Genomic DNA, 57,671 nt, shown 5'->3' with positions numbered 1-57,671 from the left:
TTTCCAAACCACGATAGGCCTTTGGTGTCAGGAATGCACGGTTTGACACCTTGGCAAGGTTATCGGAATAGGTAAACTTACCATTCTTAACCAAGATGGTATCCATCTTCACATCACGGCCTTTGAACACGATTACAGAATCGGTAGCAAAGTTCTTCAAATCCACTTTCACCTGAAAGTTGCTCTTCTGAGCCATCGCTGCTGCTGATGCCAGCACCAAAGCAGCAGTAAAAATCATTTTCTTCATTCGTACTATATCTTTTCTTTTATATTTCCACAATAACCTTTATCTATACCTTATTATATAGGTATCCTTATTCCTCATACTCTGTGGTATCTTCGATACCCGCCTCAGCCAGGGCTTCCTTGCGCTCTACGCAGGTGCCACACTTGCCGCAATGCTTCTCACCACCCTTGTAGCAGCTCCAGGTCTCGGCATAATCGATACCGAGTTTCTTGCCGATGGCAGCAATCTCGCCCTTGGTGATGTTGGTATAAGGAGCCACCACGCGAACATCTACGAAGGTACCAGCCTCAGCAGCCTCATCGATAGCCTTGATAAACTCCGGACGACAGTCCGGATAGATGGTATGATCACCGCCATGATTAGCAATAAACACCTTCTTCAGATTGTTGCTCTCAGCAATACCAATGGCAATGCTCAACATGATACCGTTGCGGAAAGGCACCACGGTAGACTTCATGTTGTCGGCAGCATAATGTCCCTCAGGAATTGCATCCGCACCTTCCAGGAGCGAACTCTTGAAATACTGGTGCATGAATCCCAGATCGATGGTGATATGCTTGATTCCCAATCTCTCACAATGCATCTTGGCGAAAGGAATCTCCCGCTCGTTATGATTGCTTCCATAGTTGAAACTGATACCCAGGGCTATCTCGTCCTTCTTGTCATAGAGCAGGGTAATACTGTCCATACCGCCGCTCACAATAATTACTGAATCCTTCATTTACTTAGAACTTATTATTTATAAAATCAGATTATATTTATAAATTCAGACTATACACTAACATCTGCGTAATCCGCGAAATCTGCGTGAGATCTTCACCCGAACAGGCAGCGGAACGCCTCTTCCACTTTCCGTACGGGATGAATCTCTATCTGATACTTCTTATGGTCGAAACCATGATAGTTGTATTTCGGAATGATGATGTGCTGGAAGCCGAGTTTCTCAGCCTCTGCTATGCGCTGCTCTATACGGCTTACCGGACGAACCTCACCGCTGAGTCCTACTTCGCCAGCCATACACCACCCCTGCTCTATCGCAGTATCCACATTGCTGCTCAATACCGCAGCCAGCACACTCAGGTCCATCGCAGGGTCAGTAACCCTCAATCCTCCGGCAATATTCAGGAACACATCCTTCTGCATCAGCTTGAAGCCTACCCGCTTTTCCATTACCGCCAGGAGCATGTTCAGTCTACGCTGGTCAAAACCCGTAGCCGAACGCTGTGGAGTTCCGTATGCCGCCGTACTCACCAGAGCCTGCGTTTCTACCAGGAACGGACGCACACCCTCGATGGCTGCACTGATGGCTACACCCGAAAGTCCGTCATGGTCCTCTGTAAGAAGCAGTTCTGATGGGTTGCTCACCTGTCTCAATCCTCCCTGCAGCATCTCATAGATACCCAGTTCCGAAGTACTTCCGAATCGGTTTTTGATGCTGCGCAGGATGCGATACATATAATGCTGGTCGCCCTCAAACTGGATGACAGTATCCACAATATGCTCCAATATCTTAGGTCCCGCCAAGGTTCCTTCCTTATTGATATGACCTATCAGGATAACCGGAATGCCACTGGTCTTGGCAAAACGGAGAAGATGGGCTGCACACTCACGAACCTGAGATACCGAACCCGGAGAACTGTCCACCTCTTCGGTAGCGATGGTCTGGATAGAGTCAATGACGATGAATTCCGGAGCCACCTCCTGGATATGAGAGAAGATTTTCTCCAGCTGCGTTTCACAGAGAATCGTGATATGATCGAAGGGTTGAACCACTTCCTCTCCCCTCAGCAGCGCCTGTCCCTTTGCCAGTCGGTCGGCACGCAACTTAATCTGATGGGCACTCTCCTCACCGCTGACGTAGAGAATACGGCGGTCGGTCATATTCAGAATGGTCTGCAGGGTAAGCGTACTCTTGCCGATACCCGGTTCACCACCCAGCAGGGTGATGCTTCCCGGTACCATACCGCCACCCAATACGCGGTTCAACTCCTCATCGCGCATATCGATGCGAGGCTCATCAATGGCAGAGATGTCGCGCAACTTCATAGGCTTGGCATCATGGTCGCTATGCTGACCGCCGAACATGGTAGCAGCCCCGCCATGTCTCATCGTCATGCCGGCATTCTTAGCCGCCTGCGAGCCACTATCGCCCGCAATGCGAATCTCCTTGAAAGTGTTCCATTGTCCGCAACTAGGGCATTTACCCATCCACTTGGAACTTTCCTGTCCACAGTTGCTACAAACGTATGCTATTTTGTCCTTTGCCATAAATGTAACATTTATTCGTGCAAAAATACAGCATTTTTTTCAAGTGACACAACTTTTTTATTTTATTTAAGGTAAAAAACGGGATGTAGGGATTTTCCCCCACCCATTTAGGGAAAAACCTTACCCCGAGAACGAAAATAGCCCTATCTTTGCACCAGAAATAAGAAACAAGAGTATAAACAATTTTAAAATATACGATTATGAAGAAGTTTATCATAGCACTTGTAGCAATGTTCACCATGACATTCACTACTGCATCAGCAATGAGTTACGAACAGGCACGCCAGCAGGCTCTCTTCCTGACTGACAAGATGGCTTACGAGCTGAACCTGACAGATGATCAGTACGAGGCAGCTTATGAGGTGAACCTCGACTACCTGATGGGCATCAATACTTATGATGACCTGTATGGCGTATACTGGCGCCAGCGTAATCTCGACCTGAGCTATATCCTGCTCGACTGGCAGTATCGCGCTTTCTGCAATGCCACCTACTTCTATCGTCCTCTCTACTGGGACGGAGGTTACTGGCATTTCGGAATCTACGCACGTTACCCTCGCCGCGACTACTTCTTCTTCGGTAGACCACACTTCTACGTTAGCTATAGAGGCGACCACTGCTGGAGAGTGAACGGTGGAAGAAGCTGGTATCACGGACGTGCATACGGCAGACCATTCGCTGGCGGTCAGCCACGCATGGGAATGAGAGACAGTTTCAACCGTGGTGATTACGGCCGCGGACAGTCATTCGGCAATATGCAGCGCCAAAGCAGCACCCGCACCACAGTAACCAGAGACCGCAACTTCGGCAACGGTTCGTTCAATAACGGTCGTATAGAAAGCAACCGCAACAATAATGGCGGTGGCACATTCGGTGGAGGAACCTTCGGAAGCAGAAACAACAGCCGTTCTAACATGAGCCGCGATTTCACCCCACGTTCTACAACTCCAAACAGCAGTTCGTTTGGTGGTAACCGTTCATTCGGTGGCAGCAACCGCTCATTCAACAGCGGAAGCAACAACAGAAGCAATAGCCGTTCATTCAACAGCGGAAGCAGCAACCGTTCATTCGGAGGAGGCGGCACATCCCGTTCATTCGGAGGTGGTGGTTCTCACAGCAATGGCGGAAGCAAAAGCGGTGGCGGCAGCTTCGGTGGCAGAAGATAATATGAAACGTTACAACTCAGCACCCATGGAAGCCCTATGGGTGCTGAGTATACGCTATGAGATGGAAAACTATCTCTTCAAGGCGATATTATAATTGTCATACTGGGTATTGCCCGTAATATCTTCCACCACCTGGATGAATGGAGGGAAGTTTACATTCTCATGCTGAGCTATTCCCTTGGTTTCCAGTATCATCAGGTCGTGAACTGGCTGTTCGAAGGAATCCAGTTCGAAGTACTGTCCCTTCCAGATAAAGCTCTTACGGTGCTTGCGGATGGTGGCACGGTAAGGGTCTGCCTGCTGAAGCATCGATTCATAGAGATTAGCATTGATCTGACGCTCTGTCTCAATCTGCTCCTTATCCGAAATACGCTTCTTGGAAGTATGAACGTAAACATATTTACCACCCTCAAAACTACGGCGACGGAGACGGATTTCACTACCCGGCTCACCCGAAAGATAGGTCTGGACAATATCGCTGTCAATGGCATTAGGCACCTCGCCCACCAGTTTCACGATATATTTGCGCTCCTCCTCTATCGGCTGAGGAATGCCCAGGACATTGCTTATCTCCTTCAATACGCGATTGAGTTTGTTCTCGAAATCCTCATGGTTGTTGATGACACGGAGATGAGGATGACCCTTCCAGGCAGAAACGATCTTCTTATCCAGTTCACGGGCTATCTGAAGACCAGCCTCATCAGCCTTCTCCAATCGCTGCGCATTATTTGCGGTGGTATAGAACTGCTCTGCTCCATCGGCAGCACTCACGAGATGAAGCACTGCATCATAACGCTCACGCAACTGGGTGTTGCTGTATCCATGCTCAGAGATGATGCGGTTCCAGAAATCTTCAGAAAGATAAGTAGAAATATCCATCGTACCACGATCGCAAACGATGATGACCGGCTGGTCCAAAGTCTCTGCCATACGGGAAAAGCTATCCTCTAACCCTATCTGAGTCAGGAAGGTAGCCTTCTCACCCTCAAAAAAGAACTTCTCGTTTTTGGTAAGATAATTCATACCCGACTGGGTGAACATGGTTGGTACTTCTGGAATGGTAAATACCTTATAGCCAAGGCTTGTGAAATGCTCTATCACCTTGACCAATGCAGTGGTCTTTCCCGCACACGGACCACCCGTAAGTACAATCTTCTTAATTGTATTCATATTATTTGTTTTTATTCGTCTGATTAGATGCAACCATCTTGCTTATGTTCTATTCTGGGTGCAAAGATAGCAATAAAATCTTAAAGATAGAAAAAAAACGGTTCTTTATTTTGTAATCTAACCGAAATATAGTAACTTTGCATAATCTATGGAATAAGAATTATTAAACTAAAGGAAATAAATGGAAAAAGTAAAGACATTAATCATAGGTAGTGGACCTGCAGGATATACTGCAGCCATCTATGCAGGTAGAGCCGACCTCAAACCTGTTCTCTATTCGGGTATGCAACCTGGTGGACAGCTTACCATCACCACCGTAGTAGAAAACTTCCCAGGCTACCCTAACGGTGTAGACGGAACCCAGATGATGATGGACATGAAGGAGCAGGCTGCAAGATTCGGTGCTGACCTGAGAGACGGAAGCATCGAGAAGGTAGACTTCAGTTCACGCCCTTATCACCTGACAGATGAGCGAGGAAATGAGATTGAGGCTGATACCGTAATCATCGCAACAGGTGCTTCTGCCAAATATCTGGGTCTGCCGGACGAAGAGAAATACCGTGGACAGGGCGTTTCGGCATGTGCTACCTGCGACGGCTTCTTCTACCGCAAGCGTACTGTTGCCGTAGTAGGTGGTGGTGATACAGCCTGCGAGGAAGCACTCTATCTCTCCAGTCTTGCCAAGAAGGTTTACATGATTGTCCGCAAGCCTTATCTGCGTGCGGCAGAAATCATGCAGCAGCGCGTGAAGGAAAAGGAGAATATCGAAATTCTCTTCGAAACCAATACCTTAGGTCTTTTCGGAGAGAACGGTGTGGAGGGTGCTCATCTCGTTCGTCATAAGGGAGAAGCCAACGAGGAGGAGTTCGACATCGCCATCGACGGTTTCTTCCTGGCTATCGGCCATAAGCCTAATTCCGACCTTTTCAAGGATTATCTTGAATTGGACGAGCAGGGGTTCATCAAGGTTATCCCAGGTACGGCAAGCACTAAGCTGCCAGGCATCTTTGCAGCCGGTGACGTTGCCGACCCAGTTTACCGTCAGGGAATCGTTGCAGCAGGTTCAGGAGCCAAAGCAGCCATCGAAGCAGACAGATACCTGCAGACATTGTAGGGTATTGGGCAGGTGAAAGTATAATTAAATTAAAAAAAATCGTCTATATTTTGTCAGGTGCAAAAATAATCGTACTTTTGCATCTGATAATGACGAAGGAAGATTGGCAGAGTGACCGAATGCGCTGGACTCGAAATCCGGTATACCCTCTTTCGGGTATCGGGGGTTTGAATCCCTCATCTTCCGCAACATTCGTTTTTTTCAGATAATAAGTAAAACCAACATGAAAAAATTTATCATCCCTATAATGATGCTTCTTCCTCTTACTATGCAAGCACAGACTGTGCTTACAGAGCAACAGCAGTTGGAAGAAGCCCAGAAACAATTGGAAGCTGCCAAGAAGGCACTGCAGATAGCTAAGATGAAGGCGGAAGCAGCTCGTCTGAAGGCGCAGACCGACAGTCTGAACCAGGAAGCTGCCAAGGCGGAAGCTGAAGCCAAGCAGATGGAAGCCAAGAAAGCAGAAATCAAGCAGGCTGAAGCCCAGAAAGCTGAAGCAGAACCTGCTCCCAACCTCCCGAAGGAAGAAGCTGTCACCAAGGGTGGATGGGCAATTCCTACCACGGTAGCCAAGAAGAAGGAAGATGCAAAGCCTGTGCTGATGGCAAACGGTGTGGAGCTCAAGGAAGATCCTAAGTATCTGGAAGGAGCTGTCAAGCTGAACCAGGAGGGCAAGGTGGAATTCACCCTTGATACGGATGCCAACGGCAAGACAGCCAAGCAGATCTACGACATCGTATACGAATATATGAGCGACCTGACACAGTCGGATGAAAATATCGGCAGCAGAGTGGCGTTGGTGAACCCTAGCGAATACATCATTGCCAACAGCATGGACGAATGGCTCGTATTCAGCAGTTCCTTCATCTCACTCGACCGTTCAGAGTTCAAGTATCAGCTCGTTGCCAAAATCGCAGACAATCATCTGAATCTCAGTCTTCTCCGCATCTCATACAACTATGAGGAAGACAGACCGACAGGATTCAAGGCTCCTGCTGAGAAGGTGATTACCGACAAGGTGGCACTGACCAAGAAAAAGAACGACCTGGCAAAGATATTCGGTAAGTTCCGCAAAAAGACTATCGACAGAAAAGACCAGATTTTCAGTGAGATAACAGCATTGGTTAAAAAATAACATCAATTCAAATCATGACAGAAGAAAATAACAGCATACAGACAGAACAGGCAGAAAACAGCAAGCAGCAGGAACAGCCAAAGAATAGCTATGCCGTGCGTCCGGATCACAGACATCACCGCCGACTAGCCTACAGCGACCAGAACAATATGTTGCAGTTACGCAACTACCTCAACATCGCATTCATGCTCCTGGCTATCATCGGCGTTGTTATCTGGACCCAACTGGACGACTATCACACATTGGCAGCAATCGTACTGATTCTTGGTGTGGCAATCAAGATTGCAGAAGTTTGCATCCGACTATTCAAAAAATAACAGCTGGTTTCCAAACATCCAGAAAGATTACAGCCAGTTCCGAACATTCAGAAAGATAATGAAGAAATCAATATTAACGATGATACTATTTTGTGCTGCAACTCTCACAGTTGCGGCACAAAACGATTTTAACAATAACGAAGATTCACAGTTCAGACCACAGACCAGCAACCGGGTGAACACAGACTCGCTCGGTTCGGACAAGGAAATACCAAAGGGTATCAAGGTGTGGACCATAGACGAAAGATTCGGAGACAGGACGGAAGCTCCCGTCGACACACTGCAGCACCTATATATGAACTCTACATTCAACGAGGGACTATATGGACAGTATAACACACTGGGCAACATGGGTACTGCAAGAATCAACCGTATCTTCATCGACCGACGTACGCAGGGTAACTTCATGTTCACGGAACCATACGACAACATCGTAACGCCCGTGAGCGACTTCCATTTCACCAACACCTACTCTCCTATCACCAACGTGACGCTGAACAGTTGTGGTGACCGCACCAACGGAGAAGACGACTTCAAGGCTATCTTTGCAGTGAATGCCAACAAACAGTTGGGTGGTGGATTCCGTTTCGACTACAAATACGGCAGAGGATACTACAATGCACAGAGTACTTCCCACTTCAAGTACACCATGTGGACCTCTTATCTGGGCGACAGATATCAGGCACACTTCCTCTTCAGTACCAATCACCAGAAGGTGACCGAGAACGGAGGTATCACCAATGATGACTATATCAAGCATCCGGAACAATATACCGATGATTTCGCCAGCAATGAAATCCCTACCGTACTGGAGGAGAACTGGAACAGAAATGACAACCAGCATATCTTCCTGAGTCACCGATACAGCTTCGGCTTCAACCGCAAGGTAAAAATGACCGAGGAAGAAATCAAGGCCAAGAAATTCGCCATGGAATCGGCCAAGGAAAACGCTGCGGAAGATGCCAAGGAGGAAGCCAGGAAACAGGCCAAGAAAAGCGGAAAGAAATTCGACGAGAAGGCTTTCGACAAGAAACAGAAGGCCCAGTTCTCGGGAAGACCGGACAATGCCAAGATTGCCGGAGACGAACCTGCAAAAAATGAGAATGGTAAGGATGACAGCAACCGTATCGCCGTGAACGGAAAGGCGGCTGCCGACAGTCTGATGGCCATCGAAAAGAAAAAACAGGAGGATTCGCTGTGGTACAAGAATGAGTATGTGCCGGTTACAAGTATCATACATACCGTGAAGTTTGACAATTACAAACGTATCTACATGGCATACAAGACTCCTGCCGACTATTATCTAGAAGAATACTATACCGCAGGCAGACTGCAGGGTGACTCCATCTACGACCAGACCAAGCACTGGCACATGAAGAATACCCTGGCACTGGCTACACTGGAAGGATTCAGCAAGTGGGCAAAGGCTGGTATCAAGGCTTTCGCCAGCTATGACCTACGCCACTATACCCTGCCTGACAAGGAAGGCGGATTCGAGAAATTCAACGAGCATGCACTGAGCGTGGGTGGGCAGTTGAGTAAGCAACAGGGTAAGACGCTGCACTATAATGCCACAGCTGAGATTGGCTTGACAGGTGTAGACGCCGGTACCCTCGCCATCGACGGTAACCTGGATGTCAACATCCCATTCCTCGGAGATACCGTTCAGGTAAGAGGCGATGCGTTCTTCCACCGGGAGACACCATCCTTCTACTACCGTAAATATCATGCACGTCATGCATGGTGGGATGATGACCTTGAGAAGACCATCCATACCCGCATCATGGGTACATTGAGATATAACAAGACCAACACAACCCTTCGTGTGGCTGTAGACGAGATCAAGAACTATACGTATTTCTCACAGTCATACAACGTGACAGAAGATTTCCTTCGCACAGGCGTTGTGGTGACACCGATGCAGGAAAGTTCAGGCATCAATCTGCTGACAGCCCAACTGGAACAGAACTTCAAGTTCGGCATCTTCCATTGGGAGAACCAGATTACCTATCAGAACTCCAGCAACAAGAGTGCACTTCCGGTGCCAGCACTCAATGTATACAGCAACCTCTATATCAAGGTAAACATTGCCAAGGTACTGAAAATAGACATGGGTACCGACGTACGCTACTTTACAAGCTACGAAGCTCCAGACTATTCTCCATACGTGGGCATGTATACCGTGCAGGGTAATGGCGAGAACAACGTGAAGGTAGGCAACTACCCTATCATCAACGTATATGCCAATGCACATCTCAAGCATACCCGCTTTTTCATCATGATGAGCCACATCAATGCCGGCAAGGGTGACAAGAATTATTTCTTCACCCCTCATTATCCTATGAACGCAAGCGTGATGAGAATCGGTGTAAGCTGGAACTTCTTCAACTAGTATATTTAAATAATTGTAAGGAGTGAGTCTTACCGCTCACTCCTTACATAAAATTCCCTAATCTATGGTTAAAACTAATTCTCTCAAAGCATGGTTTCTGGCAGCCCGTCCGGTTACTCTGACGGCAGCTGCTGTTCCCGTAATGCTGGGTGTAGCCCTGGCATACAAGGATTCCAGCACCCATTGTCAATGGATTCCAGCCCTGCTCTGCCTACTCTTTGCCTGGGTGATGCAGATAGATTCCAACCTGGTGAACGACTTCTTCGACTTCAAGCATGGCAACGATGACGAGACGAGACTCGGTCCAAAACGCGCCTGTGCCGAAGGCTGGATTACGATGAAAGCAATGAAATGGGGCATCATCCTCACTACCCTCCTGGGGTGCGCCATCGGACTGCCACTCGCCTTTTACGGAGGAAAGGAGATGATCATCGTAGGCATCTGCTGTGTGCTATTCTGCTTCCTCTATACCACCAAATTGAGTTATCTGGGATTGGGTGACCTGCTGGTGCTGGTCTTCTTCGGCATCGTACCGGTCTGCTGCACCTACTACCTGGTGATACCGGAAGGAATGCAGGGAGTATCTGGCGAAGCCATACTGACTTCCATCGCCTGCGGACTGGTAGTAGATACGCTGCTCATCCTGAACAACTATCGCGACCACGACAACGACCTCAAGGCGGGCAAGAAGACGCTGATTGTTCACATCGGAAAGAAAAACGGTGAACGACTCTACTGCGCACTGGGCAACATCGGCATCCTCATCATGATAGGAATCAACATCTACGGTGCCCTTGCCTACGATGCAGATTCGAAGTTCTTGCCTTTTGCTGCTGTATGCCTTGTGCAGCACAACCGAACATACGCCAAGATGAGGAAGATAGGAGAAGGAAGAATGCTGAACAAGGTGCTGGGTTATACTGCGCTCAACATCTTCACCTTCGGTATCATCTCTACCTTCATCATCATTGGAATGATGTAATTATATAATGTACGCGCGTACATTATTATACATATAAAGAAGAAAAAATATGAAGCAACAAGTAAATCTCGAAATCATGCAGTTTGTGGAAACACAGATTCTGCCCAAATATACGGAGTTTGGTGAGAGCCACGGATTGCGCCACGTGACCCGTGTGATCAAAAACGCCCTGAAACTCGTACCTGTAACACATGCCGACATCGACATGGTTTATATCGTTGCCGCCTACCACGACTTAGGAATGAGCGGTCCGCGAGCCATCCATCACATCACGAGCGGAAAAATTCTCCAGGCTGATGCCAGACTGAAACGCTGGTTTACTCCCGAACAGATCAAGATCATGAAGGAAGCAGTGGAGGATCATCGTGCTTCATCCAGCAGACAGCCACGAAGCATCTATGGGAAAATCGTTGCCGAAGCAGACAGAGACATCGAGGTACACGAGATTTTCCTTCGCGCCATTGAATACGGAAAAGAGAACTATCCAGAGAAAAACAAGGAAGAACAGTGGGAAAGATTCTCTGAACACATGGAAGAGAAGTATTCCAGAAACGGATACATCAAACTATGGATTCCGAACTCCCCCAACGAGAAAGCACTGAAGGAACTGAGAAACATCATCGAACACAAAAGTATGCTCAGAAAGGAATTCGAAAAGATATACGACGCAATAGAGAACAGGAAACCATAATAACTATTTGGGTAGAACAAAAGATTTTTAGAAAAAAACAGCATAAAGATTTGGTAGTTTCAAAAGATTACACTATCTTTGCATCATAGAAAAACGAAAGACTTCTATCGATAGATGATAGCATAAGCTACGTCTAGTCGAAAAAATATAAGGGTCGTGTCGGTTCGATCGGGATACTCATCAAATTACACTTATGAAACCGAGAAGACTTCTCTTGCCAATGGCGGGCCACATAAACTGACATGTCAACTAAGCTGCAAAGCCGGTGGATTACAAAAGCGGAGAGCTCTCAAATGTTACTGACATTCGGAGTTTCATCACATCATCGAGCGGCCCTTTCCTTTTAAAAGGCAGATTTCCCTAGTTGGAAATCTGCTTTTTTCGTATTATCTAAAATTTATTTTGCTCATAAACCTCGAAAATACGTTCTTCACACTCGTTTTAAACTTACATCAGACTTACCACATTTTATACTTTTATCTACATTTTACACCCAAACTCCATTTTAAAAGATAAAAAGTAAAAAAATGGGAGCCTGAGAATGAGAGGGTTACGAAAAAAGTGATTTTTTATTTAAAAATAATCGCTGAAAAATTTGGTGGAACCGAAAAAAAGTAGTACCTTTGCAACCGCATTTGAGAACGATGCTTGTTGATTCGGTAACGATTTCCGACTGGAAGGTTGGGTGAGTGGCTGAAACCAGCAGTTTGCTAAACTGCCGTGCGGGTAACCGTACCGGGGGTTCGAATCCCCCACCTTCCGCAAGCTGACTTCAAAAAAATGTACCGTTGGTCGATTCATCTAATGGTTAGGATACAAGATTCTCAATCTTGGCATAGGGGTTCGATTCCCCTATCGACTACAACACAACAAACAGCATAGCAATATGCAAACAATAACCGGTCGATTCATCTAATGGTTAGGATACAAGATTCTCAATCTTGGCATAGGGGTTCGATTCCCCTATCGACTACAGTGTTTTCATGTATTAGTTAGATTGTTTAAGCTTGCATTCAGTCCTTCAGAGACTATTGCAAGTTATTTTTTTGCCCTTTTGTTTGGTAGTCTCCCCTATTTGCCGTATCTTTGCAAAGACAAAAAGATTCAGCACAAACGCATTTTAAAACATGAAAAAAGATAACTCCATCATTTCATCCAGCATCAAAGCGATGATGATAGGCTGCATACTCATCCTGACAGCTCAACTACCAGGTAAAGCTCAGCATAACATCATACACAACAAACGCATTGCTTCACTCCAGGTGGTAGCCGGAACAGACTGGCTCAGCATGCCTATCACCCAACTGGGCGGCAATGCCATCAACATAGACTTCGACGACATGACCCACGATTATCATCGCTACACCTACAAAATCACCCATTGCGATGCCGACTGGCAGGAATCGGAAGGAATCTTTGATACCGACTATCTGCAGGGATTCAATGGAGAACTGACGATTGACGACTATGAGCAGTCGTTCAACACCAACCATCTATACACCCATTACCACCTGACTATCCCCAACGAGAACTGCCGGATCACGATAAGCGGAAACTATAAACTGACCGTTTACGATGACAACGCAGAAGAGGGAGAAAACACAATGTTTACGTCATGCTTCATGATCGTAGACCCCAAGATAAAGGTAGACCTAGCCTACTCTTCCAATACCGACATCGACAACAACAGACAGCATCAGCAGGTGAGGATGACGGCCGACTACAGGAATATCCACGTTACAGCACCCGGCGAACAGATTAAAACCGTGGTACTGCAAAACGGAAGATGGGACAATGCCGCAGTGAACGCAAAACCCGACTATCTCAGCGCAGAACAGATGAGCTGGATACACAACAGACAACTCATATTCAAGGGCGGAAACGAATACCACAAGTTTGAAATGCTGGACCTAGACCACCCGACCATGGGTATCGAGCGAATCAGCTGGGACGGAAAGGACTATCACGCCTACGCCACTCCCGACGAACCCAGACCCAGCTACGTATACGACGAAAGCGGACAAGGAGCCTTCTACATCCGCAACAGCGACAACATAAGCAACAACAGCCAAAGTGACTACGCCATCGTCCACTTCACCCTGAAGGCTCCCCGCCAGGAAGGAGCAGTATACCTGAACGGTTTCTGGACCCAAGATTCATTTACCCCAGAATACCAGATGGAATATGACGAAAGCAGCCATTGCTATCATGCACAGGTGAAACTGAAACAAGGCTATTACAGCTACCAGTACCTGGTTTTAAGAAATGATGGAAGCACAAGACACGTATCAACAGACGGTGACTTCTATCAGACAGCCAACAGATATGATGCACTGATATACTATAGGGGAACCACAGACCGAAGCGACCAGCTGCTAGGATGGAAAAGCATTCAATAGAGAGGCAGACAATCTTAAAAGGATTAAAAAGAATGCCGGATAATGCCCTAATTAGTTAAATATTCATAAAACCATATTCTTTAGGAAAGCAATATTCGTTTATATCGAAGATAATTTGTAATTTTGCACTCCGAATGCTCATGGATTGGGCAAATGTTACAGAAAAGTTTAGTTCGTTGGGGCTCGGTCAAGATCCGGCACGAAGCAGGACGCCTCGCGGAAAAACCCGTTTATATAAATAATTAAATGTACGCAATTGTAGAAATTAACGGTCAGCAGTTCAAGGCTGAGGAGGGCAAGAAGCTCTTCGTACATCACATCAAGGATGTTGAGGCAGGTCAGACTGTTGAGTTCGACAAGGTTTTGCTCGTTGACAAAGACGGCGCAATCACTGTCGGTGCACCAGCTGTAGAGGGTGCAAAAGTAGTAGTAGAAGTAGTGAACCCACTCGTAAAGGGTGACAAGGTAATCGTCTTCAAGATGAAGCGCCGCAAGGACTATCGCAAGAAGAACGGTCATCGTGCTCAGTTCACTGAAGTATCAATCAAATCTGTAATCGCTTAAAATTAGGAGGAATTAGAAAATGGCACATAAGAAAGGTGTTGGTAGTTCTAAGAACGGCCGTGAATCAGCTTCACAAAGATTAGGCGTTAAGATCTGGGGTGGTCAGAGCATCATCGCAGGTAACATTATTGTTCGCCAGCGTGGTAACAAGCATTTCCCAGGTGAGAATGTAGCTCAGGGTAAGGATGATACATTGTATGCTTTGACAGACGGTATCGTTTACTTCCACAAGGGCCGCAAGGACAAGAGTACAGTTTCTGTTCTCTCTCCAGAGGTTTACGCTGAGAAGACCAAAAAAGCTGACGCTTAATTTTTAAAGTTTTAGAAAAAACTATTCCAAACAAACAACATAGAAGCCTGCTCATACCTAGAGCAGGCTTTCTTCGTTTATATAAGTTTTTATTTTATGAGAGATGATAATCGTTTTACTTATATTAGCGCCATAAGTCCGTGTAATCCGTGTAATCCGTGCCTTATCTATATTCTAAGAAGTTTACACCTCACCCCTTTCTAAGCTCCTTAACCCTGTAAAACCACAAAAAAACTTTAATTCTACCCTTCCCTGTAAAAAAGTCAGCATTTTTTTGCGTTATCACAAATATTTTTTGTACTTTTGCCTACAAATAGTAAATAATTAAATAAAAAGACATTATATGCTTACACTTAAACTCATCAGTGAAGAAACTGAACGTGTAGTTAAAGGTCTTGAAAAGAAGCATTTTCCAAATGCTCGTGAGGCCGTAGAGAAAGTTTTGGAGTACGACAAGATTCGTCGTGAAGCTCAGCAGAAGCTGGATAACAACAAGCAGCAGGCTAACCAGTTTGCCAAGCAGATTGGTGCCCTTATGAAGGAAGGTAAGAAAGAGGAAGCTGAGAGCGCAAAGGCTCAGGTAGCTATGCTCAAGGCTGACGCTAAGGCTCTGGAAGAGATCATGGAGAAAGCACAGAACGATATGACCAATCAGTTGCTCGAAATCCCTAACATCCCTTGCGAACTGGTTCCTGAGGGTAAGGATGCGGCTGACAACGTGGTCGTAAAAGAAGGTGGCGAAAAGCCAAACCTCGGCGAGGATGCTCTCTGCCATTGGGATCTCCTGAAGAAGTACAACCTCGTGGATTTCGACCTCGGTGTGAAGATTACCGGTGCCGGCTTCCCTGTATATATCGGTAAGATGGCTCGCTTCCAGCGTGCGCTTGAGGCATTCTTCCTCGATGAGGCTCGTAAGAGCGGATATCTTGAGATTCAGCCTCCTTATGTAGTAAACGAGGATTCTGGTCGTGGCACAGGTCAGTTGCCAGACAAGGAGGGTCAGATGTATCACGCGAATCTCGACAACCTCTTCCTCATCCCTACTGCTGAGGTTCCTGTAACCAACATCTTCCGTGATGTCATCCTTGACGAGAAGGATCTCCCTATCAAGCGCTGTGCTTACTCTGCCTGCTTCCGTCGTGAGGCTGGTAGCTACGGTAAGGATGTTCGCGGCTTGAACCGCTTGCACCAGTTTGACAAGGTAGAGATTGTACGCATCGATAAGCCAGGTCACTCTTACGAGAGTCTGAACGAGATGCTCGACCACGTAGAGGGGCTGCTGAAGAAACTGGAGTTGCCATACCACATTCTCCGTCTCTGCGGTGGTGATATGAGCTTCACCTCTTCTATCTGCTACGACTTCGAGACCTGGAGTGCAGCTCAGGGTCGCTGGTTGGAGGTTTCATCAGTATCTAACTTCGAGAGCTATCAGGCAAACCGTCTCCACTGCCGCTATCGCCATGCAGAGGACAAGAAGATTGAACTTTGCCACACCTTGAACGGTTCTGCTCTCGCCTTGCCACGTATCGTTGCAACCATCCTGGAGAACAACCAGACACCAGAGGGTATCCGCGTGCCTAAGGTATTGGTTCCTTACTGCGGATTCGAGATGCTTGATGACAAAAATTTCGATTAATTTGAAGTATCGGTAAGACTTTCTGTTTTTCTCGATTATACAAAACATTCGAAAAACAAAAATAACATATATTGTACGAGGATAACTTCGACTGCCACAAAGGTAGCCGATGTTATCCTTTTGCATTTTTATGTACCATGAAGCAAACTCTAAACAGCGAACCAGAAATATTACTATATCAGCATTAAGAAATTTAATAGCCCATGAACAAGATTATCAAGAAAGAACAATACTCAGAGAAAGTATTCCGCTTCGATGTAGAAGCACCGCTTATAGCCAAGAGCCGAAAGGCAGGTAACTTTGTTATCATCCGTGTAGACAACAACAGCGAGCGTATGCCGCTGACCATCGCTGATGCTGACATTGAGAAAGGAACCATCACACTGGTTGTGCAGAAGGTAGGTCTTTCATCTACCAAACTCTGTGCCCTAAATGAAGGTGATGAAATTCACGATGTGGTGGGACCACTTGGAAATCCTACACATATCGAGAACTTCGGAACAGTCATTTGTGCCGGAGGTGGTGTAGGCGTAGCTCCTATGCTCCCTATTATCAAGGCGCTGAAAGCCGCAGGAAACAGAGTCCTTTCCGTAATTGCGGGTAGGAACAAAGACCTCGTGATTATGGAAGATGAAGTGCGTGCATCTAGCGATGAGCTCATCATCATGACCGATGACGGAAGCTACGGCGAGAAGGGTGTTGTAACCGTAGGAATCGAGAAGTTTATCAATCAGGAGCATATCGATAAGGTTTTCGCCATCGGTCCTCCTATCATGATGAAGTTCTGCTGTCTCCTGACCCAGAAATATAATCTTTCCACAGACGTTTCGCTCAATACCATCATGGTGGATGGAACCGGTATGTGCGGTGCCTGCCGCCTGACCATCGGTGGCAAGACCAAGTTTGTCTGCATCGACGGTCCTGAGTTTGACGGCGCCCAGGTAGACTGGGACGAGATGTTCAAGCGCATGGGAACCTTCAAGGACGTAGAGCGCGAGGAGATGGAACACTTCGAGGAACATCTGGCTACCATAGATGCCGAAAAGAACAAGGAGACCACAGACATAACAATGGACGTAGAGCCAACAGATGCATCCATCGAAGAGCTGACAGACCGCAACGCCGAGTGGCGAAAGGAATTGCGTGCTTCCATGAAAGCCAAGGAACGTACGGCTATCGAGCGTGTGAAGATGCCGGAACTCGACCCAGTATATCGTGCAACTACCCGTACAGAAGAGGTGAACATCGGTCTGACCAAGGAGATGGCATTGACCGAGGCAAAGCGCTGCCTCGACTGTCCTAAGCCTACCTGTATGGAAGGCTGTCCGGTAAGCATCAACATTCCTTCATTCATCAAGAATATTGAGCGCGGTCAGTTCCTGGCTGCTGCAAAGGTTCTGAAGAACACCTCTGCCCTACCTGCTGTCTGCGGACGTGTCTGCCCACAGGAGAAACAGTGTGAAAGCAAGTGTGTGCATCTCAAGATGAACGAGCCGGCAGTGGCTATCGGATATCTGGAGCGTTTTGCAGCCGACTATGAACGTCAGAGTGGCAACATTTCAGTTCCTCAATGCGATGAAGCCAACGGAATCAAAGTTGCCGTTATCGGTTCAGGTCCTTCCGGTCTGAGCTTTGCTGGCGATATGGCAAAGAAGGGATTCGAAGTCACCGTATTCGAGGCTCTGCACGAGATAGGTGGTGTATTGAAATATGGTATCCCAGAGTTCCGATTGCCTAATGCCATCGTAGACGTAGAGATTGAGAATCTTCAGAAGATGGGCGTGAAATTCATCACCGACTGCATCGTAGGCAAGACCATCTCTGTAAAAGACCTGGAAAAACAGGGATTTAAGGGCATCTTTGTGGGTTCGGGAGCAGGCTTGCCTAACTTCATGAATATCCCTGGTGAGAATGCCTTGAACATCATGTCTTCTAACGAGTATCTTACCCGTGTAAACCTGATGGATGCCGCCAATCCTCATACCGATACCCCTATCAACCTGGGTAAGAAGGTAGTTGTTGTGGGCGGAGGAAACACTGCGATGGACAGTTGCCGTACAGCCAAGCGTCTGGGAGCTGAGGTAACATTGGTTTATCGCCGTTCTGAAGCAGAGATGCCTGCCCGTCTTGAGGAAGTCAAGCATGCCAAGGAAGAAGGCATCAACTTCATGACTCTCCATAATCCTAAGGAGTATGAAGCTGACGAGAAGGGCGCTGTGAAGTCTGTTGTCCTCGACGTCATGCAGCTGGGAGAACCTGATGCCAGCGGTCGCCGTCGTCCGGAAGCTACAGGCGAGACCGTGACATTGGAATGCGACCAGGTGATTGTTGCAGTGGGTGTAAGTCCTAACCCTCTTGTTCCTCAGAGTATTGAAGGATTGGAGCTCGGCAGAAAGAACACTATCGCCGTAAACGAGCAGATGCAGAGTTCCATCAAAGAAATCTACGCTGGTGGTGATATCGTCCGTGGTGGTGCTACAGTAATTCTTGCCATGGGTGACGGTAGAAAGGCTGCACTGAATATGAGTGAAAGACTCTTGAAATGATAAACAAGCAAAAGATAGCGTGTTATAAGTCTAGATAAAAGTTGGCGCATAACAGTTGACTACCGCATGCACATCAGTTGGTGTGCGAGCGCACAACAGCTGATATGCGAGCGCACAACAGCTGTTGTGCGGCCAGAGATACTAACTTTCTCACAAACATTGACTATCTTTTCCGAAAACATATCTATAAGATATAAAAGAAAAAGAGGGTGCATCATGAACTTATGACACACCCTCTTTTCTATTTATGTTTTAAAGATTGAATCTCAAACCAAACTGAAAATTGAAGTTCAGTTTCTTATCCTTGAAAGTGTTTTCAATCTCGCTGCCATTGTCAATGTAATATTTAGCACCCGGCTCAATATACAAGCCTACATTTGGCGTGATATCATATTGTGCTCCGAGCGAAGCCTTTCCTGAGAACTGCACTCTATCACGTTTGGCATTCTCTTTCTTTACTCCCTCCTCTTCCGTATCATTCTTCACATTCAAGTCAGCCTCAGCACCAGCCATCACATAGGCATGGAATCCTCCACTCTTCCATAACTCATAGTTCAAACCTACCGGAATGCCCACATAGTGAAGCACCTGATGGACATTATAATTGTTATGAGGTGCATACGGATAAAAGTCGGAGGAGGTACGGGTATACACGAAACCCGAACTCAACGACAGACGTGGAGCAATACCAAATGCCACCTGCAATCCTACAGAGACAGGAGCATGATGCTTGGCTTCGCCTTTATGGGTTTTCTGAACCACCTTATAGGATGCCATCAGATAATCGATATCATTCACACCTCCTACTGTTGGATCAGGAACAACACCCGGCATAGGGTCTGCCAAAACACCAGAACTCGCATAGGAATCATCAGAAGTAGACAATCCCAAGTTCGGACTCAGATTTTCTGCATAGAGCTTCATTGACCAGCCAACAGTCTCTTCATGATGAGAGAATTGATAAGCATCAGCCACTACGGCATTCGCAAAGAGGTTATCAATAGACTTTGCCTTTTGAGTCTGCCGGGCCGGAGAATCCTGCTGAAGAGTTGATTCAGTTTTCTCTTCTGCAGATGAGACTGGCTGAGAATCAACAGATGCTACCATCAATTCATTCTCCGAAGCTGGCATCACTTCATTCTCGGAAGCAGAAGCCAAAAGAACCGTTTGATCAGCCAAAAGCTGTCTTCCAGCATTTTTACCTTCTACGGTTTGCTTTGGATTCCTTTTCATCCCCAACCCTACATTGTCATCTCTGGAATCAAGCGGATTTCCAGCTCCATTTTCCAATGTCTTACCCATAGGATGCGAATGCTCTGCAACCGCAGATGCAGATGCTTTATCTGTTGCCATTGCCAATTGCGAACTGGCAAGTTTGTCTTCCTCCTGATGGAAGTAGACATAACTACCTCCTACTCCCAACAAAGCCACAGCCGCAGCAGCAGACCAACGTTTCCAAGTGTTTATATGGATTATTTTACCATGTTTAGATACCTCTTGATGTCCCGTCTTCTGAGCAAGCGATTGTTCAATACCCGCCCACAAGTCACGGCTGACAGGCTCTTGATAGTCTGCCAACTGATCTCGAAGTTTGTTTGTCCAATCATTATTACTCATATTCTTTCTCGTTTAATTTACTCAGATAATCATTAATTTTTCTTGCCAAGAGTTTCTTAGCTCTCAGATACTGCGATGCCGAACTACTTTCCTTAATGCCTAACCGCAGGGCTATCTCCTTATGACTCAACTGTTCGAAGACATACATATTAAGTACTAATCTATAGCCATCAGGCAGTTCTCCTATCATTTTAGTCAGCTCAGCAGGTGGTATCTTTTCTACAGGCGGTTCCTCTTCCAAAGGCTCATCCGGAAATTCTTCCACCAGCGTAAGTTTACTTTTCTGCCGAACACAAGTAATCGCCTCATTTACAACAATACGAAGCAACCACCCCTTCAATGACCCTTCACCTCTATACTGAAAATTCGGAATTGCAGCAAAAACCTTGATGAAGCTGTCCTGGACAACATCCTCGGCATCTTCGCGCAAAGGGGCATACCTCAGCGCAACCGCCATGGCATGCCCTACATACCGTTCGTACAACCGATGCATAGCATCCCGGCTGCCACGAAAAATATCGTCCAAAAGCTCCTTCTCAGATTCCACTTTTATTTTCTCTTTTTTAAATCAAACGAAAGATATGAAAATCCTTGCATCAAATCATGAACTTTTTTTGAAAAACTTATCAAACGACATCAAAAACCATTCCCTCCTGAGAGAGTATAGAGTGTTCAAACACCGCCTTGGCCTCTTGCAGCAAGACCTGTTCGTCATTATATCTCGCACTATAATGTCCCAGAAGCAAGGTACCCACACCCGCTCCTGCTGCTATGGTAGCAGCCTGGCGCGCCGTACTATGATAATATATCTTGGCACGATCTTCCTGATCCGATGTATAGGTACTCTCATGATATAACACAGTAACGCCTTTCACCTTCTCTTTCAAACCAGGCACAAAACGAGTATCACTGCAGTAAGCATAACTACGAGGCGAATCAGCAGGCTGAACGAGTCGGGCATTCGGGATAACATCACCATCCTCATTCGTCCAATCAGCACCATTCTTGATATTGTTGATCTGACTGACAGGAATGCCATAATAGTCTATCATATCACGACGGATATGTGGCAAGGTAGGTTTCTCACGGAAGATGAATCCACAACAAGGCACACGATGCTGCAAAGGTACAGTTTCAACGGTAAGAGAGTGGTCCTCATATATGACCTGCTGCTTCTCTGTATCAACGGGAATCATTTCCATCTCATACTCCATCGTCTGCATGAAGAATTCAACCTGCTGCCTGAAGAGAGGTTCATAATCCTTGGGAGCATAAATTCTCAACTTGGAAGTACGTCCGAGCATTCCAAGCGTAGACAACAATCCCATCAAACCGAAACAGTGGTCGCCATGCATATGACTGATAAAGATGGCATTCAGTTTGGAGAAATGGATGTGAGAGCGACGGAACTGCATCTGCGCTCCTTCACCGCAATCCACCATGAAGCACTTGCCTCTCATCTCTATGAGTTGAGAGGAAGCGTTATGTTTGAGGGTAGGCAGTGCACTGCCACAACCCAGAATATGTATCTTAAAAGGTTCCATTAGCAAAATTATTCATCTTACACCGTTCCTGATTCACCAGGCAACTATTCCTGACGCTTAAAGACGAAGATACCCTGATGATTCTCCAACAGCAAACTGTCAGGACCCAAATTATCGATATCAAAGGTGTCCTTATTCAAAAGCAGCTTACCATTCAGGATTTTCCAGGAAGTCCAAGGGTTGGTTTCAGCCTTGACATTATTCTTCACCACACCACCTTCCAGAAGGTCGAAATTCTTATCCAGAGAAATCCACTTACCCAACAAAGAAGTAAGATTGATAATCTTCCTGGCAACCATCTCCCCATCCTGTGCCTTATAAGCCAAAAGGGCAATACGGTCGCCAGCCATCAATCCTCCCTGAACAATAGAAGGGTCAGCGTCATCAATAAAGACAGAAAGCGTATCACCCTCATCAGAACACAGTTCCAGACTGTGCATGGATGTACCTTCTCCGCACACACCATATATCGTAGAATCATTCATCTCCTCTACTTCAACAGAGTCATTGGTACTGATAACAGAAGTCTCCTTCTTTTCCTTACAGCTATTGGCAGCAAACATGACTACCAAAGCTATCGCTATATACACTAACTTTTTCATAACTTACCTAAGTTAAATATTAATATTGCTCAACATGACTGTTGATTTCCCAGCTTATCTACGTTTACTCACTCTTGCGCTCTTCCTGCTTGGCTTCATTCCAGAGTTGATCCATTTCTTCCAGGCTCATATCCTTCAGATTTCTGCCCTGCTTAAAGGAATGATCTTCCACATAATTGAAGCGACGGATAAACTTCTGGTTCGTCTTTTCGAGGGCATTGTCAGGATTGAGTTTGTAGAGACGGGCAGCATTGATGACAGAGAAGAGGAAATCTCCCAATTCCTGGGTAGACTTTTCCTTGTCTTCCCTAGCCAATTCCACCTTGAGTTCCTCCAGTTCTTCCTGCACCTTATCCCATACATCCTCCTTTTCCTTCCAGTCAAAGCCCACATTGCGAGCCTTGTCCTGAATGCGATAAGCCTTGATAAGCGAAGGAAGAGAATTAGGTACTCCACTCAGGACTCTTTCATTGCCATCCTTCTCCTGCTGCTTGATCTGCTCCCAAGTCTTTTCCACGGAAGCCGCAGTCTTGGGTTTTCCAGCCTTCAATGCCTGAGCATCAGACTCCTTATACACAACCTGTCCGGCTTCATTGATATACATATCAGGATTAGAGACCGTCCATTCCCCCTCTTCATTCCAATTGATGAACGGATGGCGGAACATAAGTTTGTCAGCTTCCTGGTTGCAGACATCACAAATATCAAACTTGCCATCTTCACGACCAATAATGCTATAAAACATCACATGTTCCAAGACGTCACCCAATTCTTTCTTTATATCCTTATAATCACGCTTCATGAGGGCATCACAAAGTTCGAAAGCCTCCTCGATGGTGTTAGGTCGAAGACTTTCAAACGTCTGTTTTCTGTCCCAAGGACATTGAACACGAAGTCGGTCCTGAACATCCAGCAATCTGCTGAATGCAGCTAGTTTTTCTTCTTTTGTATGCACTTTTATAGAGTTAAAATTAAATATTCATTATAAAATCATCGATAATCGAATTATTTTTGTGCAAAGATAGGCAAAAAATTTGGCAGAAACAAATTTTTTAATTATCTTTGCACTCGAAAGATAACTTTTCGAGCGATGTTTCAATTCTTGAAACGTCAAAATCACTCAGAAACAATATTCACATATACAATATATAATAATGTATAGCAAGGAAGAATTATCAGCAAATAGTGTCGTTCAGTTAAAGGACATTGCTAAGCAAATTGGAGTCAAGATTAAATCTGGCGACAATAAGGAAACGATTATCAATACTATTTTCAATGCTCAGACAGAGGATTCTACTCTGGCTGTAACAAAACGCAAGCGTACCCGTATCGTCTCCAGCAAAGAGGATAGAGTATATAGCGTAAATGGTATCGATGGAGAAAACTTTGACGTACAAAAGCATCAAGTAACAGGTCCAACAGAGAACAATGCGAAGGAAGAAGTCCTCCTGGAGGAAGAGACAAAAGACCCATTGGCAGCATTCCCAAAACACCGTGGGCGCAAGAGCAAAGCAGAGCTTGAAGCCATAGCTGCTGCCAAGGCTGCTGCCATCAAAGCACAGCAGGAAAAACAGGATGCGCAACAAGGAACTCCAGTAGAGGCAAACCTTAACTTTTCAGAGCAGAATGTTCCTGAGACATTAACCACAGAGCAGTCTGATTCTACAGGAGCTAGCCAGAACGATTCGACCACATCAGGAGAAAACCACTTCCAGCAAAATGATTCCTTCATACCGGAAGAACAATTTGCACAGAATGAGGCAAACAAGGACAATCAAGGAAACGACAAAGAGGAACTGATTGCAAAATTGCAAGCCAAAATGGAAGCACACAACAACAAGAATACGGATACCGACAATGATGCCGATTCTGCTGAAGAGAATCAGGATGCATACAAGCCAGAAGCAGCAGCCAACAATGCAAACGGTATATGGGAAGGAGATCCTGGTGATGGTACTGACTTCATCACCGTTGTAGACATTCCTATCGAAGACCAGACTGCCATTCCTTTGGTAGACATCTTCGACAGACCAATCAATACAGCAAATCCTGCGGCAGCACAGGAAACACCTAACGTAGAAGTGATTCCTGAGCCAGCCTATGATTTCTCTGGCATCGTCACATCATGCGGAGTGCTTGAAGTGATGCCGGATGGATATGGATTCCTGCGCAGCAGCGACTACAATTACCTTTCTTCACCAGACGATGTCTATGTATCTGCCAATCAGATCAAGCGATATGGTCTTAAGACGGGTGACGTTGTATTCTGCCAGGTTCGTCCACCACACGAGGGTGAAAAATACTTCCCACTCACAAACATTGAAAAGATCAACGGTCGTGAACCATCAGAAGTAAGAGACCGTGTACCATTTGAACATCTTACTCCTCTCTTCCCAGACGAGAAGTTCAATCTTTGCGGAGACCGCAAGACCACCAACCTGAGCACACGAATCGTAGACCTGTTCTCTCCTATCGGTAAGGGACAGCGTGCCCTTATTGTGGCTCAGCCTAAGACCGGTAAGACCATCCTCATGAAGGATATCGCCAATGCAATAGCAGCCAATCATCCAGAAGCCTATCTGATGATGTTGCTCATTGATGAGCGTCCTGAGGAGGTTACCGACATGGCCCGCACTGTCAATGCAGAGGTGATTGCCTCTACATTCGATGAACCTGCTGAGCGCCATGTGAAGATTGCAGGTATCGTTCTGGAAAAGGCAAAGAGAATGGTAGAGTGCGGACATGATGTAGTCATCTTCCTGGATTCCATCACCCGTCTGGCTCGTGCTTACAATACAGTGGCTCCAGCATCCGGTAAGGTTTTGACCGGTGGTGTTGATGCCAATGCTTTGCAGAAGCCTAAGCGCTTCTTTGGTGCTGCACGTAACATCGAAGGCGGTGGCTCTCTCACCATCATCGCAACAGCCTTGATTGATACAGGTAGCAAGATGGACGAAGTAATCTTCGAGGAATTCAAGGGTACAGGTAACATGGAATTGCAGCTTGACCGCTCACTCAGTAACAAGCGTATCTTCCCTGCTGTCAACCTCGTGGCTTCATCTACACGTCGTGATGATCTCCTGCAAGACAGAACCACACTCGACCGTATGTGGATTCTCCGCAAGTACATCTCTGACATGAACCCTATTGAGGCAATGAATACCATCCACCAGTCAATGCAGAACACTCGCAACAATGACGAGTTCCTGCTGTCGATGAATTCATAAAAAAGTCTCAGCATAGTCTCATTGACTCAAATCAAGAAATGCATGTTACATAAACATTTCATGCAGAAATATTCGTTATTCCGATAAAAAAGTGTTAACTTTGCACTCGTATTAAGGAATAACGAATAATAAAATTTAAAAGATTAGAAAAAATTATGATGACTATGTTTACTTTAGCGTTAGCAGCAGTAATGTTCTCAGGAATGGTTGTATGTATGGGTATGTTCTTGAAGCATGTTATACATTCTATACCAGAGGTAGTTGATATCAACCATAGAGTATGTCTCTGTAAGTAAAGTAGACTCAAAATATTTCAGAGAGAGAGATTTTAAAAAAGAAAGGGCGGGTTCCGAATATGGAATCTGCCCTTCTTGCTTTATTGTATTACCAATCAATCTTATTTACCGCTTTCCGGTACCAAGAACTTGTCACCAGACTGCTTAACCAATTCCTTGGCATACTTCTCAGGATAGCCTGGACGAGCTGGACGAGCACCCAAACCATACTGGGTCTTCTCGAAAGTACCGTTCTTGTCGGTTGGCTTGATAATCATATCATTATACTTCACCACCATGAACTCGAAAAGCTGGTTCCAGCGAGCCAACATCTGCTGAGCCTTCTCTACACTGTAGTCGTTGAGATACTTCACAGCTGCCTGTGGGTTCCGGGCATAAAGCTCCTGAGCCTTCTTCTCAACACCTGCCTGAGCAGCGAAATAGCTGCTGTCCAAGCTATCACGAACCTCCTTCAAGGTTGGGAACATCAGGCTGTAACGAGGATAAACCATATTGCTGGTCATGTTGCATACCCAGTAAGCATTCTTCTTGCTGAAATGCAAGGCATCAGCACCAGGAGTATTGTAGCACTCAGGACGCTCGGTCATAGAGCAATATACAGGAGTGAATGCAGCCATGTTGGCATCATCATTGGCAAACCAGAACACGCCACCAATCTCTCTTGGCAACCATGAACGCATCTGACTTACGAATACGAAACCACTCTGCTGGGTGCTGACAGGACGCTCGTTGAAATACTGCTTGCCATCCACCTTGTACATCAATGGTGTAGGACGATATGGCATCTCCCAGATACCGCCACCGATATCAGAACCGTCGGCTACAGAAAGAGGAGTACCCTCGTAATGATCGCGCATCACATTCTCTACATCCTGAACGCTCACCTTCTTGTTAGGAACCACCCAGAGAGGCATATCCTGCGCATCAGGATTCTTGCCGAGTGCCCAATCCAAATATGGAGTCATGTCATAGAAGTGGTTGAGCATAGACCATGCACGGGCATCGCAGAAACGACGGCCAGAGAAATCAGGCTTGGCATAAGCCATCTTCCAAGAGAAATCAGCATCCTTGCCCTGGAACCAGCCCTTGCTCCGAGCAAAAGAAACCACGTCCTTGGCATACATCACGTTCTTCTTGTCCTTCATGTTGAACTTGCCGATGCGGCTCTGGTTGGCATGAGCACAGACTGCATCATCCGGAATACGGAGGGCTACCCATACAGCACCCTTGGAACCGGCACCTTTACCCATCATCTCCATGATCCAAGCCTCGTTAGGATCGCAGATGGTGAAGGTTTCACCTTCTGAATTATAACCGTACGTATTGGCGAGGGTGGTCATCACCTTGATAGCCTCGCGGGCTGTCTTACTGCGCTGCAAGGCTACATAGATAAGTGAACCATAGTCCATGATACCGGTAGAATCCACCATCTCCTCACGACCGCCATAGGTAGTCTCGCCGATGGTAACCTGCCATTCGTTGATATTGCCGATAACGCTATAGGTCTGGGCTGCCTCAGGAATCTCACCATGATACTTGTTGGTATCCCAGTCATAAATCTTGCGCATCTCGCCCTTGGCGTGCTTAGCCGCAGGATAATGGCAGAGGTTCTGGAACATACCGTAGTCATCGGCACTATAAGAACACATCACGGAACCATCCACAGATGCCTTCTTGCCCACAATGAAGTTGCTGCAAGCCTCTGCCTCAGAGACACAGCCCATCATAGCTACAGCCATCATGGCTGAAGCAAAAATCTTATTCATAAAATATACCTTTATTTACTGAACTTTCGCATATCAGGAAGTTAAAGGAGTTAAGGAAGTTAAGGAGTTAAGGAAGTTAAGGAGTTAAGACGTATGTCTTGCTGCTTAAAAAATTACACCAAAAAGACTGTTGTCTTAACTCCTCAGCGACCGTAGGGAGCGATAACTCCTTTAACTCCATTAACTTATGAGCTTGCGAAACTTGAATTCATTTATATTAATCACAAGCCTTGAAGCTCATATCCAAGCCCTTTACACTATGTGTCAAGGCACCAACAGAGATGAAATCAACACCCTGCTCTGCATAGTCACGGATAGTATCGTAGGTGATACCGCCAGATGACTCTGTCTCATACTTGCCAGCAATGATATCTACAGCCTTCTTGGTATCAGGCACAGAGAAGTTGTCGAGCATGATACGGTTGACACCACCGTGCTTCAATACCTGGTCGAGCTCATCGAAGCTGCGAACCTCGATTTCAATCTTCAGGTCGAGACCCTTCTCCTTGAGATAAGCATGGCAACGGTCGATAGCGTTGTCGATACCGCCAGCGAAGTCGATATGGTTGTCCTTGAGAAGAATCATATCGAAGAGACCGATACGATGGTTCATACCACCGCCAATCTTCACAGCCTGCTTCTCCAACATACGGAGACCAGGAGTGGTCTTACGGGTGTCGAGGATGTGAGTCTTGGTACCTTCGAGGCGCTTAACATACTTAGCGGTCATGGTAGCAATACCACTCATACGCTGCATGATGTTGAGCATGAGACGCTCAGTCTGAAGCAGAGAACGGGTCTTTCCTTCAACAATCATGGCGATATCGCCCTTCTTGACATGGGTACCGTCCTGCAGCAACACCTCCACCTTCATGGTAGGGTCAAAGCGGGCAAATACTTTCTTTGCCAATTCAACACCAGCCAAAACGCCATCTTCCTTGATGAGCAAATGACTCTTACCCATGGCGTCCTCTGGGATACAACACAAGGTTGTGTGGTCGCCGTCACCGATATCCTCAGCAAATGCCAAGTCTATCAACTTGTCTTCTAATTGATCTACGCTTAACATATTATTAATGTTTATTGTTTAATGTTTCATGTTTACTTTTTTGGGGGAGATTTCTTAATTATCAATTCTCTTCCCCTTCCAATAGGCACGTCGGATACCTTCCTCGTCTATGATGATTCGAATTTCACCGCCTAGCCATTCCGTCATCGGCAGTTCATCCCGAAATTCATAATAGTTGACTACCCTGCTATCTTCCAGTTCAACAACGGCCTGAAGAAGCTGGGTACCATCAGGAAGGCTAACGACATGCGCTCCACATCTTCTTGTTTCCATCAGCCTACTCTACCTTCATTTCTACCGGTCGCAGCTGTTTCCCATTTGGAGAAGGAAGCGGCTGGTTGAGTATCGGTCTTGCTGCATGATCGATAGGAATAGGCTTCAGAGAATCTACCTTGGTACTGTCTTTAGAAGCAGAGTCCTTCGCCTTATCTTCCTTCTTGGCATGCATTCTGATGAGTCGGATATGCTCAAGGAACATCAGCTTGAGAGTAGATTCGGAAGTTTCATTCGTTGCGAAACCACCAGCACTCAGCATAAAGTATCCCTTTACCTGCTTGATTCCAAGATTCTCATTATCCTTAATCTGCATAGAATAATGCTGGGAGCCGGAGATATGGATGATAGACTGAGCAACACTATCATTGGTGAATTCAACAGCCAACAAGGCGATACCATCACGAATACCATCCTGATAGATGAACTGGGAATCGAAATCCAGCATCAAGCAGTCGCCCTTGTGGTAGGCGGTATCAGCTTCCATCTTAAAGCTGAAGACATTATATGGCTGAATAGTACTGAAGACCATAGAACGGGCATAACTCCAGATATTAGCCGTATCACCAGTAGCTGACAAGGTGTTGAAATCTGCACCAGCATGGCTACTTCCACCAAGCGCTTCAGTCTCATTACCCAGACGGTCAGCCAAGTCTTTATAGACATCCTTCAACAATTCCGTATGTCGCATGTAATAAACCATAGAGCTGTCAAACTCAGCTGACGTAACATCATGCTTCTTCAGAACCGCCTCACGATAGGTCAGACTCTCTCCCTTGTCGCCACCATCCTTGGTATGCGCCATGGACAGCGCCAAATGATAATCGTAAAGAATATCTGTCATCTGACCCTTAGAAAGCACGTCACCAGGAAGCGACGGCTTACATGAAGCCATCATCTCCATCAGACATACGATACCAACCAGGAAACACAGATAGATGAATGATTTTTTCATACGACTAATCCTCCTTGTTTTGAGCACTATACTCTTTAGCAACCTCTACATGATTCTTTTCTTCAGCAGTCATGTCCTGTTCTTTATCAGCAGACTTAGCTTTCTTCTTTCCATCTCCCAGACTTTCCAGTTCCTTACGGCAGAAAAGAAGCATAGAGATAATACCGACAGAGACACAGGCATCAGCCAGATTGAAAACAGGATCAAAAAAGACACCATGCTGACCTCCGAGGAAAGGCACCCATTCAGGCCAGGTATAGCTAAAGAATGGGAAGCGGAACATATCTACAACCTTACCCATCAGGAAAGGAGCATAACCCTCGCCAAAAGGTACCTGATAAGATACATAATAAGGCGAAGCTGCTGTAAAGATGAGACCGTAGAACATGGAGTCGATGATATTACCGATGGCTCCGGTTGTGACCAGAGCTACCAGGATGATATACAGCTTCCGATGCTTTCCCGACTTGATGATGTGGCACAAATACCACAACAGAACACAGATGGCGGTGAGGCGCAGCATACTCAGCCAGAACTTGCCGATAAACGTCATGCCCCAGGCCATACCATTGTTCTCTATGAACTCTATAAAAAACCAATCTGTAACACGAACAGACTCGCCAAGGCAAAAATGGGTCTTGATGTACAACTTGATAATCTGATCGATAACCAAAAGTACAACCATCATTGCGGTGACGAGCCAGCCGATATGTAATTTACTATTTTTCTCCATTTATTAATGTTTTCTTGCTTCCTTGGAAGCTACACTCAATGTGGCATGAGGTACAGCACGCAATCGCTCCTTAGGAATCAGCTCACCTGTCTCGCGGTCGATACCGTAGGTCTTGTTCTCGATGCGAATCAACGCAGCCTCCAATCCCTTGATAAACTTCTGCTGGCGCTGAGCCATCTGGATGATTTCCTCCTTGCTCTGTGCCTCGCTTCCCTCCTCCAGGGCCTTGTAGGTTGGTGATGTATCTACCACATCATTACTATCAGAGTGATTAAGCTGAGCCATACAGTCTCTGTAGGTCTGCTTTGCCACCTTTAATTTCTCTTCAATGATAGCGCGGAACTCAGCGAGATCCTCATCGCTATAACGTGCTTTTTCGTTAGCCATAGATGTTCTTTTGTTAAAAGTTATTATTAATGTTGTCTAGCTATTAAGGTATTAGAAGTTAGAAGTAAGCAGTTTTGGTAAAACTCCGAACTCCCAACTTCTAACTCCTAGCTTATTTAATTCTTCTCTACAAGAATGTTCAACTTAAAGTCATCAAACTCGGTCTCAACACCTGCGTTGTCACCGATTTCGATGCTGTCTGCCAATACCTGCCCCTTGATGTAGTCGCCGAATGCCTCGATAGCTGCATTGGTCTCCTCGTTAGGAGCCACAGTTACGTTGATGCGGTCGGTAATCTCCAGTCCAGTCTCCTTACGGAGGTTCTGGATACGGTTGATCAGCTCACGAGCCATACCCTCTTTCTTCAATTCTGGGGTCAACTCTACCTCAAGTGCAACGGTCAGATTGCCCTCGTTAGATACGAGCCATCCTGGGATATCCTCAGAGATAATCTCCACGTCGGCTACCTCTACCACGGCTTCCTGTCCGTCGATATTCAATGTGATGTTGCCTGCCTTCTCGAAGGTTGCAATCTGGTCCTGATCGAGTGCTGACATCTGGGCTGCAACACCCTTCATCAGCTTGCCGAATTTCTTACCCATCACTCTGAAGTTACACTTCACCTTCTTAACGAGAATGCCCTGACCCTCAATGAAGTTAACCTCCTTCACGTTCACCTCGTTCTTCAACAGTCCGGCTACTGCCTCGATGTGTGCCTTCTGCACATCATCTACGGCAGGAATCATAATCTGCTGCAGTGGCTGACGCACCTTGATGTTCACCTTGCGGCGCAATGCCAATACCATAGAAGTAATCTTCTGGGCGATGGCCATACGCTCCTCCAGGTCGGCATCGATAGTAGCTTCATCAGCTACTGGGAACTTATCCAGGTGTACGCTCTCCAACTCGCCGCCCAAGTCGTGATACAACTCGTCTGCATAGAATGGAGCGAATGGAGCCAAGAGCTTAGCCACTGTCATCAAGCAGCTATAGAGAGTCTGGTAAGCGCTCAACTTGTCCTCGCTCATCTCCTTACCCCAGAAACGTTTACGGTTCAGACGAACGTACCAGTTAGAGAGGTCATCGTTTACGAATGCATCGATGAGACGACCAGCACGGGTTGGATCATAGCCAGCCAACTCTCTGTCAACGTCCTTGATGAGGGTATTGAGTGAAGAGAGAATCCAGCGGTCAATCTCTGGGCGCTTCTCGAATGGCACCTGAGCAGCCTCTGCATCGAAACCATCTACATTAGCGTAGAGGGCGAAGAAGCTGTAGGTATTATATAAGGTACCGAAGAACTTGCGACGGGTCTCATCCACGCCGTTAGGGTCGAACTTGAGGTTATCCCAAGGCTCGCTGTTGGTCATCATATAGAAACGAACAGGATCGGCACCATACTTGTCAATCATCTCGAATGGGTTGGTCACGTTACCCACGTGCTTACTCATCTTGTTGCCCTTGGCATCGAGAACGAGACCAGAAGAGATTACGTTCTTGAAGGCTACGCTGTCGAATACCATGGTAGCGATGGCGTGCAGGGTGAAGAACCATCCACGGGTCTGATCCACGCCCTCGTTGATGAAGTCGGCTGGATAGAACTTAGGAGGAATAGCATATCCCTCGTAGGTGCTGTGGATGAGTGCATCGCGGTCTGCCTCTGTGCCACGGGCCATCTCTCCCTCGAATGGGTAGTGGAGCTGGGCATAAGGCATTGAACCTGAATCGAACCAAACGTCGATGAGGTCGCTCTCACGATACATTGGCTTGCCCTCCTCGTTTACCAATACGATCTTGTCAACGTATGGACGGTGGAGGTCAATCTTATCATAGTTCTCCTGACTGTAGTCGCCAGGAACGAAACCATTCTCCTTCAATGGGTTGCTCTGCATGATGCCTGCAGCCACAGACTTCTCGATTTCAGCATAGAGTTCCTCGAGGCTGCCGATGCACTTCTCGCCACGGTTCTCGTCACGCCAGATTGGCAATGGAGTACCCCAGAAGCGGGAACGTGAAAGGTTCCAGTCGTTCAGGTTTTCGAGCCAGTTGCCGAAACGGCCTGTACCGGTGCTCTCAGGCTGCCAGTTGATGGTCTTGTTGAGTTCTACCATGCGCTCCTTGCGGGCGGTATCCTTGATAAACCAGCTATCCAATGGGTAGTAGAGGATAGGCTTGTCGGTACGCCAGCAGTGAGGATAGTTGTGCACGTGCTTCTCGCTCTTGAAAGCCTTGCCCTCCTGCTTCAACTCGTAGCAGAGTACGATGTTCAGGTCTTCTGCCTTATCAGAAGCCTTCTTGTCCCAAACACCATCCACATTAAACTGTGGGTCGTAGGCATTCTTCACGTAGTCGCCTGCATGATGAGCGTATGCCTCCTTGTTGACGCAAGCACTTACGAAGTTGGCATCGAGGTCTTCGATGAGATAGAACTTACCCTGCAGGTCAACCATTGGGCGGGTCTCACCCTTCTTATTAATAAGGTAGAGGGCTGGGATGTTGGCATCCTTAGCCACCTTGGCATCATCGGCACCGAATGTAGGAGCGATGTGAACGATACCTGTACCGTCATCGGTAGTAACGTAGTCGCCGAGGATTACGCGGAAAGCCTCGCTGTCCATCTCAACGAACTTATCGCGACCATCCTCAGAAGCGAATACCTTCTCAGGATGAGCAGCTGCATATTCTGTTACGAAAGCTGGAGCAAAGGCATCTACCTTCTCGCATGGCTTCACCCATGGCAGGAGCTGCTCGTAGTGCATGCCTTCGAGGTCGGTACCCTTCATGTGGTCGATAATGCGCCATGGGCACTGCTTCTTCTCCTTGTCGAATGGAAGGAGATCGCCCTCCTTGCACTCCTGGTCTGCCTTCAGATAAGAACCTACCAGCGCCTCAGCCATCACGAGTGTCATAGGCTCGCCATTGTAGAGGTTGTAGGTCTCGATAGCTACATAGTCAATCTTAGGACCCACACAGAGAGCCACGTTTGATGGCAAGGTCCAAGGTGTAGTGGTCCATGCGATGAAGTATGGCTTGCCCCACTTGGTCCACTCAGCCTTAGGATCCTTGATGAGGAACTGAGCTGTGGTGGTGAGGTCCTTTACATCACGGTAGCAGCCAGGCTGGTTCAACTCGTGAGAGCTCAAACCAGTACCTGCACCTGGAGAGTATGGCTGGATGGTGTAACCCTTGTAGAGCAGTCCCTTGTTGTAGAGCTGCTTGAGGAGCCACCAGAGTGTCTCGATATACTTGTTATCGTAGGTGATATAAGGATGGTCGAGATCTACGAAGTAACCCATCTTCTCGGTCAACTCGCGCCACTCAGCGGTGAACTTCATCACGTTCTCGCGGCACTTGTGGTTATAATCCTCGGTAGAGATATACTTCTCAGAAGCCTTGTTGTCGATATCCTTCTTGGTGATGCCGAGTTCCTTCTCGACACCGAGTTCAACAGGGAGTCCGTGGGTATCCCATCCCGCCTTGCGGTGAACCTGGAAACCCTTCATGGTCTTGTATCTGTTGAATGTATCCTTGATACTACGTGCCAACACGTGGTGAATACCCGGGTGGCCATTAGCTGATGGAGGTCCCTCGAAGAAGATAAACTGAGGGCAGCCTTCACGCTCGTCGATAGACTTGTGGAAGATATCGTTTTTCTCCCACGCTGCTAGTACGTCATTGTTTGTCTGAGTCAAATTCAGACCGTTGTGCTCGGCAAATTTCTTAGCCATATTATCAATTTAAATTTTATATTGTTTTTACTTTTGGGCGCAAAGTTACAAAAAAAATATGTTTTACCCGAATAAAGGGGTAATAAATTAATAATTTTTCTATTAAAAATCCCGATTTGAGCACCAAAATAGTATCGGATGCTCAAATCGGGAATCAATATTCTGTTAAGGCTGGCAGGAAAAGCCATCAGCCCAAACGCTATAATCCAAAACTGTCGAGAGTTGTAAATCAGTCCAGACTATGGAGCCATTTCTTACCCCATTTGGTAGAAAGCCAAATATTTATAGCAACTGCAATTAATGCAATAATGCCAAAAACCAAGGTCATACCTGTTGTAAAATCCAGCTGTTTCATAATTATTATTTTATTTTGATTATTCTAAACGCAGCGTAAGCTAACGCTATCGTTCCTATAATACCTCCGGCAAACATACCTAAAAGTCTTTCAGGATTACCAGTATCCGTAACCAAAGCCATACCACTTCCAAGTACAGTCGTACCAAAGCACATAGCTGCTAAGTTATAGAAGAACTTTCCTAGTTCCTCCCTACTTGTTCTTGCCCGTTGTTTATCTTCTCTTTGCGTCATAACTCTGATTTTTAAATCAATATTCAGTTTGACTTTGCAAATATAAGAAAATATCCGGCAAAGTGGGATGATCCTGCTCTTTATTTAACAGTTTTTACACGAACCCTACAGATTTTCCGCCTCCTGCAGCCAGATGGAGGATGCGGCATCGCTAGGCATGCGCCAGTCGCCACGAGGACTGAGGCTCACGCTTCCCACCTTCGGACCATCAGGCAGACAGCTGCGCTTGAACTGCTGGTTGAAGAAACGGCGCACGAAGGTCTTCAGCCACTTCTTGATGGTCTCCTCATCATAGGAATCAGGATCGTTGTCGCTGATTTTCACGCGCTCCAGCTCGGTATCGATAAATGCCTTCTTTGCCAGCATGTAGATCTTGGCTGGACGGAAACCGAAGCGAAGGAAGTAGTAGAGGAAGAAATCGTGCAACTCGTATGGTCCCACCAGGTCTTCGGTCTTCTGCTTGATATTACCGTTCTCATCTGCCGGAATCAGCTCAGGACTGATTGGTGTATCGATGATGTCGCGAAGGGTGATGCGGCTCTGTTCGTCTACCCCACTCTCGGCAACATGGTTTACGAGATAACGGATCAAGGTCTTTGGGATGCTGGCATTCACGCCATACATGCTCATGTGGTCGCCATTATAGGTAGCCCATCCCAAAGCCAGCTCAGAGAGGTCGCCGGTACCGATAACCATTCCTCCCATCTTATTTGCCAGGTCCATCAGGATCTGGGTACGTTCACGTGCCTGCGAATTTTCATAGGTTACATCATGCACGCTGGCATCATGACAGATGTCCTCGAAGTGCTGGGTTACCGCCTTGGCGATGCTGATTTCCTTGATGGTGATACCGAGGCTCTGCATCAGTGAGATGGCATTGTTGTAGGTTCTGTCCGTGGTTCCGAAACCAGGCATGGTGACACCCACGATACCCTTGCGGTTCATCTTCAGCTTATCAAATGCCTTCACACAGACGAGCAGTGCCAGCGTAGAATCCAGTCCGCCGCTGATACCCACCACTACGGTCTTGGCATGGGTATGGACGATGCGCTTGGCAAGTCCCATCAGCTGGATATTGAATATCTCCTCACAGGAGGCATTCATGTCGTTGCTGGTAGGAATAAAAGGATGCGGATTCACCTCACGCTCCAGCACGAATTCACGCTCATTCTCGGTAGGATCTGCATCGATGTTGCGGATATTGAACTGTCCTCCGAGAACAGAATATTTGATGTTGCGCTGGGCATTCACATAGGTTGAATTTGTACGACGTTCCGAGCGGAGTTTCTCTACATCTACCTGCGAGATAACCATCTGAGGATCAAGTGAGAAACGTTCACTTTGTGAAAGTAAAACTCCATTCTCATAAATCAGGGCATTTCCACCATATACAACATCCTGTGTACTTTCCCCGAAACCGCAGGAGCTATACACGTATCCGGTCATCGTGCGGGCGCTCTGCTGACTCAGAAGACTCTTCAGATAATTGTGCTTACCGATGAGTTCATCGCTGGCAGAGAGATTGAAGATAAGGTCAGCTCCAGCCAATGCCAACTTGTTGCTTGGAGGAGCAGGAGCCCATACATCCTCACAGATCTCCACGCCAAACTGCACGCCGTCGTAGGTCTGGAATATCTGCACATCCGGAGTCAGTTTCACCTTGTGTCCGGCATAGCGGATTTCGCTGTCTCTCAGGTCCTGAGCAGAAGCAAACCAGCGCTTCTCGTAGAACTCGCTGTAGTTAGGCAGATAGGTCTTAGGCACGACACCCAAGATCTGTCCGTGCTGGATGACGATACCGCAGTTGAGCAGCAGATCACCAGCCACAACCGGTGCACCGACGATGGAGATGATATCTAGCTTGCGTGTGAAATCAAGCAGCATCATCACCGCCTGCTCCGATGTTTCCAGCAGCATCTGCTGGCGGAAAAGGTCCTGACAGGAATAGCCCGTAATGGACAGTTCCGGGAAAGTAATGATCTCTACGCCCTTGCCTTCAGCCTGGGCTATCAGATCTTCTATCTGTTGAGCATTGAATACCACATCACCCACCTTGACAGATGGAATGGCACTCGCCACCTTGATAAATCCGTACTTCATATTACTTTGAACTTTGAGATTTGAACTTGGAACTTTGAACTTGGAACTGTATGATTACTTTGAGTGATATAACTTGCTAAGCATATCATAAAGTTCAAAGTTCCAAGTTCAATGTTCAATGTTTACTTAATCGTTACCTGTGTGGCACCATAGCCGTATTCCTGGAAGGAAGCATCCTGGTAGCTGCAGCTCTTATAGCGATAGTTCAGCTCATGGATGAGAGCCTGACGCAGTACGCCTTCGCCCTTTCCATGGATGAAGACAATCTTCTGTCCCTTCTTGTTCTTGTATTCATTCATCGTCTTCGTGAACACATCCATCTGATAATGAAGGATATCGGCCGAATTCATTCCAGCAGTTGTTTCAAGTACCTCGTCCGCATGAAGGTCTACTACGAGTGTGCCATCATCCTTCTTGCTCTTCTTCTTGCCGGTATTGGCAATCACCTTCTCGTCCTTGTACATCTGCTCCTTCAATCGTTTGGAGTCGATAACGAGCGGACGAGCCACCTCGTCATTCTCTACGATGGTGAAGAGATAGGCTGGAGTCTCGAAGAAATCATTCTCCTCGAAGAGATGAAGCTTGTAGAACTTCACTGGGTCCAGACGGAACTGTACGTCGGTAGCCGGCTTCAGGAGGAAAGGTTTCTCCTTCTTGTAGGCAATCATCTGGATGGCGATATGCTCCATTTCGTTCAGCGCCTCACGGCCGAACTCCTCGATGAAGAGCTTGGTGTTGGGTTCGATTTCACCCTCAGCCTTCAAGGTCCAGGCATTGCCCTCTGCTACGAGATAAGTATAGTGCAGATAATAGTTGCTGTCGTTCACCATATAGGTCTCGAAACGGGTATTGGTAACCTCCTTGATATCGATAGGCACGAAGGCGAGATAGGCGCTCAGCTTGTTGCCGCCCGTACGCTCCTGGATGTGCTTGACAAAGGTTACTTCCCTGTCAGCCGGATCATACTCTTCCTCCTCGATGTCGGTATCATGCTCATTGAGAATAGCCTTGATGCTTCGGCTGTCCTGATGCAGTTCCGTGTTGGCATGTTCTTCCGCCTTCTGCTTGGCATCCATCTTAGCCGAAATCATCTTACCCATGGCATAGTCGTCCTGCTCTACTACCACTACCTCGTTGATAGGCATAGGGATTTCAAATCCATCCTCGTCCTCTACCAGGACGATATTCTTACCCTGGAAGCCGGCAACCTTACCGCCACCCACTTCACTCAGGAATCTTACTTTATCTCCTTTTTTCATATCTGTTATTTTTTATATTCTTACTTACTATTGCGATATACAGGTCGTTGAAAGACCGGCGCTGACGACATACGGTTGCTAAAAAACCGTATATGTTCTGCAAAGATACAAAAGATATTGCAAAATACTACCGTTTTTTATTATTTTTAATGTATGTAAGAAAATAATCTATGGGAAAGAGAGCAGTATTGAGATATTTTTTATATCTTTGCAAGAGATTTATCGACTCTTAAACAATTTAGATTATGATTACATTTCCTTGCGCCAAGATTAACCTTGGCTTAAATATAGTTAGCAAGCGGGCAGACGGTTATCACAACCTGGAAACCGTGTTCTACCCTATTCCGTTAACAGATGCGCTGGAAATCAAGCTCATGGGCGAAGAGTTTCCGAGCGATGTGCCATGCGATCTCAAGATAACAGGTAATGCAGTAGATTGCGATGAGCAGAAGAATCTCGTGGTGAAGGCATACAATATGATTGCTGCCGACTTCAAGATTTCCCGCATCCATGCCCATCTCGTGAAGCGTATTCCGTCTCAGGCTGGTATGGGTGGCGGTTCTTCTGATGCTGCCTACATGATTCGTCTGCTGGATGAGCGGTTCCGTCTCAACATAGGCAATTCCGAGATGGAGCGATATGCAGCCAAGCTGGGTGCCGACTGTGCCTTCTTCATCTCTGCCGACCCTGAGGATGGCGATACTGCCTGCTACGCTGAGGGAATTGGCGATGTATTGATGCCATCGAGTGTTCCGAACGACAACATGAAGGGCTATTACATCGTGGTAGTGAAGCGTGATGACATTGCCGTGAGCACCAAGGATGCCTATGCAGCCATCACTCCTAAGCAACCAGCCAAGTGCTGTCGTGACATCGTACGTCAGCCTATCGAGACCTGGAAGGAAGAGCTTATCAATGATTTCGAGGCTCCTATCTTTGCGATGCATCCTGAGCTTGCCGAAATCAAGGAGAGCCTTTACAATCTCGGTGCCGTATACGCAGCAATGAGTGGCAGCGGAAGTGCCATCTTCGGCATCTTCAAGCATAAGCCAGCAAACATAGAGGAACAGTTCGAGGGAATGTTCTGCAAAACAATGAAACTTTAAAAAATGATGAACGAAGAAACACATCAGAAACTGATGACTATCAAGCGAAGCTTTCGCTTGCTGATGAATGGTCCGGGTTCGCAGTCGATGCGCGACAAGGGCTTGGGATATAAACTGAATTGGGGCGTGCCATTCTATGAGCTCAAGAAGATGGCGCAGGAATACGGCAAAGACTATGACCTAGCCATCGAGCTCTGGAAGGAAGATATCCGGGAGTGCAAGATTCTGGCTACGCTCATCATGCCTGCCGACAGGATGCTTGCCGAGATCACGGATATCTGGATGGAACAGGTACAGAGCCAGGAGATGGCAGAGATGCTTGCCTTCAACCTGCTGCAGCATGTAGACTATGCGCCTGTGATTGCCTATCAATGGATAGCAAGCGACAAGCCATTCTATGAGATTGCCGGTTTCCAGCTCCTTGCCCGTCTCTTTGCAAATGGTCAGGAGCCTAACGAGCGTGGCATCAATGAGTTCCTTGATCAGGCTGCCGTGGCTTTGCAGGGTGACAATATGGGCATCAAGCACGCTGCTGCCAATGCCGTCATGCGATTCTGTGATTTCGGAGAAGATTTCGAGAAGATTGCCAGAGGGGCACTCAAGGGAATCTTCGAGATATAGGAATATCCGAGAATAAGATTCTTCGAGATATAGGAATATCCGAGAATAAGATTCTTTGAGATATAAGAATATCCCCCAAAGGTGATTCAAGACAGCCCACGACACGGCTGAAATGACATCCCGACGTAGCAACGACTACGTCACGTCATACAAAAAAATACGTCCCGATGCAGTAAATGCTACGTCGGGACGTATTTTTATTGTCTATTCCATCAAAATTCCATACGTAATCACGCCATATAGGCGTCTCGCCGGATTTGTAATCCGGCGTAAAAAAGGTTCGACCTATTAAAACCGAGGGATTTGTAATCCCCCTATCTATCAACTGCATTCTTGCTTGCTGCGGATTGCAAATCCGCAGAGCTAAAACAGGTTAGGACATTTTTTAACGCCGGATTACAAATCCGGCGGGACGCCTAGCGGATGCTCTGTGTAAATCTGTGAAATCTGTGGGACATTTTCTTAGCGGTCGAAAAACTTCTGGTATTCGTTTTCGAAATTAGGAGTAAAGACACCTTTTCCGATGTTTTCCTTGATTTCCTCCTTACTCCAGAATCTGCCACCAGCCAATTCTTCCTGGCTAGGCTTCACCTCACCGTCGTATACGCAGCGGTGAACGTATACCAGTTCCTTTTCCCTCTGACTTTCAAAGACATAATGTCCCAAAGACTCCGGTTCGAAATCGGTGATACCCAGCTCTTCCCTTACTTCACGATGAAGCGCCTGATTCACGCTCTCGCCTAAATCTACGTGCCCACCGCAGGCTGTATCCCATTTATCCGGCTGGATATCCTTCCATGCCGGACGATGCTGGAGATACAGTTCTCCCTTGCTGTTGAATACATGCAGATGAACCACCGGATGCAATATCTTGCTTCCGTCATGGGCATGTCCCCGGGTGGTGGCACCCAGGATATTGCCCATTTCATCTACTACCGGAAATTCCTCGTTCTTATTGTCTGTCATAATTTCTTGTTATAGTGTTCCATACTCCTCAGAATAGCGAAGCATCTGGTCGGTATAGCTCTCCTCGTAATCGAGATTTACATCGATAGGATTGCCTTCTTCGTCAAATACCAGCGTCATCTTGGGATTGATGAAGCCCTTGTATGGGGCGAGATTCAGCTTCTTGTATCTTGCCAGAATCTCACGATGCAAGGCTGGGTCGATGTTCACGGCATACTTCTCTACCAGCTGTCGTGCAGCCTCATAATCGCCCTCGCTCTTGATGCGCTGAATCTCGGCAAGCAGTTCACCGAAGAGATGACGGAGCTTCTCATAATCATTCACCTTCATATAGGTACGTGTGGTGATGATATTGCCCTCTGCATCCTTCAGCGCATCCTCGGCAGAAGCATAGCTCACTTCTTCCTGAACGAGTTCCACGGCTCCCTCTGCATGTTCCAGCGTCCACCAGGCGATGAGGGCACGGTTGCGCATGTGGGCTTCCTCTATCTTGTCACCCTCCTTGATGCGGATGGTCTGGGTGAGCAGTCCGTTCATCAGATAGCTGTAATACTGAGCCTTATACGCCTCGTCATTAGGCGTCAGACCGAGTTCTACCAGCTTATGATCGGCTACATAATAGAGTCCGAAGAGGTCGGCACGTGCTTCTTCTATGGTGTTGCCATAAGCCTTCAGAGCATCCGGGTCTGTGGTAGGAAGCAATTGTCCGCTACCATGTCCCAGGCATTCGTGCAGGTCGGTATGCAGGTCGTCGGTGATGTCGGCATACTGGTTCATCAGCGCCACGGTTTCCTTGTCGATGACGAATTCATCTCTGAATCCGTTGCCCTGTGCAGCCTTGTTGTAGGCATCAGTCAGGTTGCCGATGGTAACGCTCTTGGAGCCATGTTCCTGACGGATCCAGTTGGAGTTAGGCAGGTTGATACCGATGGCAGAAGCCGGATATTCCTCTCCGCCCAGCATGGCAGCACAGATGACGTTGGCTGTAACTCCCTTCACTTCCGGCTTGCGGAAACGGGGATCTACAGGCGAATGGTCCTCAAACCACTGTGCGTTCTGGCTGATGGTCTGGGTGCGCTTGGTAGCCTCCAGGTCCTTATATTCCACGATACCTTCCCATGTACCTTTCATACCGAGAGGGTCACCGTATACTTCGATGAATCCATTGATGAAATCCACCAGGCCTTCATGCTGTTCTACCCATGCGATGCTGTATCGGTCGAAATCCTCCAGGCTACCGGTGCGGTAGAACTTCACCAGCAGGTCGATGACATGCTTCTGTCCTTCGTTCTCGGCATACTTCTGCGCCTTGAGCAGCCAGGACACGATTTCGCGGATGGTCTCACCATAGAGTCCATCTTCCTTCCATGTCAGTTCCACTACTTCATTGTTGCGCTTGGTCAGTTTGGAGTTGAGTCCGTATGAAGGAGGGTTCGGATTGTCCGTGTTCTTCATCTTGGCATAGAATCTCTCTACCTCCTCCTGCGTCACATCCTCATAGAAGTTGCAGGCAGATGTCTGCACCAGGTCTTCCCCATCCGTCTGGTTCACGCGCTTAGGCATCACCACGGGGTCGAAGAGGATGGATTCCAGCTGTCTCATGAGGTCTTCCTTGGTTTCTCCCCTCTTGATGGGCAGGAGTTCTTCCCCTATGTTTTCCAGCAGATGATAGAAATATTCCTCTGAGAATCCCGGCTTGAATTTTTCACAACCATAATGGTGATGAATGCCACTGGCAAACCAGATGCGCTTCAGGTAGACTTCGAATGCCTTGAATTCCTCGCATTCTCTGTCGCCTTCATAGTGCAGATAAACGGTTTCCAGTGTTTTTCTGATGCGAAGGTTGTACTTTCCCTGCTGGTCGAACGTGATATCTCGTCCCATCAGGGTAGCCTTAGCCAAGCAGAAAATATACAGTTTCTGGTTGAGCGATAAGTCCTCAAATCCCTTCAGCTCATAGCGGAGCATCTGGATGTCGGCGAATCGCTCATTCGTGTTCACATTACATTTTGCCATGTTATCATTGTTTGATTCTACCGCAAAAGTACGACAATTATTTTATATTTCAAACTTTTTTGGCTACTTTTCTTACTTTTAAGTGTAGAAAATAACTATTCTCCCGATTTTTTAGTAACTTTGCAGTAATATCTAACAAAAAAATAGAAAATAAGAAGAAAATGCAAATCCACGAGATATTAAAGACATACTTCGGTTACGACTCGTTCCGTCCCAATCAGGAAGCCATCATCCAGGAGGTGATGCAGGGGCACGACTGTCTGGTGCTGATGCCTACGGGCGGCGGCAAGAGTCTGTGCTATCAGGTGCCGGCATTGGCGATGGAGGGAACGGCGGTGGTCATCTCTCCGCTCATCAGTCTGATGCACGACCAGGTTGAGGCGCTCAAGGCGAACGGTATTCCTGCCGAGGCTCTGAACAGCGGCAATGATGCTACCGATGAAGTCATCATCCGCCGTCGCTGCGAGGCTGGCGATCTGAAGCTGCTGTATGTATCACCCGAGAAGCTGATCAGCGAGATTCCTTTCCTCTTCAGCAACATCAGGATATCGCTCTTTGCGGTAGACGAGGCGCATTGCATCAGCCAATGGGGGCATGATTTCCGTCCGGAGTACAACCAGTTGGGTCTGCTCCGCGAGAAGTTCCCCAACGTCCCGGTGATGGCGCTCACGGCTACAGCCGATAAGATTACGCGCCAGGACATCATCCAGCAGCTGCATCTCAACGGTCAGACGTTCGTCAGCAGCTTCGACCGTCCTAACCTCAGTCTCTCCGTCCGTCAGGAGAGCACGAAGAAGGAGAAGCTGAAGTTCATCTACCGCTTCATCCAGAGCCATCAGGGCGATGCGGGTATTATCTATTGCCTGTCCCGCAAGAACACGGAGATGGTGGCAGAGGCGCTGAAGGAGCACGGTATCAATGCCGAGGCCTATCATGCCGGACTCTCCAGCGTGCAGCGTGCATCGGTGCAGGAGCGCTTCAAGATGGACCAGATTGATGTGGTATGTGCCACCATCGCCTTCGGAATGGGCATCGACAAGGGCAATGTAAGATGGGTGATTCATTACAACATGCCGAAGAGCATCGAGAGTTTCTATCAGGAGATAGGACGTGCCGGACGAGACGGCGATCCTGCCGATACCATTCTCTTCTATTCGATGGGCGACATCATCACCCTGCGCTCGTTCTGCGAGGAGAGCGGACAGCGGACGGTGAATCTGGAGAAGCTGCGAAGAATGGAGGAATATGCCGAATCACGTGTGTGCCGCCGCCGCATTCTCCTGAATTACTTCGGAGAGACATCGGCAAAGGACTGCGGTCACTGCGATGTTTGCAACAATCCTCCGCGCACTTTCGACGGTACGGTACTCACGCAGAAGGCGCTCAGTGCCATGGTGAGAGCCAGCGAGAAGATTGCCGTGGGCACGTGTATCGAGATTCTCAGGGGCATGCAGACGCCTGCCGTTGTCAGGAATCATTATAATGAGCTGAAGACGTTTGGCGTGGGCAAGGACGTGAGCGTGCGCGACTGGCAGGCTTATCTGCTGCAGATGTTGCAGATGGGTTTCTTCGAGGTGGCGTATAATGCGCATAACCAGATGAAGGTTACGCCATTGGGATGGAAGGTTCTCAAGGGCGAGCATCAGGTTTCGCTGGCGATCATGGAGAATGAAGAGCGGTCAACTCGTCCGCAAAAAGCCAATAGGTCAGCACGCGGCAACAGCATCCCTGTGGTTCATGCTGAGCGTGTTGTTTTCCAAGAAGAAATGTCGGGTGCAGAAGACAAGAATCTCTTTGAATATCTGCGCAAGATCAGGAAGAATCTAGCTGACGAGCAGGGTTATCCGCCATACATCGTCCTTTCCGACAAGAGTCTGCATGAGTTGACCAGGATGAAGCCAACCACCCTTGAAGCCTTCGGGCTCATCAGTGGAATCGGAGAATTCAAGGTGAAGAAGTATGGTGAAACCTTCATCAAGGCTATCAGGAAATATACGGGGAAATAGTTAGTTATCGGCTAACCCATTCCAGACTGTTCACCTCGTCCTTCACAGAGAAGTTCAAGCCTATCTTCACCACCTTCTTGCCGCTCATCTTGAAGGCGTCGGCATAGTGCTTTGCATCTATCTGGGCGAGAGCCTCCTCGGCACTCTTGTTGAACTTCAGTTCCATCACGTAGATGGTATCATCCGTCTCCATCATAATATCGATTCTGCCCTTAGCCGTATGCGGTTCCACTAGGATGCTATAGTTGGTAAGCAGGGCAAACATGATGTAGAGCGTCTGCTGCCAATGCCCCTCGTAGTTGGTGTTGTCGCAGTAAGGCACAGTCTCCAGAAAGTCGTTCAGCAGGCAGAAGGCTGCATCCATATCACCCTTCTTCACCAATACCGACATTTTGGCGATGGTTGTGTTAGCCTTCGCCGACTCGTCCGTCAGATAATGAGGCAAGAGACTACCATACAACCCTACCCTTATCTCCTGGTTAGGCAATACCAACTGATATAATTTCGTCGGTTTATCATAACCCTTGATGGTGACATACCCACTCTGATAAAGCAAAGGTATGATGGTGGTCATCGTTTCAGTGGGGGCATCAAAGTCCTTCTTATCCACCTCTATGGTCTCGCCGAGGTCTGCAGGCAGGAAATCATACTGTCTCATCATATTGATGAGATAGGTAGGTGTACCGGTTCCAAACCAGTAAGAATCAATTTCTCCATCAGCAAAGCAATTTAGTAAGCTATAAGGATTGAAGACATCAGGCGAAGGCCAGCAGAAATGATAGCCATCATAATGACTTTTCAGTTCCTCGATGGTCTCCTCTCTGCTCTGTTCCAAATTCTCAGCCAACTCATCAATATCATCGCTCATCTGGGTCAGCAGTTCCTCCTTAGTGATGCCACAGATGCCAGCATAAGGCAACTTCATGCTCACATTCTTAATGTTGTTCAGCTCGCTGAAGATACTGAGTTGCGAGAACTTCGTAATGCCCGTCAGGAAAACGAAGCGAAGCAATGGCTCGCAATCTTTCAAGGGACTGTAGAAATTGCGCATCGTATTGCGCAAAAAATCGAGTTTTTCCTTCTCGTGAGCCACATCCAGCAGCGGTGCATCATATTCATCGATGAGCACCACCGCCTGCTTACCAGTCTTTGCTGTAACAGTTTTTATCAAGTTGAGCAAACGAACGTTCGGATCTGGAGAATCACAATCCACTCCAAACCTATCCTCATTTTCCTTTAATATATATAAGAGGTATCTATCCAACTGTTCCTTCTCCATATGTTTGCCTCCAGCCAGGCTGAAGTGCAGCACGGGATAAGCCGTCCACTCCTTCTCCAGCTTCTCGATGGCAAGCCCCTCAAAGAGTTCCTTCTTACCCTCGAAATAACTCTTGAAAGTGGAAACCAGCAGCGACTTGCCGAAACGGCGTGGTCGGCTCAGGAAGAAATACGTTCCATCGGTATGCGTCATATGATAGATGTATTCCGTCTTATCTACATAGAACATATCCTCCTTGCGGATTCGTTCAAATGTCTGAATTCCTATAGGATATAATTTTCTTGCCATAATCAAACGCTGTCTAATGAAATTTATTTCAGTTTGTCTTGTCTCAAAAAGTCAGGCTGTCCAGACTTTAAGCACCTTTTATAATGTTACCATCTACTTGATAAGCCACACTGTCCATCGGAGGAACGAAGTTCAGCAAATAAACTGTCGAACGCTCCTTCAGACTGATTTTCGAACATTTTCTAACTTCCTTTTCAGCCAGATAACCTGCCAAAAAACAATTATTCATTCCCATATATCATCTCATCAAGTTCAGAAGATAATTCAGATATTTCATCAGAAAGAGAATCAAGATAATCACCCATGATAAAATGGTATTCATCATCCACGATATTCTCCATTTTTCCTTCATCTGTCATGCAGTATGCCGAATACCATGAAATCGGGATTGCATATTCCAGCATTTCTTTTATTTTCTCATCAAGCTTCTTTTCCTTAGCCAGCTTCTTTTCCTTAGCCAGTGCCACCTTCATCAGCACATTCAGAGAAGTCAGCACATACGGACTATGGGTGGTCATAACCACATAGCTATTTGCCCCCGACCGCTCATAAGCCTTCTTGATATTCTTCACAATCTCTTTCACCATCGCAAACTGCGACTTCGGAAACAGATTTTCTTCCAGCTCCTCAATATACAGCTGGGCGAATTTATATCTATACATCTTAGTTCCCTTAATCACATCATCCGCACTGATTTCTTTATTCTCATCATCCAGCACAATCTTTGCCACCAAACTCGTGAAATCAGTAAGGCTCGACTTCGGAATCTTCCCCACCTGTCCGGTAACATAATCCACAAGCACAGCCAAAGGCAACGCCGACTGTATACCACTTGAAGCATAAACAGGCGCTATCGTTCTACCCACCTTCTCAAGCACGATTCTGTCAGAATCCGTAACCTTATCATAATAATATTTCATATTATCATCAAATGGAATTCTCAGCGGATGCTTGATATCATATTCCTTCTTCGCCTCCTGATATTCCAGAAGATAATTAAATATCGAATCATAGTCAGATGAGCGATAAACCTTATCAATGTTCTGAATAGCCGAAACCAGATTGCGTTCCGAAGGAATAAAACTCAGTTTTGCATTATAGCGCTCAGTTTTGAAATTCGCTTTCTTTCTGATTTTCACATTCGCCTTCACGCCATCCATCTCGATGGTAAGGCAATCACCATCATAAAAGATATAAGAATCAGCAGCAAAGAAAGCATCATCGAAACGATGAAACTTCTTCAGCTCTTTCAGGAATCGGCCATAATGGGTATATTTCTTCAGCAGATTCTCGCCATCAAGCATGATTCGCTTTTCTATCCAGCGACAGAAGCACAATATTTTCATAAAGGTACTTTTTCCCGAAGACTGTTTACCCACAATAAGCATTACGGCAGACAAAGCGATGTCTCCCGTATCAACAATTGGGCCTATATTTTTAATTCTTACCTTAGGCATATCTATAATAATGAATGTTCAATTGCAAAGTTAAGCAATAAAACTCAGAAATGCCCTTCTTGGCTTATCTTTTTATATATTTTTACACATTCTCCAATCATATAACTTTCCCCATGCTGCCACGCCCCCATCCACCACCCCCACAAACGCAAAAATCCCGGCCCAGAGATTCCATTTTGAATCTCAGAGCCGGGATCTCTTATTCCTATCTACCAGCTTATCTTTCCGAAGCTTGGTATTCCGTTATTTATCCAGCGCCTGGTATTTAGAGTGCTGACTCTTGTACTCCGGAACGATTTGCTTCATCTTGCCCACTATCTTCATGTCGTCGAAGGTCTGAGCTATGCATGACAGTTCATCCAGTTCCTTGCATACATCGGCATAGTCATACTCACGCACCTTCGCAATCTTGATTTTCTTGTGGAAGGTAGGGAGCGTCACCTCCTTGTCGTTGAGCACCTCTTCGTAGAGTTTCTCGCCATCACGAAGACCAGTGAACTTGATTTCCACGTCCTTAGCACCGCTCAACTTAATCATGCGCTTAGCCAAATCCACAATCTTCACAGGCTGTCCCATGTCGAACACGAAAATCTCACCGCCATTTCCCATTGTACCAGCCTCCAAAACCAGTTTGCAAGCCTCGGGTATCAACATGAAGAAGCGGATGATGTCGGGATGCGTCACCGTCACAGGACCGCCGTTTTTAATCTGCTCCTTGAAGAGCGGAATTACCGAACCGTTGCTGCCCAGCACGTTGCCGAAGCGAGTGGTTACGAATTGAGTCATCGCCTTCATTGGCATACCAGCGTCATCCAGACAAGCATCAGCATAAATTTTTCCCTCCTTGATAGCCTTGTCCAGACTCTGCACATAGATTTCGCAGATGCGCTTCGAGCAGCCCATCACGTTGGTAGGGTTCACCGCCTTGTCGGTGGAAATCATCACAAACTTCCTCACGCCATACTTCACGCTCAAGTCGGCTATCACCCTCGTGCCATCCACATTGTTCTGGATGCTCTCGCTCGGGTTGTCCTCCATCATCGGCACATGCTTGTAGGCTGCGGCGTGGAACACGTAGTCAGGCCTGTGTTCACGGAAGATTTCCTCCATCCTAGGCTTGTTCTGTATGCTCGCCATCAAGGTGAACGCCTCGATATGCGGAAAATTCTTCGCCATCATCAGACGCACGTCATGCAATGGAGTCTCAGCCTGATCCACCAAGATGAGTTCATTCGGCTGATAGATGGCAATCTGTCTCACCATCTCGCTGCCGATGCTGCCAGCCGCACCCGTTATCAGGATACGCTTACCAGACAGCAGATTACCCACAGCCTTCATATCCACCTCAATCTTCTCACGAGGCAGAAGATCCTCGATGTCCACTTCCTTAATTTGCGAATGCGATAAATAGCTCTTGCCATCCCATTCCTGCGCACCCGCCAACACGAAGAGTTTGATGTCGTTATCTACCAGGCTGTTAATCATCTCCGTATTCTTGCGCAGTTCCTCACTCTTCACAGGAGAAACCAGCAAAGCATCAGCATTCTCCTTCTTCATTTCATCCACCAGATGCGCATCGTTGCGGAATATCTCCACGCCCATCATATACTTGCCCTTTCCATTCACGGTATCACTCACGAATCCCTTCAGGACAAATCGAGAAGGTTTAGTGCTACGAATCATCTTCGCCAACCCCACGCCTCCACTGTGCGTACCATAAATAAACACACGTGTCGCCTTGCCCGTATGCATCGAGTCGTATAACATTTTTACAACCACACGCAAAGCCGTCATCATCAGGGTAGCGATGAGGAAGGTAAAGAACAGTTCACGTATACGCACAGGCTCCAACCATCTATCCACATGAACGTAATATCGGGCTATGGCAATGATAACGAAGCCGATGGCATTGGCAGATGCGATACGAGTCAAATCCACAAACGAAGAGTAGCGGATGATAGCCTGGTAAGTGTGCATCAGCCGGATGCCTATCAGATAGGCTATAAGATAGACGCAGAGCGTACCCACCAACGGCCAGAAGTTATTTGTAAGCTCGCTGCCCCCATGATCCAAATAATAGCATAATATACCTGAAAACAAAAGGATCAGACAGTCGAGGATAAGCACACACCAGTATGGAAGGGCATTTTTAGTAAAATACCATTCTCTCAGTTTTGAAATAAAATTCATAAAGAGTTTCTCTAAGTCTCGTTTTTTTAGTACTCAATAGCTTCCTTGATGCACTCCACAATATAGCGCACATCATCATCGCTCACCATAGGACCGGCAGGCAGACACATACCAATCTTGAAGATAGCCTCGCTCACGCCATTCACATAGGCAGGAGCATCCAGATATACAGGCTGCTTGTGCATCGGTTTCCACACAGGGCGAGCCTCAATCTTCTTCGATAGCATGAACACACGCATCGCCTCCACGTTCTCGTTAGGCTGGCAGTCGGTAGTAGGCGAATCCACCACATGAATCACGCCAGCGGCACCACCCACGGCAGTCTTCACCACCTCCTTGTAAGCATTCTCCTGTCCCTTGACTTTCAGGTTATCATCCAGCACGATGGTGCAGAGCCAGAAGTTAGAATCATAGTCAGCATTAGGCGCCTCATGCAGCGTGATGCCCTCCACATCCTTCAACAGTTCCTTGTACAACTGCTGCACGTGCTTGTGGTGAGCGATATGGTCTTCGAGCACCGTCATCTGTCCACGTCCGATACCAGCACACACATTACTCATGCGATAGTTATAGCCGATGGCGGTATGCTGATAGTAAGGATAGGAGTCGCGCGCCTGAGTAGCATACCACATCACCTGGCTCTTGCTCTCTGCATCATTACAGATCAAAGCACCGCCTCCCGAGGTGGTAATCATCTTGTTGCCGTTGAAACTCAGCACGCCAAACTTGCCGAAGGTACCCAGCACCTGTCCTTTATAGCGTGATCCGAATCCCTCAGCGGCATCCTCCACCACAGGAATGCCATACTTTTCTGAAATCGCCATAATCTTATCGCAATCATAAGGCATACCATAGAGGGCAACAGGCACGATAGCCTTAGGATACTTACCCGTCTTCTCCTTGCGGTCGATGATGGCTTTTTCCAACAGCTCAGGATCCATGTTCCATGTATCTGGCTCCGAGTCGATGAATACAGGCGTAGCACCAAGGTAAGTGATAGGGTGCGAGGAGGCACAGAAGGTAAAGCTCTGCACGCAAACCTCATCACCAGGACCTACACCACATGCCAACAGTCCCAGATGCACGGCAGCAGTTCCAGCGCTCAGCGCCACCACCTCCTTCTGCAAGTCAGTTCCATCACTGTTTTTTGAAACAAACGCCTTCAAGTCATCCTCGAATCCATTTACGTTAGGTCCCAAAGGCACCACCCAGTTGGTGTCAAAGGCCTCTTTCACAAACTTCTGCTCCATGCCATTCTCGCTCATGTGAGCCAGGCACAGATAAATCGTTTTTCTTTCTTCAGCCATAATATCTGTAAGTTAAAATTTCACCACAAAGGAAAAGGCATCAAATCACCTCTCCAGCATAATTCTATTTTCATATCATTCCAGAAAAGTCTTGCAGTTTGATTGTTTCTTGCCTTTTACAATATTAAAATCTTAGTGGAAAGATAAGAAACTATCTCTATTATTCATACAATACAAAGTTTACCTTATTCTCCTATTTTATTTCCATCAAATAGTCGTTCTTAGCAAACATTTTACCATATTTAGGCTGCAAAAGAGCGGCATCAACCTTATTGCCCTTTACCCACTCGATGATAGCCTTAGGCAAATTCACCCCAGCCTCGTAGCTGAATGGGAAACCACCCCCAAAACGTGGATTCAACTCCAACACACAATACTCGCCCTTTTCGTTCTGCATCACATCAACATCAAGATTACCTATATGCTTCAATGCAGAGCCAATCTTCTTGCCAAGTTCACGTACTTCAGGTAAATCCAAAGTAATAGCCTTATCAGTCTCGCCAGCTCGCATCGCAAGTTTCTGCTTCACACTGACAGCAACATTGTTACCCTCCAAGTCATTCATGATATCCAGTCCGAACTCCTTGCCGGTCAATTTTTCCTGAATCATGATGTACTCATCACCCACAGAAGCTGTTGCCAATATTGTCTTTTTGATCTTCTTCATCAACAGATGATAGTAGATATCCAATTCTTCCATATCGGCGATAGATTCCAATCCAATTGAGCCAGATCCCCAACGAGGTTTCATAAACAATGGGAAATGTAATTCGCCAGTTTCCAATGCTTTCTTGGCATCTGACAATCTAACAAATGTCTTAGGAGACATAAGTCCCAAAGATTCCACCCATTGTGCAGTCTTATATTTATCAAAAGCAATGTCGATAACAGAAAGGTCGCTTACAATAAGCTTAACACCTATCTCCTCAAAACGAGCCTTGTTTTCTGCTAGTATTGGTAGCTCCAAGTCGTTAAGAGACAACAAAGCGTCAATCTTCTGCTCTTTACAAATATCCAAAGTAAGATCAACATATTTAGGGTCATAAACAGCTGGAACTTGGATCTTGACATCCGCAACTTGTAATGCAGGAGCAGATAATTGCATATCGCTAGCAACCACCTTATCGCCAGCTTCCATATTCTCCTTAAAATATTTCAAAAGATATGTGCGTCTTCCCGCACAAGTAAATAGAATATTCATACTTATTTAATATTTATATACAGTTAATATATCATCGATATTTTGTCTTCTTCGAGCCTCAACAAATTCACCATTTCTCTCCATAAGTATTGGCTCTAAGAAATTTATAAATGTAGGTGTTAAACAGATTGTATAAGCACCAACTCCTCTAAACTGAATAAAGTCACCAGCTTCTACAATTGGCATTTTTACATCTTTCAACATAACATCTTTTTCCATACATGTTGACCCAACCACATCACAAATACAAGTATCAGCATTTGGAACAGCTTTAAATACAACATGAGGCAAGTTATTAGCATGCATCGTAGGTTTTACATCAAAAACAGTACCATCAACCATTACAAAATTAACCTTACCTACTTTTTTATTCTGATAAACCTTAGTATAGTAAGAAAACACATTGGATACAACAGAAGAACCTGGCTCTATAACAATATAAGGTTTATGCTCCATAAACCATGAACTCTTTTGAATTTCGTCTATAACACAGTTCGCATAATCTCCATACTTTGGTCTTCCAGTCAAATCCATACCTTCTGGGGCTGCTCCAAAATAACCTCCTCCAATATCAAAATACTCTAAATCATTCAATTGATATTTCTCACATACAGCTAACATGTGCTGGGTTATTATCTTATAGTTTAAAACAGCTCTATCTGAGGTTGAAGTATGTCCATGCAAAGAGATGATCTTGATTCCAGCCTTGCAAAGACGATTGATATTTTTCTCAACTATATTATCAGGAAAACCAAATCGTCCAAAGCGCAAGCCACACTGGATAGTACTATTACCATTCTCATCAGTAAGATTAATATTAATACGCATTCCAACCCTTACGTTCTGCAAAGGGTTTTGCTGTTTATATCTACACACAAAATCTACTTCATATTCACTATCTAAGTTGATAATTGCACCATGTTCAAGGGCTTCTTTCAAAATATGAGGTCTTTTAATAGGACCGTTAAAGATTACGTTAGTAAATCCAATCTTACGGGCCAGCTCATATTCCATTTCACTAACCACCTCTGCGAAGCACCCTTCATCAAGGGCTATTTTACACAAAGCAGGTACATAATTAGTTTTTAAGGAATAACCAGCAATAACCTTTTCATATCGTTTTCTGAAAGCATTGAGAAAACTATTTAGATTAAATCGATACTTATCAGAATCCATTATATAAAAAGGAGAACCATATTTTTCATCTAAATTCCTTAACAAGTTATAATTAATTTGTTCCATTGAAATCCTCCATAGTGGCGTCATTATCCGAGTTAATATCCTCCCGGAACAACACCTTCTTTATTGTTATAAATATTACCTTTAAATCTGTCAGCAAAAAGAGATGATCCACATACCAGACATCTAGTTTAAATTTTTCAGTCCAGCTGATTTGGTTACGTCCATGACATTGAGCCCATCCAGAGATACCTGGACGTACATCATGTCTTCTCATCTGCTCCTTACTATATAATGGCAAATACTGTACAAGTAATGGTCTTGGACCAATCAATGCCATATCCCCTTTCAACACATTGATTAACTGTGGCAGCTCATCTATCGAAGTAGAACGTACAAATGTACCAACCCTTGTCAATCTATCTGCATCAGGTAACAAGTTGCCACTAGCATCTCTTTCGTCAGTCATTGTCTTGAACTTAATGACCTTAAATATTTTCCCATCCTTACCAGGACGTGCCTGAAAGAAGAATGCACCAGCACCCTTATTTGCAAAATGCAACCAGATGGTTACAACTATCAAAATTGGGCTAATGCATATCAATGCTATTAGAGAAATCCAGAAATCAAAGAATCGCTTAAAAAAATGTGCGTACATACCTTTTACTTCATTAAATTAATAAATGTTTTCTCTAATACTTCAGCTACCTGTGCCGATAATTTTGCCTTATCATATACTTCTACTGATAAACGGCGTGCATTTCTTCCCCACTCTTCCAATAAATCCTTTTTATCTTTGTATTCTAACAGTTTGTCAGCCAATTCTGATGGTTTTTCCACATTCACATAGAATCCACAATTCTGCTGTTCCACCATATCCTTTGTCCAACCAGCTGAATTCACAATTATAGGCTTACCTGCCGATAACGAGTCAAAAAGTTTATTGGGAGAGTTTGTTGCAAGAATTGGAAGATTCTTGAACGACGTTATACTTGCATCGCAGCAATTAGTCACCTCAGCAACCACTCCTACAGGATGATTACCAAGGAATTGAACGTTGTTCAAATTATGTTCCTTACAAAATTCTTTCAACTTTGGTTCCATAGCACCCTCGCCCATAAAGATGAAATTAATACTGTTGTCGCCTCTATTCTTCAAATCAAGAGCTGCATTTACAATATATTCCAAACCATTGGCAACAGCCAACATACCAAAATGAATCACATTAAACTTATTCAAGTCTATGCCAAAACGCTTCACAATCTCCATATCTACCTCATGTGGATGGAAAATGTCTGGCTTCGACATATTTGGTATCATGCTGGTTTTCCGAACAGGAGTTCCAGCCTTAACAACACCCTCCTGCATACCTGGGCTCAAAGCCACTACATGTTCTGAACACTTGTAGATACGTTTTTCAAACTTTCTCAAAGCCCAAATCAGCAATGGATTCTTAACAGCTCCGACCTGAATAGGGAACTCTGGCCATAAATCGCGCACTTCAAATACATATCTCCAACCCTTTAATGCACGAAGTGCCAAAGCTACGGCACCGATTGTCAAAGGAGTAGAAGTAGCATAAACCAAATCAACATTCTTCTCTTTCTTTGCTACAGATATAGACTGAAAGATAAACTTCACAAACGACCATACTTTCTGCATTTTCGTCTGCGAGTTATTATATAAGTTATTTACATATATCACATCTATACCATCACGGTAAAAACGGCCAGGAGCGTGTTTCGATTCACTGTTTCCTGTTATTACAGTCACATGATGTCCTCTTCTAACAAGTTCTTTCGAAATCCAATAAGAACGTGTTGCACCTGGCTCCTGAGGAGTTACAAAATACTGATGAATGTAAAGTATATTCATAGCAATTAAATATAATCCAATACAGCGTTCTAACTACTTATCAGTGAGTTGGCAGTACCGGTATTTTTGAATAAAGTTTTGATTTTCTAAAATTTAATAATAAAGAGACGACTTGGGAAGTGTTTTTTACCTCCCAATCCGTACCATCTTCAAAATAGCAAACATAGTGACAATATCACTTTTTCACGGAAATGTTACGAGCAATCATCCTGTATCAGCAATTCACAATTTAGGTAAGTTTGAGCTTGAATACTTTTTGTAGTCTCCCAGATATAAGGAGCGCACGCCCATGTTGGAGTGATAATTGATACTAATCCGTAATCATCCATAATACTAGTCTCTCCTAAAGATATCTCGTGTATAAACCTTTTCCTTTACATCATCTAGACAAGCATCGTAGCGGTTGGCGATGATGGCATGGCTCTGTGTCTTAAAGGCTTCAAGATTGTTCTCAACTCTACTACCGAAGAAGGTGCTACCCTCTTCCAAGGTTGGCTCATAGATGACTACCTCTGCCCCCTTTGCCTTGATACGTTTCATGATGCCCTGGATGGCTGACTGGCGGAAGTTGTCGCTGTTTGACTTCATCGTCAGGCGATAGACACCAATCACGCAGTTGTGCTCCTTGCTGGCATCATAGCTGTTGGCATCGGCATAGCTGTAATAGCCTGCCTTCTGGAGAACGGCATCAGCGATATAGTCCTTACGGGTGCGGTTGCTCTCTACAATTGCCTCTATCAGGTTCTCTGGAACATCGGCATAGTTTGCCAGGAGCTGCTTGGTATCCTTTGGCAAGCAATAACCACCATAACCGAAGCTTGGGTTGTTGTAATGGGTGCCGATTCGTGGGTCAAGACCTACGCCATCGATGATTGCCTTGGTATCGAGTCCCTTTACCTCTGCGTATGTATCCAACTCATTGAAGTAACTTACTCGGAGTGCTAGATAGGTATTGGCGAAGAGCTTGACTGCCTCTGCTTCCTTCATGCCCAGCTACATCAGCAAAGCTGGCAAGAAGACTCCACATATCGGTCGTTTTTGGTCGGGATGTGCACAGTCTGTTAAACATGGTCTCGAAATCATGGGTATTGGCCTCATT

Annotated in this window: 47 protein-coding genes, 4 tRNA genes and 3 pseudogenes (1 of these 54 running past the window's edge); 21 read left to right on the top strand and 33 right to left on the bottom strand. The window is 46.2% G+C overall.

The window, feature by feature from the left end; translation table 11 throughout:
• The 3 genes from ACTQ16_RS08490 to radA form a co-directional block, all read right to left on the bottom strand.
• On the bottom strand, positions 1-247 hold the 5' end (the start) of the coding sequence (locus ACTQ16_RS08490; protein ID WP_441936976.1) for a redoxin domain-containing protein. The gene continues 878 nt to the left of window position 1, outside the view; only the first 247 of its 1,125 coding nucleotides appear in the window; it begins with the start codon at positions 245-247; the stop codon falls past the left edge of the window.
• 67 nt (positions 248-314) lie between these two features.
• Complete coding sequence (queC, locus tag ACTQ16_RS08485) at positions 315-968, bottom strand: 7-cyano-7-deazaguanine synthase QueC (RefSeq protein WP_153121774.1); 654 nt, start codon at positions 966-968, stop codon at positions 315-317.
• A 95-nt stretch (positions 969-1,063) separates the two neighbouring features.
• On the bottom strand, positions 1,064-2,515 hold the full coding sequence (radA, locus tag ACTQ16_RS08480) for a DNA repair protein RadA (RefSeq protein ID WP_441936974.1): 1,452 nt from the start codon (positions 2,513-2,515) through the stop codon (positions 1,064-1,066).
• A 200-nt stretch (positions 2,516-2,715) separates the two neighbouring features.
• Between radA and ACTQ16_RS08475 the strand changes: the two genes are divergently transcribed.
• Positions 2,716-3,681, top strand: coding sequence for a hypothetical protein (locus ACTQ16_RS08475; protein ID WP_441936973.1), 966 nt, complete (start codon positions 2,716-2,718; stop codon positions 3,679-3,681).
• Positions 3,682-3,750: 69 nt separating this feature from the next.
• Here ACTQ16_RS08475 and ACTQ16_RS08470 read toward each other — a convergent pair whose 3' ends face one another.
• Positions 3,751-4,851: an AAA family ATPase gene (locus ACTQ16_RS08470; RefSeq protein WP_295346699.1), complete on the bottom strand. Its 1,101-nt coding sequence runs from the start codon at positions 4,849-4,851 to the stop codon at positions 3,751-3,753.
• Between the two features lie 181 nt (positions 4,852-5,032).
• Between ACTQ16_RS08470 and trxB the strand changes: the two genes are divergently transcribed.
• The 15 genes from trxB to ACTQ16_RS08395 all read left to right on the top strand — a co-directional run bounded on the left by trxB (position 5,033) and on the right by ACTQ16_RS08395 (position 18,937).
• The gene (gene trxB / locus ACTQ16_RS08465) at positions 5,033-5,965 is read left to right on the top strand and encodes a thioredoxin-disulfide reductase (RefSeq protein WP_294968230.1); all 933 of its coding nucleotides are present in this window, start codon (positions 5,033-5,035) and stop codon (positions 5,963-5,965) included.
• 97 nt (positions 5,966-6,062) lie between these two features.
• Positions 6,063-6,151 (top strand) — tRNA-Ser (locus tag ACTQ16_RS08460).
• A gap of 37 nt (positions 6,152-6,188) precedes the next feature.
• Complete coding sequence (locus ACTQ16_RS08455; protein ID WP_294968227.1) at positions 6,189-7,100, top strand: DUF4468 domain-containing protein; 912 nt, start codon at positions 6,189-6,191, stop codon at positions 7,098-7,100.
• A gap of 14 nt (positions 7,101-7,114) precedes the next feature.
• Positions 7,115-7,417, top strand: coding sequence for a mechanosensitive ion channel protein MscS (locus tag ACTQ16_RS08450; RefSeq protein ID WP_294968224.1), 303 nt, complete (start codon positions 7,115-7,117; stop codon positions 7,415-7,417).
• A gap of 58 nt (positions 7,418-7,475) precedes the next feature.
• Positions 7,476-9,809, top strand: coding sequence for a putative porin (locus tag ACTQ16_RS08445; RefSeq protein ID WP_441936971.1), 2,334 nt, complete (start codon positions 7,476-7,478; stop codon positions 9,807-9,809).
• A 64-nt stretch (positions 9,810-9,873) separates the two neighbouring features.
• A complete protein-coding gene (gene menA / locus ACTQ16_RS08440; RefSeq protein WP_441936970.1) occupies positions 9,874-10,791 on the top strand; it encodes a 1,4-dihydroxy-2-naphthoate octaprenyltransferase in 918 nt (305 codons plus the stop codon).
• 49 nt (positions 10,792-10,840) lie between these two features.
• Positions 10,841-11,482: an HD domain-containing protein gene (locus ACTQ16_RS08435; RefSeq protein WP_294968216.1), complete on the top strand. Its 642-nt coding sequence runs from the start codon at positions 10,841-10,843 to the stop codon at positions 11,480-11,482.
• 675 nt (positions 11,483-12,157) lie between these two features.
• Positions 12,158-12,244, top strand: a tRNA-Ser gene (locus tag ACTQ16_RS08430).
• Between the two features lie 28 nt (positions 12,245-12,272).
• Positions 12,273-12,344: transfer RNA gene (locus ACTQ16_RS08425), tRNA-Glu, on the top strand.
• Positions 12,345-12,383: 39 nt separating this feature from the next.
• A tRNA-Glu gene (locus ACTQ16_RS08420) sits at positions 12,384-12,455 on the top strand.
• Between the two features lie 154 nt (positions 12,456-12,609).
• Positions 12,610-13,881: a DUF5103 domain-containing protein gene (locus ACTQ16_RS08415; RefSeq protein WP_441936968.1), complete on the top strand. Its 1,272-nt coding sequence runs from the start codon at positions 12,610-12,612 to the stop codon at positions 13,879-13,881.
• 246 nt (positions 13,882-14,127) lie between these two features.
• Complete coding sequence (rplU, locus tag ACTQ16_RS08410; RefSeq protein ID WP_089543391.1) at positions 14,128-14,445, top strand: 50S ribosomal protein L21; 318 nt, start codon at positions 14,128-14,130, stop codon at positions 14,443-14,445.
• 19 nt (positions 14,446-14,464) lie between these two features.
• Positions 14,465-14,755 (top strand): 50S ribosomal protein L27, encoded by a 291-nt coding sequence (gene rpmA / locus ACTQ16_RS08405; protein WP_118116983.1) that lies wholly within the window; start codon positions 14,465-14,467, stop codon positions 14,753-14,755.
• 343 nt (positions 14,756-15,098) lie between these two features.
• A complete protein-coding gene (gene serS / locus ACTQ16_RS08400; protein WP_153123549.1) occupies positions 15,099-16,391 on the top strand; it encodes a serine--tRNA ligase in 1,293 nt (430 codons plus the stop codon).
• A gap of 203 nt (positions 16,392-16,594) precedes the next feature.
• Positions 16,595-18,937: a bifunctional dihydroorotate dehydrogenase B NAD binding subunit/NADPH-dependent glutamate synthase gene (locus ACTQ16_RS08395; RefSeq protein ID WP_441936966.1), complete on the top strand. Its 2,343-nt coding sequence runs from the start codon at positions 16,595-16,597 to the stop codon at positions 18,935-18,937.
• Between the two features lie 252 nt (positions 18,938-19,189).
• Here the strand turns inward: ACTQ16_RS08395 and ACTQ16_RS08390 are convergent, their stop codons facing one another.
• The 5 genes from ACTQ16_RS08390 to mazG all read right to left on the bottom strand — a co-directional run bounded on the left by ACTQ16_RS08390 (position 19,190) and on the right by mazG (position 23,655).
• Entirely contained in the window at positions 19,190-20,554 is a 1,365-nt protein-coding gene (locus tag ACTQ16_RS08390; RefSeq protein ID WP_441936964.1) for an outer membrane beta-barrel protein, read from the bottom strand.
• Positions 20,547-21,101: an RNA polymerase sigma factor gene (locus tag ACTQ16_RS08385; protein ID WP_294971885.1), complete on the bottom strand. Its 555-nt coding sequence runs from the start codon at positions 21,099-21,101 to the stop codon at positions 20,547-20,549. The genes ACTQ16_RS08390 and ACTQ16_RS08385 overlap by 8 nt, the downstream gene beginning before the upstream one ends.
• A 79-nt stretch (positions 21,102-21,180) precedes the next feature.
• Positions 21,181-22,098, bottom strand: a complete 918-nt coding sequence (locus ACTQ16_RS08380) for a ribonuclease Z (RefSeq protein WP_294971883.1) — start codon at positions 22,096-22,098, stop codon at positions 21,181-21,183.
• A 44-nt stretch (positions 22,099-22,142) separates the two neighbouring features.
• Entirely contained in the window at positions 22,143-22,700 is a 558-nt protein-coding gene (locus tag ACTQ16_RS08375) for a lipocalin family protein (protein ID WP_218416036.1), read from the bottom strand.
• Between the two features lie 64 nt (positions 22,701-22,764).
• Complete coding sequence (gene mazG, locus ACTQ16_RS08370) at positions 22,765-23,655, bottom strand: nucleoside triphosphate pyrophosphohydrolase (protein ID WP_217760987.1); 891 nt, start codon at positions 23,653-23,655, stop codon at positions 22,765-22,767.
• A 199-nt stretch (positions 23,656-23,854) separates the two neighbouring features.
• On the opposite strand from mazG, the gene rho reads away from it, so the two are divergent.
• The gene (gene rho, locus ACTQ16_RS08365) at positions 23,855-25,927 is read left to right on the top strand and encodes a transcription termination factor Rho (protein WP_441936962.1); all 2,073 of its coding nucleotides are present in this window, start codon (positions 23,855-23,857) and stop codon (positions 25,925-25,927) included.
• A 397-nt stretch (positions 25,928-26,324) separates the two neighbouring features.
• Here the strand turns inward: rho and ACTQ16_RS08360 are convergent, their stop codons facing one another.
• From ACTQ16_RS08360 to ACTQ16_RS08310, 11 genes are all read right to left on the bottom strand, one after another.
• Positions 26,325-27,989, bottom strand: a complete 1,665-nt coding sequence (locus ACTQ16_RS08360) for a dipeptidase (RefSeq protein ID WP_441933574.1) — start codon at positions 27,987-27,989, stop codon at positions 26,325-26,327.
• Between the two features lie 217 nt (positions 27,990-28,206).
• Positions 28,207-29,058, bottom strand: a complete 852-nt coding sequence (nadC, locus tag ACTQ16_RS08355; RefSeq protein WP_294971946.1) for a carboxylating nicotinate-nucleotide diphosphorylase — start codon at positions 29,056-29,058, stop codon at positions 28,207-28,209.
• Positions 29,059-29,112: 54 nt separating this feature from the next.
• Positions 29,113-29,331, bottom strand: coding sequence for a hypothetical protein (locus tag ACTQ16_RS08350; protein WP_217760983.1), 219 nt, complete (start codon positions 29,329-29,331; stop codon positions 29,113-29,115).
• 4 nt (positions 29,332-29,335) lie between these two features.
• Entirely contained in the window at positions 29,336-30,286 is a 951-nt protein-coding gene (locus tag ACTQ16_RS08345; protein WP_295346688.1) for a DUF4296 domain-containing protein, read from the bottom strand.
• Between the two features lie 4 nt (positions 30,287-30,290).
• Positions 30,291-31,019: a lipoprotein signal peptidase gene (locus ACTQ16_RS08340; protein WP_294971950.1), complete on the bottom strand. Its 729-nt coding sequence runs from the start codon at positions 31,017-31,019 to the stop codon at positions 30,291-30,293.
• Positions 31,020-31,022: 3 nt separating this feature from the next.
• Positions 31,023-31,406: a TraR/DksA family transcriptional regulator gene (locus ACTQ16_RS08335; RefSeq protein ID WP_153123529.1), complete on the bottom strand. Its 384-nt coding sequence runs from the start codon at positions 31,404-31,406 to the stop codon at positions 31,023-31,025.
• Between the two features lie 116 nt (positions 31,407-31,522).
• Complete coding sequence (gene ileS, locus ACTQ16_RS08330; protein WP_441936960.1) at positions 31,523-35,134, bottom strand: isoleucine--tRNA ligase; 3,612 nt, start codon at positions 35,132-35,134, stop codon at positions 31,523-31,525.
• 229 nt (positions 35,135-35,363) lie between these two features.
• A complete protein-coding gene (locus ACTQ16_RS08325) occupies positions 35,364-35,489 on the bottom strand; it encodes a hypothetical protein (protein ID WP_294971954.1) in 126 nt (41 codons plus the stop codon).
• Positions 35,490-35,494: 5 nt separating this feature from the next.
• Positions 35,495-35,722 (bottom strand): hypothetical protein, encoded by a 228-nt coding sequence (locus tag ACTQ16_RS08320; protein ID WP_295025001.1) that lies wholly within the window; start codon positions 35,720-35,722, stop codon positions 35,495-35,497.
• A gap of 105 nt (positions 35,723-35,827) precedes the next feature.
• Positions 35,828-37,822: an NAD(+) synthase gene (locus ACTQ16_RS08315; RefSeq protein WP_441936958.1), complete on the bottom strand. Its 1,995-nt coding sequence runs from the start codon at positions 37,820-37,822 to the stop codon at positions 35,828-35,830.
• A gap of 122 nt (positions 37,823-37,944) precedes the next feature.
• Positions 37,945-39,081, bottom strand: a complete 1,137-nt coding sequence (locus ACTQ16_RS08310) for a DUF2027 domain-containing protein (protein ID WP_217760978.1) — start codon at positions 39,079-39,081, stop codon at positions 37,945-37,947.
• A 245-nt stretch (positions 39,082-39,326) separates the two neighbouring features.
• On the opposite strand from ACTQ16_RS08310, the gene ispE reads away from it, so the two are divergent.
• Positions 39,327-40,187, top strand: coding sequence for a 4-(cytidine 5'-diphospho)-2-C-methyl-D-erythritol kinase (gene ispE / locus ACTQ16_RS08305; protein WP_441936956.1), 861 nt, complete (start codon positions 39,327-39,329; stop codon positions 40,185-40,187).
• A gap of 6 nt (positions 40,188-40,193) precedes the next feature.
• Positions 40,194-40,808, top strand: coding sequence for a DNA alkylation repair protein (locus ACTQ16_RS08300; RefSeq protein ID WP_264950269.1), 615 nt, complete (start codon positions 40,194-40,196; stop codon positions 40,806-40,808).
• A gap of 462 nt (positions 40,809-41,270) precedes the next feature.
• Here ACTQ16_RS08300 and ACTQ16_RS08295 read toward each other — a convergent pair whose 3' ends face one another.
• The gene (locus ACTQ16_RS08295; RefSeq protein ID WP_441936955.1) at positions 41,271-41,774 is read right to left on the bottom strand and encodes an NUDIX hydrolase; all 504 of its coding nucleotides are present in this window, start codon (positions 41,772-41,774) and stop codon (positions 41,271-41,273) included.
• A 9-nt stretch (positions 41,775-41,783) separates the two neighbouring features.
• On the bottom strand, positions 41,784-43,790 hold the full coding sequence (locus ACTQ16_RS08290; protein ID WP_441936954.1) for a dipeptidyl-peptidase 3 family protein: 2,007 nt from the start codon (positions 43,788-43,790) through the stop codon (positions 41,784-41,786).
• A 161-nt stretch (positions 43,791-43,951) separates the two neighbouring features.
• On the opposite strand from ACTQ16_RS08290, the gene recQ reads away from it, so the two are divergent.
• Positions 43,952-45,796 carry a DNA helicase RecQ gene (gene recQ / locus ACTQ16_RS08285; RefSeq protein ID WP_294972164.1) on the top strand — a complete coding sequence of 615 codons (1,845 nt, stop codon included), beginning with the start codon at positions 43,952-43,954 and terminating at the stop codon, positions 45,794-45,796.
• A 4-nt stretch (positions 45,797-45,800) separates the two neighbouring features.
• Here the strand turns inward: recQ and ACTQ16_RS08280 are convergent, their stop codons facing one another.
• The 11 genes and pseudogenes from ACTQ16_RS08280 to ACTQ16_RS08230 all read right to left on the bottom strand — a co-directional run.
• Positions 45,801-47,363, bottom strand: a complete 1,563-nt coding sequence (locus ACTQ16_RS08280; RefSeq protein ID WP_441936952.1) for an ATP-binding protein — start codon at positions 47,361-47,363, stop codon at positions 45,801-45,803.
• A gap of 67 nt (positions 47,364-47,430) precedes the next feature.
• Positions 47,431-47,592, bottom strand: coding sequence for a hypothetical protein (locus tag ACTQ16_RS08275; RefSeq protein WP_441936950.1), 162 nt, complete (start codon positions 47,590-47,592; stop codon positions 47,431-47,433).
• Positions 47,585-48,709 carry an ATP-binding protein gene (locus ACTQ16_RS08270; RefSeq protein ID WP_441936949.1) on the bottom strand — a complete coding sequence of 375 codons (1,125 nt, stop codon included), beginning with the start codon at positions 48,707-48,709 and terminating at the stop codon, positions 47,585-47,587. Before ACTQ16_RS08270 ends, ACTQ16_RS08275 begins: the two co-directional genes overlap by 8 nt.
• A gap of 354 nt (positions 48,710-49,063) precedes the next feature.
• Positions 49,064-51,010 (bottom strand): polysaccharide biosynthesis protein, encoded by a 1,947-nt coding sequence (locus ACTQ16_RS08265; RefSeq protein WP_441936948.1) that lies wholly within the window; start codon positions 51,008-51,010, stop codon positions 49,064-49,066.
• A gap of 26 nt (positions 51,011-51,036) precedes the next feature.
• Entirely contained in the window at positions 51,037-52,317 is a 1,281-nt protein-coding gene (locus ACTQ16_RS08260) for a DegT/DnrJ/EryC1/StrS family aminotransferase (RefSeq protein WP_441936947.1), read from the bottom strand.
• Between the two features lie 193 nt (positions 52,318-52,510).
• On the bottom strand, positions 52,511-53,518 hold the full coding sequence (locus tag ACTQ16_RS08255) for an ATP-grasp domain-containing protein (protein WP_441936946.1): 1,008 nt from the start codon (positions 53,516-53,518) through the stop codon (positions 52,511-52,513).
• Positions 53,519-53,524: 6 nt separating this feature from the next.
• The gene (locus tag ACTQ16_RS08250; RefSeq protein ID WP_441936944.1) at positions 53,525-54,760 is read right to left on the bottom strand and encodes a hypothetical protein; all 1,236 of its coding nucleotides are present in this window, start codon (positions 54,758-54,760) and stop codon (positions 53,525-53,527) included.
• Positions 54,747-55,355, bottom strand: a complete 609-nt coding sequence (locus tag ACTQ16_RS08245) for a sugar transferase (protein ID WP_441936943.1) — start codon at positions 55,353-55,355, stop codon at positions 54,747-54,749. The genes ACTQ16_RS08250 and ACTQ16_RS08245 overlap by 14 nt, the downstream gene beginning before the upstream one ends.
• A gap of 5 nt (positions 55,356-55,360) precedes the next feature.
• Positions 55,361-56,572, bottom strand: a complete 1,212-nt coding sequence (locus ACTQ16_RS08240; RefSeq protein ID WP_441936941.1) for a glycosyltransferase family 4 protein — start codon at positions 56,570-56,572, stop codon at positions 55,361-55,363.
• A gap of 197 nt (positions 56,573-56,769) precedes the next feature.
• A pseudogene (locus ACTQ16_RS08235) lies at positions 56,770-56,901 on the bottom strand (glycosyltransferase); the annotation flags it as partial.
• 4 nt (positions 56,902-56,905) lie between these two features.
• A pseudogene (locus ACTQ16_RS08230) lies at positions 56,906-57,565 on the bottom strand (UDP binding domain-containing protein); the annotation flags it as partial.
• On the opposite strand from ACTQ16_RS08230, the pseudogene ACTQ16_RS08225 reads away from it, so the two are divergent.
• Positions 57,561-57,671 (top strand): annotated as a pseudogene (locus ACTQ16_RS08225) (transposase); the annotation flags it as partial. The pseudogenes ACTQ16_RS08230 and ACTQ16_RS08225 overlap by 5 nt on opposite strands.

The organism is Prevotella sp. LCP21S3_D2, from assembly GCF_052118345.1.
Lineage (GTDB): Bacteria > Bacteroidota > Bacteroidia > Bacteroidales > Bacteroidaceae > Prevotella.
Note: the sequence above shows the minus strand (reverse complement) of the source record. Positions and strands in the feature narration are given on the sequence as shown.

What these genes read in the sequence shown, in the direction of transcription:
- queC (WP_153121774.1), bottom strand. Translation starts at nt 968, where the DNA reads ATGAAGGATTCAGTAATTATTGTGAGCGGCGGTATGGACAGTATTACC.
- radA (WP_441936974.1), bottom strand. Translation starts at nt 2,515, where the DNA reads ATGGCAAAGGACAAAATAGCATACGTTTGTAGCAACTGTGGACAGGAA.
- ACTQ16_RS08475 (WP_441936973.1), top strand. Translation starts at nt 2,716, where the DNA reads ATGAAGAAGTTTATCATAGCACTTGTAGCAATGTTCACCATGACATTC.
- ACTQ16_RS08470 (WP_295346699.1), bottom strand. Translation starts at nt 4,851, where the DNA reads ATGAATACAATTAAGAAGATTGTACTTACGGGTGGTCCGTGTGCGGGA.
- trxB (WP_294968230.1), top strand. Translation starts at nt 5,033, where the DNA reads ATGGAAAAAGTAAAGACATTAATCATAGGTAGTGGACCTGCAGGATAT.
- ACTQ16_RS08455 (WP_294968227.1), top strand. Translation starts at nt 6,189, where the DNA reads ATGAAAAAATTTATCATCCCTATAATGATGCTTCTTCCTCTTACTATG.
- ACTQ16_RS08450 (WP_294968224.1), top strand. Translation starts at nt 7,115, where the DNA reads ATGACAGAAGAAAATAACAGCATACAGACAGAACAGGCAGAAAACAGC.
- ACTQ16_RS08445 (WP_441936971.1), top strand. Translation starts at nt 7,476, where the DNA reads ATGAAGAAATCAATATTAACGATGATACTATTTTGTGCTGCAACTCTC.
- menA (WP_441936970.1), top strand. Translation starts at nt 9,874, where the DNA reads ATGGTTAAAACTAATTCTCTCAAAGCATGGTTTCTGGCAGCCCGTCCG.
- ACTQ16_RS08435 (WP_294968216.1), top strand. Translation starts at nt 10,841, where the DNA reads ATGAAGCAACAAGTAAATCTCGAAATCATGCAGTTTGTGGAAACACAG.
- ACTQ16_RS08415 (WP_441936968.1), top strand. Translation starts at nt 12,610, where the DNA reads ATGAAAAAAGATAACTCCATCATTTCATCCAGCATCAAAGCGATGATG.
- rplU (WP_089543391.1), top strand. Translation starts at nt 14,128, where the DNA reads ATGTACGCAATTGTAGAAATTAACGGTCAGCAGTTCAAGGCTGAGGAG.
- rpmA (WP_118116983.1), top strand. Translation starts at nt 14,465, where the DNA reads ATGGCACATAAGAAAGGTGTTGGTAGTTCTAAGAACGGCCGTGAATCA.
- serS (WP_153123549.1), top strand. Translation starts at nt 15,099, where the DNA reads ATGCTTACACTTAAACTCATCAGTGAAGAAACTGAACGTGTAGTTAAA.
- ACTQ16_RS08395 (WP_441936966.1), top strand. Translation starts at nt 16,595, where the DNA reads ATGAACAAGATTATCAAGAAAGAACAATACTCAGAGAAAGTATTCCGC.
- ACTQ16_RS08390 (WP_441936964.1), bottom strand. Translation starts at nt 20,554, where the DNA reads ATGAGTAATAATGATTGGACAAACAAACTTCGAGATCAGTTGGCAGAC.
- ACTQ16_RS08380 (WP_294971883.1), bottom strand. Translation starts at nt 22,098, where the DNA reads ATGGAACCTTTTAAGATACATATTCTGGGTTGTGGCAGTGCACTGCCT.
- ACTQ16_RS08375 (WP_218416036.1), bottom strand. Translation starts at nt 22,700, where the DNA reads ATGAAAAAGTTAGTGTATATAGCGATAGCTTTGGTAGTCATGTTTGCT.
- rho (WP_441936962.1), top strand. Translation starts at nt 23,855, where the DNA reads ATGTATAGCAAGGAAGAATTATCAGCAAATAGTGTCGTTCAGTTAAAG.
- ACTQ16_RS08360 (WP_441933574.1), bottom strand. Translation starts at nt 27,989, where the DNA reads ATGAATAAGATTTTTGCTTCAGCCATGATGGCTGTAGCTATGATGGGC.
- nadC (WP_294971946.1), bottom strand. Translation starts at nt 29,058, where the DNA reads ATGTTAAGCGTAGATCAATTAGAAGACAAGTTGATAGACTTGGCATTT.
- ACTQ16_RS08350 (WP_217760983.1), bottom strand. Translation starts at nt 29,331, where the DNA reads ATGGAAACAAGAAGATGTGGAGCGCATGTCGTTAGCCTTCCTGATGGT.
- ACTQ16_RS08345 (WP_295346688.1), bottom strand. Translation starts at nt 30,286, where the DNA reads ATGAAAAAATCATTCATCTATCTGTGTTTCCTGGTTGGTATCGTATGT.
- ACTQ16_RS08340 (WP_294971950.1), bottom strand. Translation starts at nt 31,019, where the DNA reads ATGGAGAAAAATAGTAAATTACATATCGGCTGGCTCGTCACCGCAATG.
- ACTQ16_RS08335 (WP_153123529.1), bottom strand. Translation starts at nt 31,406, where the DNA reads ATGGCTAACGAAAAAGCACGTTATAGCGATGAGGATCTCGCTGAGTTC.
- ileS (WP_441936960.1), bottom strand. Translation starts at nt 35,134, where the DNA reads ATGGCTAAGAAATTTGCCGAGCACAACGGTCTGAATTTGACTCAGACA.
- ACTQ16_RS08325 (WP_294971954.1), bottom strand. Translation starts at nt 35,489, where the DNA reads ATGAAACAGCTGGATTTTACAACAGGTATGACCTTGGTTTTTGGCATT.
- ACTQ16_RS08320 (WP_295025001.1), bottom strand. Translation starts at nt 35,722, where the DNA reads ATGACGCAAAGAGAAGATAAACAACGGGCAAGAACAAGTAGGGAGGAA.
- ACTQ16_RS08315 (WP_441936958.1), bottom strand. Translation starts at nt 37,822, where the DNA reads ATGAAGTACGGATTTATCAAGGTGGCGAGTGCCATTCCATCTGTCAAG.
- ACTQ16_RS08310 (WP_217760978.1), bottom strand. Translation starts at nt 39,081, where the DNA reads ATGAAAAAAGGAGATAAAGTAAGATTCCTGAGTGAAGTGGGTGGCGGT.
- ispE (WP_441936956.1), top strand. Translation starts at nt 39,327, where the DNA reads ATGATTACATTTCCTTGCGCCAAGATTAACCTTGGCTTAAATATAGTT.
- ACTQ16_RS08300 (WP_264950269.1), top strand. Translation starts at nt 40,194, where the DNA reads ATGAACGAAGAAACACATCAGAAACTGATGACTATCAAGCGAAGCTTT.
- ACTQ16_RS08295 (WP_441936955.1), bottom strand. Translation starts at nt 41,774, where the DNA reads ATGACAGACAATAAGAACGAGGAATTTCCGGTAGTAGATGAAATGGGC.
- ACTQ16_RS08290 (WP_441936954.1), bottom strand. Translation starts at nt 43,790, where the DNA reads ATGGCAAAATGTAATGTGAACACGAATGAGCGATTCGCCGACATCCAG.
- recQ (WP_294972164.1), top strand. Translation starts at nt 43,952, where the DNA reads ATGCAAATCCACGAGATATTAAAGACATACTTCGGTTACGACTCGTTC.
- ACTQ16_RS08280 (WP_441936952.1), bottom strand. Translation starts at nt 47,363, where the DNA reads ATGGCAAGAAAATTATATCCTATAGGAATTCAGACATTTGAACGAATC.
- ACTQ16_RS08275 (WP_441936950.1), bottom strand. Translation starts at nt 47,592, where the DNA reads ATGAATAATTGTTTTTTGGCAGGTTATCTGGCTGAAAAGGAAGTTAGA.
- ACTQ16_RS08270 (WP_441936949.1), bottom strand. Translation starts at nt 48,709, where the DNA reads ATGAAAATATTGTGCTTCTGTCGCTGGATAGAAAAGCGAATCATGCTT.
- ACTQ16_RS08265 (WP_441936948.1), bottom strand. Translation starts at nt 51,010, where the DNA reads ATGAATTTTATTTCAAAACTGAGAGAATGGTATTTTACTAAAAATGCC.
- ACTQ16_RS08260 (WP_441936947.1), bottom strand. Translation starts at nt 52,317, where the DNA reads ATGGCTGAAGAAAGAAAAACGATTTATCTGTGCCTGGCTCACATGAGC.
- ACTQ16_RS08255 (WP_441936946.1), bottom strand. Translation starts at nt 53,518, where the DNA reads ATGAATATTCTATTTACTTGTGCGGGAAGACGCACATATCTTTTGAAA.
- ACTQ16_RS08250 (WP_441936944.1), bottom strand. Translation starts at nt 54,760, where the DNA reads ATGGAACAAATTAATTATAACTTGTTAAGGAATTTAGATGAAAAATAT.
- ACTQ16_RS08245 (WP_441936943.1), bottom strand. Translation starts at nt 55,355, where the DNA reads ATGTACGCACATTTTTTTAAGCGATTCTTTGATTTCTGGATTTCTCTA.
- ACTQ16_RS08240 (WP_441936941.1), bottom strand. Translation starts at nt 56,572, where the DNA reads ATGAATATACTTTACATTCATCAGTATTTTGTAACTCCTCAGGAGCCA.